This is a genomic window from Rhodococcus sp. TAF43 (genome assembly GCF_052113525.1).
In the GTDB taxonomy this organism is placed as follows: domain Bacteria; phylum Actinomycetota; class Actinomycetes; order Mycobacteriales; family Mycobacteriaceae; genus Prescottella.
Window position 1 is genome coordinate 1 of sequence record NZ_JBFRDL010000030.1, and the last position, 55,510, is coordinate 55,510.

Consider the following 55,510-nt stretch of genomic DNA (forward strand, 5'->3'; position numbering starts at 1 on the left):
TTTCGCGATGGCACGCTGCGACAACCCCTCGCTGCAATGAAGGTGCCGAATCAAGGCCCAATCTTCCATGGAGATCACCCATCCGATCGTGGTTGGGTGGCCTGGTTTTCAACCGTCGTTTCTGGCCTGATTTTCGACCGTCGTCAACAACCGGCGAGTCGCGCCGGCATACGCCTTCAATAACCCCGCATCCGCGAAACGTGCACGTTCGTCGCGGATCTCAGCCGGTAGCCGAGCTCACCACCGGTGACCGTGACGGCGGGTGCAGGTTGCTGGTGACGACAGTGAAGGTGAGGCTGCACTCCTCACCGACAACGCCAGCAGACGGCGTCCGCTCAGGGGGCCGGGGCTTGCTCGATCGCAGTGACCGACACCAGAACTGTCGGAGAGGTTCGAGCCGTTGACGCGTGAACCGTCCGTCGTGATCGCCGCTCCGCCTGCCCCGGGGCGGAAGAGTGACCCGACCATCATTGGCTTGGCTGTCCCCCGCCCCAACCCGGACACCATCTACGCCCGAACTCGTCGACAGGAGACGTTGCTGCGGCGGCCCCCGGCACAAGATCTGTCGAGCAGGTCGATCGCGTCGTTGCTCCGGCGGACGGAATAGTGATGCAACCCAGCCTGCGGCACATGGCCAACAGACGAACTCGGCCTACCCGATCGAGGAGGTCTACGCCCCTGGCACCATCGCGCTGCGGCCCCAGAGTGCGAATCTCTCAGGACAGGATGGAACGGCGTGCCCGCCATCCCATCGATTCGGCCGATAGCTTGAGGCTCGGGCCGTACGACTTCTCTGACTCCCCCACTCCGTATGAGTTGACGAGAACGCCATCCAGACGCGGCAAGGTTCAATCGCAAGATTGCGGGTCAATTTATGTAAATGAAATTGCCGGGCGCGTCGGGCGTATCGATCGATCCTGCCTGTGATGAAATAGGCGCGTCTAAGTCGATCAAATAGGAGGCTAGAAACTTACCGACGAGTAACAAGTACACAAGTTCATAGCAGCACCACCCAAGACAAAGCCCCCTTACGGGGGCCTTGTCACTCGAGATCCTCACGCATGGATCAAGTTGTAGCTCTGCTGCGCTTGTTCAGTTCTCCATCAGGACCGGCCTTCTTGGGTGAAGTCGAAGTTGCCGCTTCGACCTCAGGTGCTGCTACCCGCCGGGCTTACCGCTGGTAGGCCCCACTTTCTGGAAGGGACTGCCGTGTTCGGTACGTCTCAGGGTAGCTCATGCCCTGACGAAGCAACAGCAAATCGATCGAATGCGCGCGGCGAGTCGCGCACATTCCCTTATCCCACGACCCCAAGTCGCGACGCGCAAAACATTGACGCGGAAATCGCCAATTCCATGGAAACTGCGCGGGCGAACATTCAAAGAGTTGAACGCATCAATTCCGCAAGCGGCCAAAAGGGCCGAACCTGGTCAATTCCTGTACCTGCCAATGCGCAATCAGCGGCACCCGTATGGTCGGGCCGAGACAAATGGCAACGACAGGTTCGTGAAATCCTGAATACCCTCGCTGGCACGCATCTCTGCAAACTGCATCATGTCGACCCTGAACGCGTTTACGCTGTCGCGGTAACTATGGCAAGAAGCGCCGATCACCGAACAGGCCGCCGCGTCACTGCCTCCAGAACACTTCTCGCAGACCGGGCCGGCGTGTCCCTCACCGTACTCAAGCGCGCCCGCCGGGTCTTGTCCGCTCTTGGTATGGCTCAAGAAATGGTCCGCGGACGCCTCCTGCGCACGATCGAGCGATGGGCCGCAGAAGCCCACCACGGACGCCGACAGACGAAGGCCACTAGCGTATGGGCCCTCCTCTCCCCCAAATCAGCCGTCATCTGCAGCGCGCCTGGATCCCCCGCTCCAGGCGCGGCAGTCTCACCTACCGCGCCACCAGAGGCCACCAGCTGCACTCCGATCCATCCACAACCGGACGGACGTGGCCCCCAATCTCTTGGTGGTTCTTTTAGTTCTTGTTCTTCTGTTAAGAAGAACAACACAACGCGCGCACGCGCACGCGTGGCCTCCAATGGGCGACCAGTGGACAGGGAACCCCGCCCAATTACCCTTCAACGCGCCGCTGCCGACCTACTGAGGCACGCCCCTGTTCTGAAGACCCTCGGGCACATTGGGGCCGTCTGCGACGCCCTCAGGGCCCATTCCGTGGATACTGCGCGGTGGACAGGTCGCGACATCGCCCAGACGCTGAGCGAGGACACTAAACGCCGCGGATGGACCTGGCCCGACGCCGGCACTCTCCGCGACCCAGTCAAGTTCCTACGCTGGCGCCTCGCAAGAATCGACTGGTCAATCCCCTCCCCCTCCGAACGCGCGCTAGAAGCCAAGAAGCTCCGAGAAATCGAACGGCGAACAGCGATTACGGCAGCTAGCCAACACACTGCGCCCGCAGCATCGCCAACAACCCGTCGCGCCGCGATGGCTTCCATCCGAACTCGACTATCGGAAGGTCGGGATGCAAATGCGATCGGATAGCGCTGACGGTTTACCGCGGTAAACCCCGCGAGTACGGAACGTGCTCGCGGGCCGAGCAAGAGGGAATGCACCGTCGGGACCCTGGAGGCCCGGCCGATGGTTTACCGCGGTAACCCATCGCTAGGAGGTACCCGCGGTGGCGCGACGGGGCAGTCTGGACGAGACTACTGACCGGCGGCTCCTCCAGCCGGATTGAAGCTAGACCCAAGAAGCGCACCAGCAATATCGAAGTGTCAGGTTTACCGCGGTAAACCTGACACGCTATGACTTCTCCCCATGCGCCGGCGGAAGCCGCTCCCCCGACCCGCGTAGCTGTTGTTTACCGCGGTAAACAACAGAACCCGATCGCGCACCCGATTGCCGGCGTGGGAATGCCTCGGCGCTACATCCGATGGATGACTGGGTATCGCCGCAAACGACATCTCCAATAGCGAGCTCGACGGCGGTCCCACACTTGACACCTGAGACGGCGGTTTACCGCGGTAAACCACATCCGTGTAATCCGTACACTCGACCCTTCAGGTGGAACGAACTCAGTTTGCYGAGGTGGACGATAGCCTGACTCGCGGCGGTGGACTTGCCCCGTTTACCGCGGTAAACCAAAGCGCCACCCTATCGGCCGTTGCCGCGACTGGGCCTCGGTCAGTAGTCGGCTGGAACCGCAGATAGTTGTCAGGTATCCCGCTCTGGACGCTTGGCGCGCTCGCTCAGGTCTGTCTCGTCCCATGTTTACCGTGGTAAACCTTCGCACCTCGCGCAGCTTGTCGGCTCGCTCGAGCGAGGCCGATCGCTCGTACCGAACGGCGGCCGTTCGTTTACCGCGGTAAACCGCACTCAGTCCGCGGTTCGGATGGTCGCTGGAGATACGACGCCGCTGTTTCCGTGACATCGTCGCTGGGCCTGTCTACCCCAATCGTCCCCCCCGGGCGTTTACCGCGGTAAACCAATCCCGCCTTGCCCTGAACAGAGAAGCGTCCCGTCAACTTCTGCGCGCAAGACATCAGAATCGTGCGGGACGAACGAAGTCTCCACCTTTAGCGTGCGGTTTACCGCGGTAAACCATGTCGGCGCGGTTCGGGAGTTGCTGCATGCACGCTGTCGGCTTGCCGCTGCGGGGCGTCGCGAAGTTCTAGAGACGACTTCAGTCGCATCTTTGCGGGGCTGCGAAACTGGCGTCGGCCACCGTGGATGCGTGTGAGAAGTTGAGAGTTTGTCGGCGGTCAGCACTGAACGGATGAGTCCGGGCGCGTGATAATGCCTCTAGCTCTTTTCGTCACAGTGACATAATGAGTCGAAGGTGGCTCCTGCAGGGAATTCTCGCTGAATCAAGGTGCTGGGCTTTCAACCTGTTGCGCCCTATGGTGAGCGGGGTTTACCGCGGTAAACCGCGCTCACGCCGAATGGCGGAGCTAGCCAGAAGACGTCTGCGTCACGTCGGCTCCGGAAGCTCGATCGCCAATCGGCGCAGTATGGATCGGTTTACCGCGGTAAACCATGGAGTGCGAGGCATGAGGCCTCATAGCTGCAACTTCAGCTCTTCTATTGGTTCCCCATCGTCAAGTATCCGAGTTTCGCAAGAGATCCACATCGCCTGCTAGTTCTCATGCCTGGTTTACCGCGGTAAACCGCGGGGCGTGAAGTAGACAGTTCGGGCAGCTTGGTGACCGCACCCTGTTCATCGGCCGTACATCGAATGTGCATGGTTCCGGAGTCACGCCGAGGTTCTCCTTGTTCTACCGCATCGGCGTAGCGGTGGTTTACCGCGGTAAACCAGGCATGAGCGATCAGGTCGGCTGTGGCGGGCCGGRGTCCCATGGTGCTGGATGGAAGGATCGTGTTGATGCCTATAGGTGGCACGTTGAGTTCTTACCTAGGCGTTACGCGCGGAGCTTGGTTTACCGCGGTAAACCGCGGGGCGTGAAGTGGACAATGCGGCATGGTTCCTGCAGCACGCCACGGTTCCTTCTTGTTCTACCGCATCGGCGTAGCGGTGGTTTACCGCGGTAAACCAGGCATGAGCGATCAGGTCGGCTGTGGCGGGCCGGGGTCCCATGGTGCTGGATGGAAGGATCGCGTTGATGCCTATAGGTGGCACGTCGAGTTCTTACCTAGGCGTTACGCGCGGAGCTTGGTTTACCGCGGTAAACCATGACCACCATGGCTGGATCCRGGGGTGGACAATGCCCGTCTCTGCGCCCCTCGACGCTAACGCGCACCCGTGCGGTCCGCAGTTTACCGCGGTAAACCAATCATGGTGCCGCTTGTCGGAGGCTTCAGTGCCGTGGCGAGAGTGAATCTTCGCGGCTGACCGGTCTGGCTGCAGCAGTCGGGTTTACCGCGGTAAACGGCGCAACCGGACTGTAGTTGTTAGTGTCTACGCGTAACGCTGGGTGGGCATGCTGGGTGCGCCGGCGACCAGCGTTCTGGCTATGGCGGGTGAGTCGAACTCGCTGCACGCGCACGCGGGTTTACCGCGGTAAACCAATGCGGTGAGGTCGGTTCCGGGCGGAAGTCACTGCATGGTTCAGGGGCGGGGGAGTGGCAGTCGGCGCAGTCAGCCGAAATGGAGCGGGCGCGCCGTCGCTTCCTCGGACATCCGAGGGGTCGCCCTTTGAGGGTGAAGCGGCAAACGAACAATCGGGTGCGTGATCTCCGATCGAACTAGAGACCGTATGGTTTACCGCGGTAAACCATACGATTTGTGGGCTGACGTTGCTTGCTTGGGGAACGGATCTAGTTCGTGCCCGGCCGGGCACCGGGGGCCTGACACCCGGCTTCTTGAGGGGGGCATACCCATACCCGCGAGGAAGGATGGACGCTCATCCGTCAGCGCGGGTGATGAAGCTCGGTAGGGCGACACGTGCCAATGCCTAAGCCTGCCACAGCGCGGGGGAGTCGCCGGCCGAACGCGGCGCTGTGGCAGGGTAGATCGGAATGTGGGGCCTTCCGTCTGACTGCTGATGCGTGAACGCGAAGCGCAGTTTGCAACCCTATAGCCGGTCAGCTTGAGCGTTCGGCGGCTGGGAAGGAGGTGTGATCGGCGCGCTGGATGAGAGAGCTTCCCGCTGTACGCCGATAGATCCTGACACCGACTGGAAGAGTTCAAGATTCGGAGCGGTGCAGTCCCAATCATCTGTCACAGTGACGAAAAGAGCTAGGCTAACCGGATGCGGATGCGCACTTGATCGATACTTGATGGGCTGAGGTGTAATTAGGGGGTATTCGACTTCAGGGGGCGTCGGGGCGACACGCCGAAACAACCGGCAAAATATTCGGCACGGGATTGGGGGTCAGTGCGGAAGCACGTCGTCATTGTGCCGCCAGCGCCCCCGCCCAGGACGAGCTTCCATCCACTCATCCAGCGTCTCGGCTAGCCAGCCGAGTTTGCCTCCGATAGCCGCATCCGCTTCTGGCAGAAGGCCTTTCCGAAGGTAGCCTTTAGCCGTGTTGTAGGTGACACCGATTCGGTCGGCGACCTCATGCAACGTCAGATAGCGGATCACGCCTTGAGATCTTACGGTGTGCCGCTTGAACAATAGACCCAATCGGGTCTATTGTTGAGATCGCGCAACGCTAACGATCCTGGCATCAAAAGGATTACAGTGTATCTGCGTGAATCATCATCCGATCGCATCGTGATGGTGGAAGTCCGAAGTAGCCCCGCAGGGGCGAAGTATACGGAGGTAACACATGGCTGTGCATGTCATGCTGAACCAAAAAGGTGGCGTCGGAAAGTCCACCTTGACAATGAATCTCGCGGCTGTGAAAGCGGACGTGCTCACCTCGAGTGACGATGACGTCCAGTCTCCGGTCGCAGCGATCTCGGTCGACCCGCAGGGGTCTGCCGTCTGGTGGGCATCACGGGTAGCGGAGCTCCCGTTCCTCATCGACCAGGTCCACGACAATCTCGACGTCCTGCGTAACCTCGACAAGCTTCCCGGCATCAAGCACGTCTACGTGGACACGCCGGGATGGATTGACTTGTCGGGCAACGACGACGGCAACGATGCTCTAGGTGCTGGCACATCCGGTGATGCACTCCGCGCAGTCCTCGAAGTCGCGGATCTTGTCATCGTCCCGATCGAACCGGAGCCGCTTTGCTTCGATCCGACGGCCCGCACCATCAAGCAGGTTCTCGAACCCCTGAACAAAAAGTTCATCGTTGTCGTGAACAACTGGGACCCGCGGGACGGAAAGACCGACCTCGAACAGACACGAGCGTTTGTTCAGGCGAATGGATGGCCCCTCGCTCGAACCGTTGTGCGCCACTATAAGGTTCACACTCGCGCGGCCGCTGAGGGTCGCGTTGTTACCGAGTACGAAGCAAATCGGGTGTCACTCCAGGCCCGCGAAGACTTCTACAAGCTCAGCCTCGAACTCGCGGACGGTGAGCGCTGATGGCTCCCAAGGGCGGACGGGCAAATTTCGCATCACTGGTCGGAGCAGTAGGCGACAACTCGCCTGTCGACCGCAAAAGGCCAGTGAATCCTCAGCCTTCCAGCCCAGAGCCTGTCGATGGCCAGTTCATGGCCAACGTCCCGCTCGCCAAACTTGTCGCGAATCCACGCAACCCGCGCGACGAGATCGGCGATCTGTCCGACCTGGCAACCATCGCCGAGCGGCAGCTGCAGCCAGGAACCGCCGTCAATCGTGGGGCATGGCTCAAGCTATGGCCTGAGGACGAAGCTGAGATCGGCGACGCCGAACTCATCGTTGTCAATGGCAACCGACGCCTAGCCGCAGCCGTCAAGTATGGCCGTGAGGGTCTCGATGTTGTTGTACGAGACAGCATCGCGATCAGCAGGGGAGAGGTCCTGTGGGCCGCTACCAGTGAGAACATCGACCGCCGGGATTTCGATGTCCTCGAGGAAGCTAAGGCCATCGAGTTGATGGTCGGAGAGTTCGGCAGCGCTGACGCCGCCGCAAAGAAGCTCGGCCGCTCGAAGGGGTGGGTGTCGCAGCGCCGGGCACTGCTCAAGCTTGCACCCGAACTCCAAGCAGCGCTCCGCGCGGGTGATCTGGCGATCCGTAACGCACGCTCACTCGCCAAGGTTCCACTCGAAGAGCAAGTCGCCGCATGGCAAGCCACGCAGGACCCTGAATCCAAGAGCGAAGCGACTCAGCCGGAGCCGAGTAAACCAGAGCCGCAAGAACCTAAAGCGCCGTCGGCTGGAGTCGAACCGGCGGACAAGGTTGTGCAGGCGCTCCGCAAGTTGGGCGTCGACCCGGCTGTGCTCGCAGCCGCAGTGCGCAAGCACTACTCCGACGCCGAGCGGCGTTCGCTCGTCGATGCTCTCGAGCTCGGATAAGACTGCAGCGTCCACGCGCCTCTGATGAATCTGCAGCCAGCCAGCCGGGACCACACGGCCGGCTGGCTGCAGCGAACGACAGTTCGATTCTCAGCCTGGATGCGCACTGTTTTGGTACAGAAGACATCTCGGATCTCCATCATCACGCCTCTCGGCTTCAGTGACTCCGCCTGGATCCCAGAAGAGCCAAGCCGGGCCTGGAACGCACAAACCGGAGAATCGCCGACAAGGACAATGCGAAAGGACACCCGACCAAATGAGTGGCCTCCACGTCCAAGTCACAGCACATCGGTACTGCGCGCCCACGGCGCCGCCAGCGCACGTCAACGCGACGGTGACAAGGCCTGACACCGACGCATTCCGACACCCATGCGCGAAGCACCGTCACACTGCCCCCAAGCGAGAGTTGGTGGTGCCGTGATGAACACAGACGACGAGCAGTTCACACTCTTTGACATCGACCCCGGTACCCCAGACCACAGCACCGACGATCCGTCATCACCCGAACCTGAGACCGCCGACAAATCCAAGCCACACCAAGCCGGCGCGGTCACAGCAACGGCCGCGACTACGAGTACCGCACTCGAACCCGCCGATAGTGACGAAACCCCGACAGACTCCACACCGAGAGTGGGGGACGACTCTAGGGGACAGGACTCCGGCGACACCAAGCCGTGGGAAGCACTCCCCTCCGGTACCGATGCGGACGGTCACGCGCTCATCGTCACCGCGGACGGCTTCTACACACCGTCCGGCCAATTCTGGGACAAGCCGGTCGATTCAATCGACAAACTCGACAAACTGATCCAGTGGGCAGCGCTCACACCTCTCGGCGTGCCGGCACAGGTGTGGGTTGTCGGGATAGACCTTTGCACCCAACTCGGGTGGGCTATCGACCCGGGCAGCGAGGACGACGTCGACGACCTCGAAGTCCTCCGCGTGCGCGCCGTCGAAGAACTACGTGACGTCATCAGCGGGACCCTGCCGCCGCTCGTCGCCGCCGGGTGGGAACTACGCGGAGATCCCGGACACGTCATTCACCTGTCCCGCCAGATCGGCAAGGCCACCCAGATGGTCGACGTCATCCTGGAGCCCTACGTGTGGACATACTGGAACAAGGACTTCGGCTGGGGCAACCGCATCGGCGACATGGGCATCCTCGGCAACCCCGCCGTCGGCACCTATCTACCGGACGACGACGAGCCCGCCGCCCGCGAACTGGGCCGCCGCTTGGCTTGGAGCGCACAGCACCTGGGCGTGCTGCCGGGCCCAACCCCAGCCCGCACTGGGGCCGCCGTCCTCGACAAGATTCGCCGCGAACGCACCCGCTCAGCCAAGGGCATAGTCGTCACCACCGCAGGACCCATGCCACCGATCGACGGCGCACCCCGCGGCGACCTCGAGCCCGCCGCCGGCTGGGCCCGCGTCCCTGACTCCGACGACCTCGAGGAGACCGCGCAACTGGTCACGATCGACCAGCGAGCCGCCTACCTCGCCTCGGCCGGCATGCTCGCCTTCGGATACGGAAAGCCGAAGTACCTCACCGGCGATGCTGCCTCAACTGCAGCAACAGAAGACAAGCCGCCATTCGGAATCTGGCGAGTCACCCTGCCCGCCGCCGGCCAATACGCCATCCCGGAGAAGCTGCCGCTGCCACACCCCGCCATGCGGGACGACCAGCCGGTGCAGACCTGGATCACCACAGTGAGCCTAGAAGGGCTATGCGCGCCGATCGCAGACGGAGGCATGGGCCTCGACGTTGACGACCTCGCCGTCACCGAAGCCTGGGTCTACCCCGAGCGTGGCCGCGCCCTCGACAAGTGGGCCAAGGTCCTGCGCGAGGCCCGCACCGCCGCAACCGAGTCCGGCGACGTAGCGATGAAACGGTTCCTCGGCGCCTGCTACAAGGGCTACATCGGCCGAATGGTCAACCCCGACATGTGGACCGCCACCCGCATGCAGCACCACCACCAGCCGATCTGGCGGGCCGCGATCATCGCGCACTGCCGGTGGCGTGGCCGCCGCGTCGCGATGCGCATCGCCCGCGAGACCGGCCGCTGGCCGATCCGGACAATGACTGACTCGTGGGTGTACCTACTCGGTGACGGCCAGGCCGTGGCCGACGACAGTGACGCGTTGGGGAAGATGGCCGTCGAAAAGCACGCCGCACTGACTGACGAGATGATCCTGGCCTTCGCGGCCGCCACCGACACCCACGAGGTGAAGCTGGCGATCAGCCAGGCATACGCCACCGACGACGAGAGCGACGAGGGAGAGTAGATGGCGCTGCATCTGCCGAAGAAGCGTTCGAAGTCGGTGCCCCAGAAGGCTGTCGGTCTCGATGGGATGAAGGTCAAGGTCGCCGGTGCGGCCGTCGCAGGGGTGGCCAAGTCGCAGCAGACCAGCAGTGGATTGGCGGGCCTGACGGCGAAGGTGTCGGTCAAACAGGTCCGCTCCGAGATCGGCAACGAGGGCCTGCGGCAGGCCGCGATCGACGCCGGCCGCACGCCGCCATCCGACCGTACCCTGCGCCGTTGGGCGCAGCAGGGTCGCATCCCGAACGCCGAGACCGCCGAGCTGGCGCAGCGCCGCGCCGCGATCGAACGTCTCGGCGGCGTTAAGGCTGTCGCGAAGAAGATCGGCCGAGACCCGTCGTCGGTGCGCAAGTACCAGTCTGGGCAGACCAACGAGCTGCGCAACGACGCGAAGTCGAAGCTCAAGGCTGCCAAAGCGAAAGACACCATGCAGAAGGCAGGCGTCCTCAAACCTGACGGCACGCCCAAGCGAGCCGTCATCAAGGTCACCGGCCGCGTCCACGTCCGCAGCGGCGACGAGGCCGGGTACGACTTCCGAACCCGCACACTCGACTTCGCCAACTCAGATACCCCATTCAGCCCTGAAGAGTCACAGGAACTGGCCGCCGCGCTCGCCAACGACGACCAAGCCCGCGTCGTCGCAATCCTCGAACGACACGCCACCATCGACTACCCCGAGAACAAAGGCTTCGACCGCTACAACGACCAGTTCGGATTCCACTTCGACGCCATCGACAACATCCAGATCGATTGGAACTAGCGAAGCAAGCGGCATTTAGCAACGTACGTCCGCGGCGCGAGCCCGGTTCGCCCGCAACGTCATCTCACCTGTATGGACGCCCCACCACGCGCGGCAACCGCTACAGCGACGCTCAGCGCCGGACGTTCTACTGGTCCGACATCGGCATGGACCTCGTCACCTGGCGAATCGTCGACCACGTCGGCTACAACGGCCTGATCGATGCCCTGCGGGCGGTCCACAAGACCGCTGTCGCCGCCTTCCCCGACGGCGCCAAGTACCGCAAGGACCCGACCAAGGTTGACGCCGAAGGGTAGGGGGTTATACACACCGGCCCGGGTAATCCACAGAACCCGGGCCGCCGGACATCGCACCCGGCCACCGGCCGCGAAGACGCCGCAGACTGGCACCACCACGATGACAGGAGCACGACCATCGACAACCCCACCCCGGCCCCGGTCGCCGACGGGGCAGCCCTCGACCGCACCGCAGCCATCCGCGAGGCCGCCGAAGCGGCCCGCGCCGCACTCCTCACCGCCGAGAACACCGTCGAGCTGCCCCGCTACACCCTCAGCATCGACGGCGACCTCGAGCTCATCCTCGGACTCAGCCGAAACGACCTCGGCGCAATCGACCGAGACCAGGCCCTCGACCACATCGACACCTACGAACGCGACGCACTCACCTCACCCGTCGAAAGCGCCGCCGAGGTGGCCGGCCGCGGCCGCGCCGACCTCGMGCCCTGACCACCAGACCCAGCGGCAGGGGCGCGGCCGCGGCCGGCAGCCGCAACTCGCGAGCAATGCAGCCGGCGAACGCGCGACCTGTCAGACCCACGCGAGACCATGCGGACACAGCACGGGAGGAGACCCGCATGCATGACGATCTCTACGCACACGTCTTCGCGCTCCACTCCGACGGGCACACCTGGCCCGAAATCGCCGCCGAGGTCCGCTGCAGCGAAGACGTCGTCCGGAACATGGTCGACCACCACCGCACCACCCTCGAAGCCCGCGCGAACGCCGACCAGTTCACACTGTTCGATGACCCGGACGGCTCGACATGAGCGAGCCCACCCACCGCGACGACCCGGCTCGCGAACTCACCGACAGCGACATCCTCGGCATCTTCGTGCGCAGCCTCGCGCTGCGCGCGCTGACCGCACCCGAAACCCTCGACGACGACAGGACCCCACCGTGACGCCCAACCACATCCCCGCGACCTCCGCCCACTCGGCAGTGCCGCCGCAACTCCGCGCGGATCCGGAGCCGACCCGGGCCCCGAGCCACACCGAGCAAATCCATGCCAGCCTGTTCAGCAACTACGACGGCCAGAAGCGTTAGGCCGCAGACCGGCCCTGGGGGAGAGACCAATGCCACCGAACGATCCACCCATCCGGATCGGCGACTACGCCGCCGCGCCCGCGTCCTGGCTCACCGACGACGACTGCGTCGTCCACAACCTCACCGCAGGACGCGTCGAAACCGCCGTGGCCGGGTCCTGGCGGACACCGGCCCCCGAATCGTCGCCCCTGCGGGACTGACCTTTCACCGGATCCTTCCCCGCTGGCCCCTCATTGTCCGCGGCGTTCCTCGCTGCGTACCGCTGGCCCGCTTCGCGGGTACTGCGCTCGTCAACTGCCGCACCATTCGGTCCTTGCCAGCGGGGAAGGAAAACGGTTGTCCCCCAAGACCAGAGAAGGGAGCAAGCCATGAGCGTGACCCTCTACACCAAACCGTCCTGCGTGCAGTGCAATGCCACCCATCGCGCCCTCGACGCCGCCGGGATCGACCACACCACCATCGACATCACCGAGAACCCCGACGCCCGCGACTACCTCCTCGCGCTCGGCTACAGGCAGGCCCCGGTCGTCGTGGCCGGCGCCGAGCACTGGTCCGGATTTCGGCCCGACCGCATCGAGTCCCTGACCGCCTGACCACACCCCACCCCAGCAGAGAGCCACGCCATGACCAGCACCGACATCGAGGCCACCGAGCCCGGCGACGAGATCAGCGCCGACGACCTCGCCGACGATCCACGCGAGGACGTCGAAGCACTGTGCCTGTGCGCGCTGCTGTGGACCACCGCCGACAACGCCGCCAGAATCGTCGACACCCTCACCGTGGCCGACTTCTACCGGCCCATCTACGCCGAGCTCTACGACGTCATTGCCGCCCTCGCACGATCCGGAGCACCCCACGACGCCCCGATGGTCGCGGTGAAGCTCGAGCAGGACGGCCGTCTCGGCGGCCACACCGGTCAACGACTCACCCGCGCCCTGACCGACGTCACCCTGGCCGGCGCCGACGGGATCGCCGCAGGCCACTACGCACACGCCGTCATCACCCGCGCCTACCGCCGCGGCTTTCACGACGCCGCCCGGTCCCTCGCCCAGGCCRCCGAGACCCTGCCCGAGGACCAGCTCTTCGAGCACATGGTCACCCTCGGCCGCGAACGCCGCACCGCCACCAGACGACTCGAAGCCATCCGCAGCAACCTGATCTGACCACGAGAAAGGACCCACCATGACCGACAGTCACGACCCGCTCGGCCGCATCAACATCCCGCTCCTGCAGGGGGCATCCCGCGCCAGCCACATCCTGGCCGTGGCCACGCTCGTGTTCCTCGCGGCAGCGTTCATCACCGCCTTCGCCACACCCGACGCCGGTCTCGACCGAATCTTCGGCGCCTTGACCGTCGTCAGCGCCGTCGGCGCCGGCATCTGCCTCGTGGTCACGCGGAAGGCGTAGGCGTAGACCCCGGAACTCACTCGACCGGTAGGAGGAGGCCAATGGCACTCGCAGCGATTATCGCCCTCGTCGCACTGTTCACCTGGGCATTCGGCTCGACCATCGCCCGCGTGGCCGGCGGGATCCTCGTACTCGAGGGACTCCTGCGGTTCGCCATCGGCCAGACCGGAGCCGGCGCCTGGACCTCCCTCGTCGCGGGCCTGACGATCTGGGGCCTCGGCCACTGGATCTGGGCCTACAAACACAAGACCTGGCGCAGCCGCCTCGCACTCAACGCCTACAGCCTGCCCGGGATACACCGCCTCGCACCCATCCCGACTAACCGCCGGCCCCGACAACCACGCGCATGGGGAGCCCCGGCGCCGCGATCCGTCGACTGACCGGGTGCACCGGCACCCCGTCGTGGCGACGCCTACCGAACCCGCGAAGGTGCTGAATCCGGAGTAGACGGAAGCGAAGGATTTGCCGAAATTTTGCGGAAGCGATTCGGGAGTAGTCACCCCAGCTCGCGCTGCGATGCCGCCGAGCGGCGCTGCGCCCACCACCTGACTGCCGTGGCCACGAGCATCACCCCGCCAATCCCGGCCATGATTAGGCCGGCGCGATTCGCGTCCTCGCAGCCCGACAGATCGAATTCGATCCACTCCGTCGCGGGGTCCGGCGGTGTGTAGGGAACTTCCGGCACGTTGTAGGTGCCACTGACGATCATTCGGTTCTCGGCCAGACACTGCGAATAAGCCCTGGTCTCACGACGATCGAATACGAGTCCGCCGACCACCAGGACGACAGCCACCGCCGCGAGGCCGGCGAGCAGGTTGCGCGTCGTCGCAGTCATCGGGCGATTCCCACACGAGGTCAGTTCGCTGCTCGGCGCGCGGCTTCGTGGCGTTTCGGAGTACGTCCCATCCCCGCCGGCAGCTCCCCACTCAAATCCAGTCTCCCAACGTCGAAAAGGAGCGGCTGCGCCGCACTGAAACCCCTTCGGGGCCAAGGCGGTTGTTGCATTATCCCGTCATACGAGTCGCCCAATTGAAGCGGACCGGGGGCCCGAGGTGTCAACCCACGCTCCGGGCACTACCGCGTGTTCTCCGCTGCGCTACGCCCACGCGCTCCGACCACTTTCACACCCGGGCTCCGCTGCGCTCCGCCGTGAAAGTGGCCTCCGGCGGCCCTCCACTCTCCGGGGTTGACACCCCACCCCGATCCGCTGGATTGGGCGCGCCTCGTACACGGGGCAGGAGGGAGGTGTTGCCCATGGCCAACAACATCGTGCAGCTGACCACGGCGGTGGTCCAGCTGATCACAGCAGTTGTGGCCCTCCGAACAGCACGACTCATGCTCCCTAAAAAGAGCAAACGGCGCTCAGCTGGAACTAAGCGCCGTTCGGGTCGAGCTAGGAGGAAGAAGTAGCACCCGGTGGGCGCGTCCGTCAGGGCGCGTCCACCTTCCCTCCGAAGTATATCCACCACCCGCCGACAAGGAGCCGACATGGCATGGATCTCACTGGCATTGTCCTTGGTCAACCTGGCGCTCGTTCTCGCCCTCTACCGGCGAGTCGCGGCACAAAAGGCCAGCTAGAACGGCAATCGGCGCCAGTGCGGAGCTTCCCTCTCCGCGCTGGCGCCGCGTCGTCAGCCTATCGCATATCATCGAACTTGCGTTCGAAGACTGGCCCGTAACGTTCGACCCGGCGCCACGGCGACTCGTCGAGCCGCCCATCCCTGTCGTCGTCGATGTCGCGGCCGCGATCGGGCAGTCCGGAGGCCTTCCGGCCAACGAACTCCCGCTCCGGATTCGCGCAGGCGGTCTCTAGCCATTCCGGTCTTGTTGTTGCGGGTTTATGTGTTGGGTCGGAAGGATTCTTCACTGCGCCGCTACGGTCGCGACATATTGGGAGATCCGCGTGATGCTCTCGGTGCTCCGTCTACAGGCTGCGTCGATGGAGCGGGAGCCGGGCACCCCTCTGAGGCGCCGATGCGGTGGGATGGCCGGAAATCGAGAAGCTGCGCCAGCGGGATCCGCTGTCGGCGGGGCATTCGCGCTGACCCCAGCTTTCGCGCTGGTGGGTGGATTGAACGCCCCTCCGAACCTTCCCTTCGGCAACTTCCGGGGTCTAGCCTGAACTGACAGGGTCGGGACGGTCGGGCGCCCCGGGGTTTGCACGTGGTCCCTATTGGCGGATGGGGATGCCGATTGCAGTGGGAGTGGCGGCGCACGATCTGGGCCGTGATCCCGTGTGACCTCGGCGGACACTGCCCCTGATTGGAGGTGAGTTGAATGTCTGCAAGCGATATGGCCTTTTGGGGGCCATGGGCCCCGCTCATCTACGCTCTTTCGTTACTCGGTCTGAAGCTCTGACGCCAGAACGACAGCGGGCCAGCAGTCGACTTGATTGCTGGCCCGCTGTCGCGTGTTCAGTTGTTGACCGGGTTGAAGCCCTTCCCTTCGGGGAAGGGGCTGCCGGGGGAGTTGATCTCGTTGAGCACCGCAGAGAACTTCACGTACTCGAACGACGTGGTAAAGCCCTTCACGTAGCCGCTGATCTTGGTCGTGCCCGCGACCATCAGGGGACCACCTGAATCTCCGCCRGTCGACGACCCCAGGGTATAGATGCGTGTGGGACTGTCGCCGACGACGATGCCGCACGTGATGCCCGAGCCGATCCCGTCCTTGCACATGTTGGTGAACAGGCCGGGGTTGGCCACACCGATGCCGTCGATCCGAGCCGCCGGACCCTGTGAACGGATGTCGGCGTCCGCGTTCAGCTTGATCACCACGTAGTCGGTGCCGAACGAGGTGGCCGGGTTGACCTGGTCGACGGGCACCGGATATCCGGTTCCGTTCCAGCTCCGGTAGGCGATGTTTCCGATGTGCTTGCGGGGACCGTTGTTCGAAGTCCACTCATAGACCGGACCGCCATCGGGCACATAGTTCCCGTTCGAATATGGGAGTCCGGGTACCTGGCCCGGCCCCTGGCTCACACAATGTGCCGCAGAGATCGCGATCTTGTTGCCGTGCATGTCGTAGCCGACCGCAGCGAGCGTACAGCGGGATTCCACGGCGTCGGACGTGAGGCTCCCCGTCCAACCCATACCGTTGGTAACGACGCCGGTGGCAGCGGAGGCTGCTGGAGCGAACGCGAGCATCGGTAGTACGAAGGCTGCGATCGATGCGAGGACGATCAGAATGCGTTTCATGATTTTCCTTCTGTTGGTGATTCCGGCGAATTGGGGGAGTTGGTGGACGGCAGGTCTTCTTCTCGTGTGAGTGAGAACGGCGTGGGAAGCCGTGTTCAGTTGGCGTCCGGGGTGAATCCTCGGCAGTCCTGTGGGGCTATGTCGGAGCGCGCTTTCACGCGAGGGATGTGCTGACGGCGACTGCGAGACATCGAGCGTTCTTCTCATTTCTTCCTCTTTCTTGGTGGCGGTGAGGGATTACTGATGGACGCCTCATCGCGGCGACGGTTCTGGGTCTTGAATTGCGGTCCGAGGGGCACGCCAAATAGAGCCGTTCGGCCCGGATGCGTTTTCCTGTACGAATTCATCGGCTCAAACGCGAGCTGATGAAAGGGGCCTCGGGGAACCTTTCTGTCATTGAGGGAGGCCGTTGGTGTGCAATATCTAATTTATTGAGGGTGCACTCGTTTCCCGCATGTTCGAGCGATCCAGGAGGTCCGCGCTTCCCCGGACCGAGCCGAGAGAGTCCTGTGCGGGTCTGGTCGCCTCGGTCTCAGTGGTGGCCGTGTCGGGGCGCCGCGGTGGCCGGGTGGTGCGGTCTACGCGCGGGGAAGGTCCGTTTCCGGCAGAGTCTCTTTGCTGTCCAGAGGTTTTCGCCTGTCGTCGGTATCGGGCGTCGCGCGCGGCCTGGAGGGCGCGACGTGCGGAGGGGAGGTCTTGGTGGCAGATCCTCAGGTGGGCTGCGCCGTCGCCCCAGGCGGTCACGAGGTTGCCGGTGATGCCTCGCCAGCCGCAGGTGCAGACGACGACTGCGGAGAATCGTGTGGCATCGATGTAGATGGTGGCCATGTCCTTGCTCCATATCCGTGAAAATGGGTGGTGAGAGACACGGAAAGCGGCAAGATCGGAGTAGCTCGGCTACTGCGAGCTCACCGCTCGAGAGACTCGGATTCCTTGCCGGTGTCGGCGACGCTGGGGATGCGCTGTCGCCGATTCCATCGCCTCGTGTGGGCGCGTGCCGGCGACCATGTCCGTGGGACCGCGACTCTCGCGGGCCGATCGGGTACCGAACGTCGCGGGAACCTCAAAGTGCAACGCAGACGGCGGAGTTGGTGGGCGAGCTTCGTCGCGGCACCGCTGAGCGCTCGGCACAGTCGATGCAGTAGACGCAGCCGTTGTCGCGTCCAAGCGCGACTCCACCCCTGCAGTAGTGCCCCCATGTTCAAACGGTATTGACGATGCACTCGTTTCCCGCCACACCGGCAAAACCCCCAAGCGCCACGGTTCAGCCCGCGGTCGGAACGCAGAAGCGGAGGGGTTGCCGTGTTTATCCACGTGACTTGGCTCGGCCAGGTCTCGGTGGGGCGCCGCCGCTGGGTGACCATCGAGGAAGCTACGGCCGACGACCTTTGCGAGAGGTCGTCGGCCGTAGCCCGGTCTCAGTACCAGCGGTAGTCCTGTCCGTTACCCCAGTCGGAGTAGTGGTTGACGTCCTTGTCGTAGGCGTCGTGTGTGCCGCCGACGAAGTAGCCGTCCCAGGTCGCCTGCGAGTTGCAGATGTGGTCGCTGTTGTTGCACACCGYCCACACCGGCACCCCGCTGTAGAAGTTGTCTGCACCAGCGAGCGGCGGGTAGAGGTTGAACGGGAAGTCGGTCTGCGCGAATCCCGGACCACCCGGTCCCGCAGGGCGTTTCGGATCTGCGAGCAGAACGGCGTTGATGTTGCCGAACCCGGTTCCGTTCTCGGTAAGCCACACATGGACGACCGCAGCGCCGCCGGAATGGCCGACCATCTTGATGTGGTCGCCGGGACAGAACCGGCGATGATCCCGCGTGAGGCGGTTCAATTCGTTGACCCCGGATCGGGTGTCGTAGCTGTTGTAGCCGACGCGCTGGTTCTGGTTGAAGAAGCCGTCCGAATTGTTGTTGTTCAGTCCGCCGACGACCACGGACCAGGTGCCGACACACTGGTTGATCGGAGTTTCCGCGGATGCCGTGGGTGTGAACACGCCCAGAAGTCCCAGCATCGCTGCCAATGCGAAGATGAGTCGTTTCATGACTCCCCGCCCCTTAGATTTCGTCATGCTTCGGTCGCTAGATCGACTCGATGCATGTGTTGAGATACCGATTGTTTTCTGGCCATCCGGCCAGGCGGATATGCCTCCGTTGCCTTGAATTGGATTCGGATTGGCGGCAGAGTCTTCCGACAACGATGGGGTGCGACCCCGATCCAGGGCCGGTTTTATTCCCGCTCCGCCCCTAACTGGGTTTCAGTGAGGGCGACCGCGATTGGTATTCGATTCTTTCCCCAGGGCGTTCTGCTGCGCACTTTCAAATATATGGAGAGTGCACTCGATTCAAGAATCCGGAATCGGATCGCTCGCTTCGCGGAGGGCGACGTCGCAGGTCGCAGGATTGGTCTGGGTCGTAGCTTCAGCTAGATCTTGGGCCGCCTGGGGTCGAGGGCCGCGCTGCCGGGGGTAGGTGCGCCCCAGCTGCGCGAACCGTGCGAGCGCCAGGGCGGGGAGCAGTAGAGTGACGAAACCTGGCCCCGACAGTGCTTGGAGGTCGTCATGATCGATTTCGTTCGCCGATCGGTCGCCTGTGGCGCGATCGTGGCCGGTGCGGTACTGGCGCCCGCGGCCATCGCCTCCGCCACGGCAACTGTTCCGTTCCAGATCGACCCGGCGCCGTTCGGAAACCCGAACGGCAGCCTCGACGTCCCCTCGATCCGCTGCTGGGCCGTGGTCGGTGAACAGCCCGAGACCGTGACGATCACCGGCCCGAAGGACGGCATAAGAGCGTGCCTACTCCCGGGGGACATGCACTGGCTGAACCTGTCGACCGGAGCCTCGGGCTCCGCCCGGATGTCGGCCGGAATGGACGGATACCCGGAAGCGACCCTGCCGACCGGAACCGGGCAGGTCGTCGTCGCCGCCACGTCCCCCGCCGGCCCATACACGCCGGGTGTCGTAACCGTCTACGTGCCGTAGGCGATGACCCCGTGCTCCACTGACGTGGGATCCGAACCACGTCGTTTCCAGCCGCCGTAGCGAACTACCTCGTCACAACAACGGTGAATAGGCGAGAGATGGGAGGGGCTGTCCCTCGATGTGCACGTGCCCGGTCAACTTCTCGCGTGGGCCCGGACGACACGAGGAGCATGGATTTGCTTGCTGCGCTTCGCGATTCCAACCGGAAACAGTCTCGGTCACCTCACAGTGACGCAGTGGTGCCCATCGACGGCCGCGACACCGCAGGCCGAAGAGGCTCGATGAGCGGGCGCTACCCGCAAACCCGAGGACCGGGTCCCCGGGTCCGGACTGGGGACTGGCCGAGCCCCGAGCCATGTCGTGTTGGGTAGCGGCCCACTCCTCGCCGCCGGAATTCGACCGTAACCGGGGTCCCCGACAGAACGACGGCCACTCCCGGACCTGCGCGGCTTCGTCTTGAGGTAGGTCCTCACGCGCTGCAGGGTTGCCAGTGGTGGCGTGCGCTATCGCCTGCGTCTACAGCGACACGTACTCGCGGATCTTGCCGCGCACATGCGGGCGGTGGTCTCCGAGCCGGATTCCCAGTGTGGGGAATTGGCTAGCGATCTGGAGGTCGGTGAGGGGAGCGCTCACCGCGACGGCGGCGTAGCCGCGGTCGTCCTTGCCCCACTTGCTCTGGTCGGGATCGACGGCCCGGACCCGAACCACGACACCGTCGGCGACGTACACGATCGCCCGCAACCTGCGCCGACGGTCGGCGGCGATGTTCCACCACTTGCGGTCGGCCTCGATCTGCTCGCTTTCCGGCGCCCCGGTCTCGCCGTAGCGCCGGTTGCCGTCGGGGTCGACCTTCGGGCGGGTGTTGCGATAGACGACCAGGACGCAGTCCCCACCGACGCCGTAGGCGTGTAGTTGCCGGTACAGGGTGGCCCGGCCGACGCGGAAGGCGGCAGCGATCTCGTCGACGGTGTGCTTGCCGGAGTCGTACATGTGCTGCGCCTGATCGAGCTGGATCTGGCTCAGAGCCGGGGGTCGGCCACCGACGCGGCCGCGCGCACGGGCGGCGGCGAGTCCGTCGCGGGTGCCCTCGACAATCATCTCCCGGTCGTACTCAGCCAACGCTGCGAGGAAGTGGAACACCAAGCGCCCACCGGGAGTGGAGGTGTCGATGCCCTGCTCGAGGACCACGAAATCGACGTCGTGCTCGCCGAACCACCGAACCAGCTCGAGCAGATGCTGCTGGGACCGGCCGATGCGCTTGAGTCGGGTCACCACCACCTCGTCGCCGGCCCGGAGCTTGGCCAGCATCAGATCCAACTGTGGCCGCGACGCGAGCTTGCCCGAGATCTTGTCGACGAACAGATACTCCTCCGCGACCCCGGCCGCGAGAAGGGCGTCGATCTGATGATCCGGGTTCTGGTCCCGCGTCGAGACCCGCGCATACCCGAACTTCGCCAAGATGAGTCTCCTAACTCGCGAACGAACCTATTCGAGACGTTGATTTCAAGATCAAGTTTCGAGACTCATGCTAGCTGGGGTTCCCCCGCTTGTGTCAATGAGTCTCGAAAACGATCGTTTAGGAGACTCATTATCGAGACGGGCTAGGAAACGGGGTGCGACAACAATGACTGTTGTCAGTAGATATTGACGTGATGGTCTGATCTCGAGAAGATGGCAGCGAGGGGGATGTGATGAGTTGGCAGACAGTCGACGGTGCGCACGAGGGGCATGCTGCGATCGAGGTTCCAGGTGGGCACGAGGTGACCGGGATCCAGGGCGACACCCTCATCCTCGACGATGGGACAAAGGTGTCTATCTCGGAAACAGCTGGGTGGCGCGCACGATGCACATGCAGCTGGAAGGCCGAGCTGATGATCGAGCGCGTGACAGATCGTGACGTCGAACCCAAGTCTCACCAGGCGTTCGACCCGGAAGGCGGTCCCGCCCCCAAATGGGTCGAGACAACCTGCCACACCGAATGGCTCGATCATGTCCGGCCGGAGAATCTGAAGTCGGTGTGCCAGGCTGCCGAGGCATCTCGAGCATCTGACCGCAGTCTCGACGAAGCGGTGGCGGCCGCCCGGGAAAGTGGAGCGTCCTGGGCGGACATCGGCGACGCCGTCGGAATCAGCAGGCAGTCCGCCCACGTTCGTTGGCGCCGATTCGACGCCACTGACCAGTGATTTCCGCACCAATCCGGATCACGGACAATCAGATGGACACAACACGGGGAAGATGACCATGAACCACGCAGACATCCCGCGCCATCCCGAGCGCGACCTCACACCCGCCGAGGTCGAGATCCAGCTCGCCGGGATCCGCACCGCGCTGCAGATGGGCGGCACCGAGCTCATTCCCGAAGCCGAAGAAGCAGCCCGCGCCGTCCTCGCCGGCGAAATGACCGCCGACGAAGCGATCGCGCGCGCCGACGCAGCCCGCGCAGCCGCCGAGCACGACGACTCCGCCGAGTAATGGCACCGGACCCCTACGCCTAACCAACGTCCTGCGGAATAAGCTCGGGATCCGCAACGAACAGCAGCTCGACCGCCGGATCTCCATCCGCACCGCGGTCCGAATGGCCGAACTCGCCCGCGGCCCCATCCGCGGCGAGTTCGATCTCGTGCACCTGCAGCGCATCCACGTCTACCTGCTCAGCGACGTATTCGACTGGCCCTGCCAGTCGAGCAGCGCACCTCGAGCACCCAGCCCGGCGGAATCGAGATCCCGCACGAGCACCCCGACCACATCGAGGAGAAGGCCGGCGAGCTGTTTGCCGAGCTCGCCGACGCCGACCACCTCCGCGGCCTCGACCGCGACGAGTACACCCACCAACTCGGCGGCTACTGGTGCGACACCAGCTACCTTCACCTCGTTCGCGACGTAAACAGGGCACAAGCCGGCTCTTCGATCGGTTCTCCAGAGGAGCCGGCTGGACGATCGACTGGCGCGAGGTCAACGCGTTATGTGCGTCGATGACGCCATACGTGCGGTGGCGCTGGCTGCACCGCATCTCCGTCTCCAACCACGGCTGCAACAACCTCGACGGCACCTTCGCTCCGATCGTCCTTACTGCTCAACACCTATAAGGCCCTGTGGCAATCGCTGGACACCCCGTTGAGGTGAATTGCCGAAATGGGTGAACGTAGGTGCTCTGTGTCCCTTCCGGTAATCGAGGTGCCTATGCCCGCCAGACGTTCGAGGACCCGTAGCGCTGTCGCACTGATCGCCACTGCGACAGTGGCCGGCGGGTGCGTCGCGCTGACCGCTCCCGCGATCGCCAACGCTGCACCGACCGGTTGCACGGCGACGTTCAACCTGTTCATCCCCGGCACCTGGGAGACCAGCGAGGACGCCGACGCGAGCCAGCCGGTGGGGATGCTCAAACCTGTTGCCGACGCGCTGAAGGCCGAGCACGGCCGCCAGGCCGAGGTCTACACGCTGCCGTACATGGCCCGGGCGTTCGACAACGGTTACACCTACGCTGACAGCAAGGCCGACGCCATCGCCAAGGCCGAGCAGGTGTTGTCGAAGGTCGCGAACTCCTGCCCGAGAACGAAGTTCACCATCACCGGCTATTCGCAGGGCGCCGACGCCGCGGGCGATCTCGCCTCCGCGATCGGCAACAGCAAGGGGCCGATCGATGCAAGTCGCGTGCTCGCCGTCGGGTTGCTCGCCGATCCGGGGGCCGGAACGAAGGGCGCTGCCACTGTCGGCCCGGGTACCTCCGGAACCGGTATCGCTGATCCGCGGCCGCAGGGGATGGGCGAGCTCTCCGGTCGCGTTGCCTCGATCTGCGCCCCTGGGGATCTGTACTGCTCGATCGAGAAGGGCTCGAGCCCGCTGCTCGGCTCGCTCGGCTCGATCCTGAGCAAGAGCCCCAGCTCCCTGACCTCGGGTGAAACCGTCGGCGGCAACACACAACTCGCCACCGCCCTCACCTCCGACTTCTCCGGGGCGGATCTGCCCGGTCTCGGAACCAATGTGGCCGCCCTGGGCGAGCTGCTGTCCGCGCCGAACGTCGACATCAAGCAGGTCGCCTCGGCCGCGACGTCGATCGCGAAGACCCTCGCGCCGCTGACGGATCTGCTCGACTCCGGGGCCGCGAACCCGGCCGCGAACGGCCAGCTCGCCGCGGCCCTGACGGGCACCGCTGAGCGCAACGCCTCCGAAGTCCTGGCCAAGGCAGGCGAATCCGACCTCACCAGCGCACTCGACATCGCAACCAAGCTCGCTAACACCGCCAACAAGCTCTCCGGCGGCGATCGGCTGCGGCTGCCGTCGACGTCGACGGAGGTGCAGACTCTGGCGAAGGCCGTGGACTCCCTCGGCGGCCAGATCGCGCCAGTCGCATCCACCCCGACCGACGCGCTCACCTCGGCCACCAGCGTGCTCTCGGTCCTCAAGCCGACCGTGGTGGTCAACCAGATCCTCAACGTCACCACCGGCGTGACCTCGCTGGATATGTCCGGCATCCTCAACAACCTGAACCAGCTGCCGCAGAAGATCGTCGCCGCTGACGCCCACGGCGCACACCGGATCGCAGGCGAGCTGAACAACCAGTTCTCGCCGCTCGTGAAGATGGCCGCGGCGGTCGACCTGAAGTGGGTCTCGCAGGTGCTCGCGATCATCCCGGATCCCTCCGGCGCCACTCAGATCGCGGCGCTCGTAGCCTCGATCCTATCGAACGTCGACATCATTCGACTGGCCAACATTATCGGCCAGATCCAGGAGATTGCCTGGGCCGCAGTCGAGAAGCTGGTACCCCCGCCCGGGCAGCTGTCCGACCCGGTCGGGGCCGCGGCCGCGATGGGCCGGCTGATCCCGGTCGGCGCGGATCTCGCATCGGTGGCGGTGAACATGCTCTCGGGCAAGGCAACCAAGACCTCCCCGGAACTGCTGGGCAAGCAAGCCAAGTCCGTCTCGACCAGCATCACCACCCAGGCCGAAAACCTCGACCTGCCCAAGCTGTCGGACTCGCTGACCACCCTGGCGAAGTCCCCGGGCACCGAAGACCTCGCGTCCCTGGTCGATGAAGGACTCGGCGCCGCAAGCTTCTTCACCTCCGGCGCCCACACCAACTACAACGACCTCGTCGTTGACAACGCCGGCCGAAACGCCATCGCGTGGCTCTCTGACTGGCTGAACCTCCAGATCGGACGTGCCGCATGAACCCCCGTGCCCACAACCCCATCGCCCGCTGGACCTGGTGCGAGAAATGCGAGCACCGCGGCTACCACGCCCGCTCCGACGCGAAGACCGTCCGTAAACGCCACCACGGAGAGAAAGGCATGTCAGTGTTCGTCTGCCCCCACACCGACGGAATGTTCCACGTCGGCCACCGGCCAGACGCACTGACCGGCGGCGAAATCGACAGGCAGCTGCTGCGCAACCAAGCCGTCCAGGCCGCAGCTGCAGGGGAGTGGTGATGAGCACGCTCAAACGAGGCACCCTCAACGCCGCGCTCGCCGCGCCGGTGCCCCTCGGCGTCGTCGTGGCCAATGAGACCACCTCCACCGATACCGGCGCCGTGCCGTTGCCCGCAGCCGCGTCGGTCATCCTCGACAACCCGGCAACGCCCGCCCCCGCCCCCGGCGTCGACGAGCTGATCGCCGGGCTCACCGTCACCCGCGGCGACATCACATCCGCACGCTCTGCGTGCGATTCTGACCGGTAGAAACACAGTTCCCGTGTGCCGATCGAAAGCTCATGGATCTGGCCGCCGTTGCCCGGGCTGTGGCAGCTACGGTGCCGCCGCGAAGGCCAACGCGAATCGCCGCCTCGGGCGCGAGGCCCGGAAGAAGGTCGTCGACCACCTCAAGGAGCAGGGACTGGTCGAATCCGCGGCCGCTATCCAGACGGCCCCGCCGAGTGTGCTCGCGGAGTTCATGGAAGGTCTCGGGATCGAGCCCGAGATCCTGGGCAAGACCCCGATGCCGAGCAACCACGCGAACCCACCGAGCGCAAAACTGCTGATCGCGCAGGCGATGGCAGAGAAAGAGAAGCTGGCCGGCCCGAAGATCACCCCGGCCCAGGCCGCTCTCGACACCGCTGAGGAGAACGTCGCCAAGGCCGACGCCGCGGCCGAGGAAGCGACCAAGACCGCCAAGCGGCTCCGTGCCCGGGTCACCACCGCCAAGCGCAAGCTCAACGAGGGCACGGGCACCGAAGAGACTGTCGCGGAGAAGCAGAAGGACTTCGACGACGCCAAGGCTGCTGCATTCGACGCGCAGCGCCGGCAGGCCGAGGCCCACGACGACCTCGCGGCCGCGAAGTTCGGCATGCGCGAGGACATGGCCGACGAAGACCGCGACGCCTACTACGCCTCGCTGTCCGACGACGACGTCGCTGCGATCAGCCGGTCCCTGAACCGCAAACACGCGGACGAGGCAACCGAGGCCCTGGCCGAGGGGTCCGTTCTCTCGCCGGCCGGAATCGAGCGTGACACCAGCGTCTACAAGTCGGGGAAGATCCCGATGGAAACCGGCTCGGGCGTCGAAGAGGTCGAGGGCCGCTACCTCGACGGCGGCACCGCGATCGTGCGCCGCGGCTCCGGGGATTTCGTTGTCCTCCAGCGCAAGGGCGACGCGTACCACCCGGTGGCAGTGGCGAACGGCAAACACTATGCCCTCGCCAAGGCCAACCGCATCCCGATCCTGGTCGAGCCCGATTCTCTGCCCGACAACGCCACCGACATGCAGAAGCAGGCCCACTCGATCAAGGGCGATCTGCTGCTCGACGTCGCCCGGCAGGCCGTGTCAGGGAAGGCTCCCACCGCGGAGTCCCAGCAGAAGCTCATCAACGACGGCCTGGCCGGCGCAAACGAGAAGCTGACCGACTCGGTCGGCGCCGGCCCGGCCCGTGCCGACATCTACGACGGCACCAAGCGTCACCAGAAGCGCATGCGCGAGCTGGCCGCGGTGCAGGCCGGCGAGAAGGCCCGCACCGAAGCGCTCGCGACCGGCAAGACGCCGGCTCAGGCCGATCAGGCGTACGAGCGGGCCCACCGCCGCGCCCTCGGGACCCCGACGCGCGGCGGCGGCGTCATTCCGCACTTCGAGCACAAGATCCCGCCGGAGAGCCTGGGCGCCGAGAAGCATGCGTCCCTGCACCGCAGCGGTATCCGCGCGTTCGGCAAGGAAACCGCCGACGACTACGCGGTCATCCACCAGCGCGCCGGCGACCTGAAGGCGTGGGGATTCTCCACCAACGGGCAGATCGTCAAGACGACGAACCTCGAGGCACTGACGTCGACGAACTCGGCGTTCGTGAACAAGGTGCTCAGCAAGTCCGAGCGCAGCGCGCTGACGACCTACACCGGCGGCAGCTACCACTCGATCAACGCAGCGATCACGGGGCGCGATCCGAACCCGGCCGCGTCGACGAAGACCGTGGTCAGCGGCATCGAGTCGGCGTTCGACAAGTTCAATGAACACAACCCGAACAACGAGCCGATGACCGTGATGCGCGGCACGAGAGTGCCCAGCGGATGGAAGGGCACCGCGGCCGAGTACATCGACCAGGCGTTCACCGTCGGGTCGAAGGTGCAGATCGGCAAGGTCACCTCGACGACGTCCAAACAGTCCACCGCGCAGAACTTCACCGGCCATCCGCCGTACATGATGGTCATCCGGACCCGCAACGGCCTTCCGGTGAAGTCGATCTCGATGTTCAAGAGCGAGGACGAGGTCATCGTCCCGACCGGCACCGACCTGCGCTGCGTCAAGGTCGACCACAAGGGCATCAACGGCGTCCCGACCGTGTGGCTGGTCGCCGAGGACCTGGTCGCGGAGGCCGAGGGCAGCCCGTCGCCCCTCAAGTCCGTCGCATAGCCTGAAAAATGACCATCTAGCTGGGGATACCACACGTCCCCCTTGTTGAGAAGAGAAGACCATGAGCGGCAAACTGACCCAGGACCAACTCGACGACATCCGCCAGCGCCTGAACGACGGAATGTCGGCGGACGACACCGCCAACTTCTACGGCCGCGTCGCAGACCTCGACCTGATCGAGATCGCGCGTATCCGCACCGCCGCATACGAAATCGAGCAGGAGGAGAAGCGTGACCGCACCGGCAACCAACGACGCCGCCCAGCTCGCCCGCTACGGCAACGCACTGACCGGTCTGGCAGCCGGTGACGCCTGGGGCTACCAAGTCGAGTTCACCTCTTACGCATCCATGCCGGCCTACCCCGTGGCCGCGCCGGCAGGGGAGTGGATCATCAGCGACGACACCCAGATGACCCTCGCGCTGCACGACGCCCTCGCCGAGGCCGTGGACTTCGCCGACATCCCCGCGGTCACCGACGCGATCATCCGGCACTTCGTCCTGTGGCAGGTCGACCCCGACAACAACCGCGCACCCGGCCGCGCCTGCATGGGCTCACTCCATCGTCTGCGTGCCGGTGCCCGCTGGTACGACAAGGACGGCGCCCGTGAATCCGCAGGCTGCGGGGCCGTGATGCGCCTGGTACCAGCCGCTTTCGCACCCGAACCGTACTGGCGCGGGCTGACCGCACTCCAGGCCGTCATCACCCACAAGCACCCGCGCGCCATCGTTCCCGCGCTGCTACTCGCCGACGCGATCCGGCACGCCCCCGAGCGCGGTGGCCTGCTCCTCGAGCACGCCCTCGCCGAGGCCGACCGGATCTACGACGGCACGAGTGACTGGTTGACTGACCCGTACCTCGCCGACGTCCTCGCCCCCTACCGAGGGGACGTGTCATCTGTACTGGTAGACGGCCTCAATGATGAGGTCGTAGACCTCCTGATCACGGCCGCGGAAACCTGCGACCGCCTGCGCCTACTCGACCCCGCTGACTTCGGCGACCCGTGTGCCGGCATCGGCGAGGGCTGGGAGTCCGCCAGCGCGATCGCGCTCGGCCTACTGGCTGCGGATCTCGCGACGTCCGAGTGCGGGACGGACGCCGCGCCGCTGACCGGGCCTGAGGCGCTGGCGTGGGCGGCCACCAGTAACGGCGACTCCGACTCCATCGCCTGTATCGCTGGCGCGGTCATCGGCGCCGCCCACACCGCGCCGGACTACTGGCACTTCTCGGGCCTGACGCCGCAGTTCGAGCCCCGCTACACCGCCGAGATCGCCGCGGCTGCCGGTCAGCTGCCCGGCGCGTCGCCAGCCGAGTGATCGCCGGGGACACCCGTAGGTGAAATCGGGTGTGAACTGCGGTGATAGCACCCTTTTAGCTTCTTCGTGGTCCAGCACCGCGGGGCCGCGATCTCTCAGACGGTCATGCGACGCGGCGGCGTCACCAACGACGGATACAAGTGGGATAATGACGCCGACGCCCGTGCCGCGTAGGCCCAGCAGAAATGCCCAACGTGCGGCAGATGGGCGTCAATGACCTCCGTGTACCGCTGTCCTCTCCCCAGCACGAAGGGCGCCGATGAAGGCATGAACGATCGCGCCGCACAGGCGATGTGGCGTTCGGAAGACCGCGCTGCCGGCCTTGAGCCGCCCGCCAAGCCGATGCCGCGTACGAACCTGGTCGCCCAGCGTCAGTACCGGTTGCCCGAGACCGCTGGTGTCGCGAACGTGCGGCCGCCGAGGTATGTCCGCGCGGTCGTCGACGATGGCAAGATCGCCTCGCCGTCGGATCCTGCAGCTGCGCCATCAGCGGCCGTGCGACCACGTGCAGGGCCTGTTCGAGAAGCAGTGGCGCGGGCAGCCGATCAACACTCCGTCGGTGAAGCCTCTCCGGGGCTCGGAAGGTAACCGGGTGGCGTGGCCGACCATGTTCGAACGGGCAGGCAAGAGCGGGGCGAACTCTGACTGCACCACTGCCCCGAACGGCACCGCCGCCGTCCAATACCGGATGCGTGCAGCCCTGTTCGCCCGCACCCGCACCCACTACTCGGTGCTGCGTGACCGTGAGGGCGGCATGAGGATCACCGTCCCGAAGGCACGATGCAGCAAGGATGGCACGATCCCCGCCGTCGAGCGGCATCAGCTCGTGGACGCCCTCGGGATCCCCGCACGCCAGTCCCGAGCTGACGGCGTGTACATCCCAGCGGACACGTCGTGGCGGCACGAGATGCTGTCCCGTGCATACGGAGACAACCCACCACCGCTCCGAGTAGCCCGCGACACCGTCGCCTGACGAGCAGTGCACCTATCGGCCCACCTCAGGACATCCCGGGGTGGGCCGACTGCTGATACGAACGAATCGGATTCGACCACATGCACGACGTTGGACGTGCAGAATCTCGCGGGTGACCACGACAGAACGCCCCATCGTCATCGCCGGCCGCCCGTTGTCTCTCGACCAAGTCCTCACCATCTTGCGTGCGTACAGCAAGAGGACGCTGCGCAAGTACGACCTGCCCGGCGCAGGAGACCCCACCATCCTCACCGCGGAAGAGGTCCGCCGCACGCGAGCTGTCAGCTCCCGCATCAACGAAGCCGAGCTGGAATGGTTCATCGACCGAGGAACGGAGGCACCCTGGCTTGCCGCAGTCTTAGATCTCGCTGACGGGGACCCCGACGTCACCGCCGGCGTCTACGACGCGATGACCGACCTGTTCGATCACTTCCTTACCGCCGCACCGCGGGGAGTGAACCGCGCGAAGATCAGCAAGGTCCTTCACGTCAAACAACCTGCGCTGTACCCGATCATCGACAGTCACCTCGAGAAGACCTACCGAGACGTCGGAAGGGCAGCCGCCCTGCGCCACCCCCAGAGAGGCTTCAAGTCGATGAACTGGGCCGCGATCCGAGCTGATCTGATCGAGAACCGAAACTCAGGTGCCCTCACCGCTGTCCGGGACGCGGTCCAGCAGTCGACGGACCTCAGCGACTTCAACCAGGTCACCGACCTGCGCTTGCTGGACATACTCACCTGGTAGCTGACCTGTAAGGCCTACTGCAGCTGAAACATCCCCGGGCCCAGTCCACAGACATCGAAGTGTCAACCGGGAGTGAGGACGCGCCGGCCGAACGCTTCAGGAGGAAACGATGGCTATCGCGCAGCTGACTGCGACCGCCGTCGCCGTCGCTGCCGACTCGGCCTCGGACACCGGCCTGTGCCGACTCGACGCCCGATCGCCGGAGACGACGGCTCCCCGTACGAATACGGTGCGGCAATGGCCGCGCCTCTAGGCACCATCGTGGACGTGTACGCCGCCCGCAACGCCACGCTGCGTGAGTTGGTTTCGCCGATCCCGGCCGCCCGTCGCCGCGGGCATGCTCGGATACAGCAACCAAGTCACGCACCACCACGCATAACTCGCCGCGCAGCCGTGGCACTCCTACCCGGCCAGGGTCTGATCATGCAGGCCTCGAATACTCAGACTGACCAGTTGAGATATTTACATCTTGTGTCTCAACGTTTTTCGTACTTTCGGTGTATATCGGAATGCCTCGGCTTTGTTGCAGCGCGACGCGAGAGCCGTGCTCGAGTACCGGCCGGTCCCTGTGGTCGCAGGGCGGATGGCCGGTCGCATCGCATCCGCGGTCGAGTCTCACCACCAGGCTGAACCGGTCATAGGCGCCACACGAGCATGCCGGGGAGACAGACGTGACCATCGTTCCATCAGAGTTTCCCGACGTCGACGATGCCGGTGCCTTGTGGTGGCGGATCAGCCTCCGAAAAGCGGACAATACGTTCGTGCCGCTGGCAGGGCGTTCGGACACACCCGGCGCCGCCGTACGCGACATGGTCGTCAAGGCTTACGCCTACATGGAGCAGGACCCGGGGCCGTACTCCGATTGGGTTGCATTGCATGTACAGCAGAACTATGTCCAGGTGCAGGGCGTCATCGGATTGTCACTCAGTGTCGACGAAGTGGTCGCCCGGATCGCTGCTGCATGCACCGACAAGGCGGCAGCCGAGGCCGAAGATGAGTGTCGGCAACGCGAGATCGACGCTGTTCCGGCTCTTCAGCCCGACACCGCCGGGGTCCGTGGAAACCGCGTGGGCCCGGGTGGCGCGATGGTTGTCCGCGAACACCGACACTCCGGTTGAGTACCGAGTACCGCCGGCGGTCGAAGAGGAGCCGATGGTCGGCGTCGACGAGTGGCCGGGGGAACTCGTCGAGTTTCTCCGGTTGTATGCCGGCGCACCGCGTCGGCTGCTTCCGCTGATCTCCCTCATGACGCCGACTGAAATCCGATCGGCGCACTCAAGAATGCTCGATGTCTGGGCGAAGTTGACGGCGGACGATCCCGACATGGTCGAAGGAGATCCCTCATCTCAACCGGCCGGCACCCCTGCCTATACATTTCTCCCCGAGTACATCCCGTTCGCTGGACTGGACGGATACTTCTGGTYCATCGACACTCGGCCCGGACCCATGCACTGGTGTATCACCGAGTGCAGCCGAGACACCGCAGATGACGGTGGGCCGAAGTGGCATTCGCTCAGCTCCATGCTCTCCGACCTCGCGGACAGCCTGGAAACCGGGGCATTCTTCGATCGCATGTGGCTGCCGCAAGTCATCGACAACGAGCTCGAATGGCAGACCCGTCCTTGAGTCCAGCAGCCAGAGACCAGGTACCGACTCCTCGGTGTTGTCTTCGTGACCTCTATCCGGCTGTCGAACCGTCGGCCCAGGCGAGCTCCGGCTGAACCACGGCTTGGTGACTGCGGGATTGCCGAAGGCTCCTTCTGATGACAACTCACGAGAGAACGCCGTGAAGACGAGAGCCCCAGGGTTCTTTTGCCGTGGAGGGAATACGACCTGTTTGAGTATGCAGGGTTGCCAGTAGGTGAGCTCGTTATGAGTGGCCGTGGGGTGGACGAGAGGGCAACTCACGTGCCCACACGCGTCCTTCCCCTTCGTCGATATCGCGCCAGCGAACGGTGATCTGCGTCGAACTCGTATCCATCTCGACCGGCAGCCCAGAACCTGAGCAACGAGCCCGCCTCCAACCGGTCCGCGATCGGTGGACGCCCTGCGGTCCTGAATCGTGTCTGTCATCCGATTGTCCGATATCGCCCGTGGGAAACGCTTTGTCGGAGTTAGAATCTAGGCCCCGCGTGCCTCGACTGGGCAACGAGAACCTCGTGGGCTCTGTGTTTGTTTGCTTGGAAACGGTGAGATCGCTGCCGCAGTCGAGTTTTTCGGGTGTGGCTGGAGCTTGCCGTATTTCGGCTCGATTTCGCGAGGAGCTCCAGCGTTGACCCAGCCTGATGACCCGTTCGACTTCACCGGTTATGGGAGACAGTCCGCGGCGCCTGGTGCGGGCCCCCCGATTGTCGACGGCTTCGCCTCCCGGCCAGGTAGCGGTGGATCGACCCAGTGGGGCTTCGACACCAATCCCGGATCGTCTTTGGCTGATTCCGAGTCGGTCGCGGGTCCACCGGTTCTGTGGCTTGCGGCAGTCGGTGTGGCGTCGGCGATCGGGCTGGTTGTCGCCGCCATACTTGGCACCGATCCGGTGATGGCCTTCGTCGGTTGGACGCTGTGCGGTCCGATCGGGATCGGGCTTCTTGCGGCGTTTACGGCGGCTGATACACGGAGACGGGCAAAGCCGATATATTCCCAGCCTGACTGGGTGCGGTTCGCGTACTGGGGAGGATTCGCCTTGTCATTGGTCGGTGTCGTGCTGGCGGCCTGGCGGATCGCCGACTGGGTGGGTCACCTGTGAGCCGCGTTTCAGTGCGCCGGATGTGGGGTGCGGCAGGGGCGGTGCTGGCAGGTCTCGTGTTCGGCGGCGCACCTGCCGCTACCGCTCAGCCGCTGGCCGCGCCGTCGGTGGGCACCGACGTCCGCACCGCCGTGGACGACCTCGGTGCCTGTATGGCCGCGCAGAGGCAGGGCGACCTGCTGCTGTTGATAGACGAATCGTCGAGCCTGCAATCCTCCGACCCGGACGGTGCCCGCGTCCGCGCAGCGAACTATCTGCTCGATCAGCTCGCCGGATACGGGGCGCGGGCCGGGGTGACCCTAGACGTCGCGGTGGCCGGCTTCGCGCAGGACTACAACCCACACGTGCCGTTCACCGAGCTATCCGAGTCATCAGTACCCGGGTTGCGATCCGCGGTCGATGAGTTTCGGGGACGTACCGCTGGCGGCGACACCGACTACTGGGCAGCACTCGACGGCGCTCGGAAGGCGTTGGCGGAGCGCGGACCCGACCGCTGCCAAGCGATCGCCTGGTTCACCGATGGCAAGCTCGACTACAGCACCGACACGGGTCGAGAGAAGTCGTACGCGCCGGGGGTGAAGATTGGCTCACAGCGTGATGTGGACCAGGTCATCGCGTCCGCTCAAGAGTCGATCTGTCGACCCGGCGGTGTTGCGGACCAGTTGCGGTCGTCGGGGGTGGTGACGCTCGGCGTAGGTTTGGCTGCGGGTACTGCGACCGAATCTGACTTCAATCTGATGCGGTCGATCGCCACCGGCGATCCAGGCGCGGCCGGCCCGTGTGGCGCGATCCTCGATCCCCGGCCGGGCGAGTTCTTCCTGGCCCAGAACATCAACGACCTGTTGTTTGCGTTCGATGCGATGAGCACGCCGGGGCAGGCCCCGATACACCAGCAGTCGGGAGTGTGCGTCCGGATCCTGTGTGAGGATGCGAAACACCGCTTTGTGCTGGACAGTTCGATCGGCGCGGTTAGCATCCTGGCGCGCTCCGAAGGGGGCGGTCGTGACGTGTACCTGGTTCTGCCGACCGGCGATCAGCTTGTGCTGAAGGCCGGTGCGGTTGGTTCTGCGCAGACCTTGGATAGTCCGGTGGGCCCTGTCGCCTACACCTGGCACTCACCTGAGGCGATCTCGATCGAGATGTCGAACGGCGCATCCTCACCGGCGTGGTCGGGTGCCTGGGCGTTGGCGTTTGTCGATCCGACGGGGAGTAAGCCAGGAGCGCGGTCGGAGTCGAACATCCACATCGCCGGCAACCTGTTTCCCGCCTGGGTCGGCCAGGAGCACGAGGTTGTGCACAGCGGTGAGGTCACAAAGGGCGTGACGTTCGGCGTTGTTGATGCGCAGCGTGCCCAGATAGACCCGGCCACGATTCTCGGTGATGTCCGGCTGTCTGCCACCGTCATCGGCCCGGACGGCCACGAGACGGTGATCGCCAACGACCTGAGCAAGGATCAACTGGGTACCCCGGTGGATCTGGATCTGACCGCGGTACCGCCCGGACAGTCGACGATGCGAATGGAACTCGATGTCACGACGGCAGCGGCAACCGGCCCGGATGGCAATCGCGTGGCAGGTACCGAACTGGCGCCGAGCGTGGTCGACATGCCACTGAACGTTGCAGCGCCCTTGGGATTCCCCACAGTCGGCAGGCGTCTGGACTTCGGCACGGTCGAAGGGGCCGGTGTACACAAGACAGGTCTCCAAGTGACGGGGCCGGGCTGCGTGTGGTCGCCGATGATGTCGGTGCCGTCGCTGAAGGTGCTGGCCTCCCCGGACGGGGTCGGCACGGTGTCGGCGGGAGCGGACCAGGCAGGTTCGCAGGACTCCTGCCTTACGCTCGGCGACGGCGAGTCGACGGAACTACCGGTGATGCTGAATACGGAGAACGAGGCGAACGGCACCTTGAACGGTGTCCTCGCCGTGTCGATTGCGCCCACCGGAGAGTTCGATCGGACCATGACGGTGGACGTCCCGTTCAGCGCGGACGTTCAGAAGCCGCTCAACCCGATCAACTTCTGGATGACACTGATCGCTGCTCTGATACTCGGTCCGGGTATCCCGCTGCTTCTGCTCTACCTAACCAAGTGGCTGACGGCAAAGATTCCGGCGAGACCTCTGTCAGCCGAGCTACTTCCGATCACGATCTCAGGTCGGATGGTGCTCCGCGACGGTGCAGCGTTCACACTGCGGGAGACGGATCTGATCAATCTTGTTCCGGGGCTCGGTGATCCGGTCCGAGAACTGACCGTCCACGGGGTGACGATGAAGACGCACGTCGGCCCTTCGCCGCTCGGCGCTGGCTTCGTTACTGCGGAAGCCACGGGCAAGGTCGGGGCGTCCTCGCATACACCGTCGACGCACGGGAAAAACCTCGCGGCGAGGCTACCCCTGGCCGTCCACAATAGCTGGGTGGTGTTCCACGACCCAACCGGCTCCGAAGATCGGGCCGACGTGCTGCTTTTGGTTGGCGGGGATGCAAGCCAGCTGCGCCGCCTCGAGTTTGTCGACGACATCAATCGACGTCTTCCGAGCCTGCTCTCCGAGTTGCGGTCCCGTTGGGCGGCAGCAAATCCCGGCTCCGGGCCCGGTGCAGTGCAACCCGGACCGCAACCCTCAGCTTTCGGGGGATTCGGGAACGGTCAGCCGTCGAGCGCCGGATTCGACTTCGTGGGTTCGCCTGGAACTAGTGGTCACCCGTTCGGAGGGGCCTCTGGTCAGCCTCATGAGCCGAACACCGGCGGAGCCCAACCAGGGGCGAATCCGGGTCCGGCGCCGGACGCGCCCCCGCCGTCGGCACCTGAACCGTTCCGGTTCTGATGCCGACCACAGGTGGTAAGAGCCATGCCCTGTCAATTAACAGCGTTGGAGGACTGAGTTGAGACGATTCCTGGTGGTCGGGTGTGGCGGTTCGGGCGGCGCCACATTGGCCTACATGATGGATCAGCTGCGGTCGGACCTCGCCGCGCATGGGGTGGACAAGATTCCGGCAGGCTGGCAATTCGTCTCGATCGACGTCCCATCCGGCAGCGAGGACGGCCCGGACGGTCTCGGCAACGTGCAACAGCAGGGCGGCGCGTACTTCGGTTCCGGCCCCCAGACCGGTAGCTACTCGGTACTGGACAATGCGGTGACCAGCCGATACGCAGCGGCGTACGCTCTCGACGCCACCGCGACATGGGCTCCCCGGAAGCCCGACGAGGTCGGGGTGCCGATCTCGGCTGGCGCCGGCCAGTATCGGGCGGTGGGCCGCATGATCACCCTGAACAAGGCCGCGGAGATCCGCGACCGCCTCCAGCACACCTGGGATCAGCTCTTCCGAGTTGAAACAGTGTCCGAGATGAGCAATCTGAAAGTGCCAGGCCTCGGCGAGTTCAACTCCGGACACCCGCCGCTCATCTTGGTGGTCTCCTCGATGGCAGGAGGCGCCGGTGCTTCGATGGCGCTCGACGTCTGCCGACTACTGACCCTCGTCACCGGGGTGGATCCCGCAATGATGGGTGTGTTCATGGTGACACCGAATATCTTCGACAGCCTCCCAGAAGGGGCTCGCAGCGGCGTCCGCGCGAATGCGTTGGCCATGCTCGGCGAGATCGTGGCCAGCCAGACCGGTGCGGCACGGGAGCACGACGTATCCACGCTGGCCGCTCTAGGCCTGAACAACGGTGAGGGCGCAAGCATCCCCTTCRCCCGCGTATTCCCCGTCGGCCGCTTCGTCGGGCCACAGAGAGCTCTCTTCGGTGACGGTTCGCAGAACGCGGTCTACCGCGGACTAGCGCGGGGGTTGGCGGGACTAATGATGAGTGGTGCAGCGACCACGCAGTTCATGTCCTTCGACCTCGGCAATACGGGTTCTCCTCCGGGCAATCGTGACTATCTCGGATGGGGCGACTCGCCGTGGGACGCGCTGCCATGGGGCTCGTACGGCTTCGCCAGCCTCAGCATGGGCAGGGATCGGTACGCCGAGTACGCAGCGCAGCGGTTGGCCCGGTCCAGTGCCGACAAGTTGATGTTCGGACACCTGTCGCCGACCAATCCGGCGTCGGGTACCGAGCAGGTCAAGGCGCTGCTGGACAGCCAGTGGCCAGCAATCTGCGGGGATCTCGGGCTACCGATTGGCGTTACTGGCGATCAGGCTCAGGCCCACTTGGGTCAGTGGCTCACGCAGCAGGCGCTGCCCAGCGCAGACGGCGACCGGCTCGCACACACCGTCGTGGAGACGAACCTGCGCAGCTTCCTGCCAGCGTCGGACGGAGTTCCCGCCAACCAGTGGGTGCCGATGCTACGGCAGGCGGCAGGCAACCGGCGGGTGGCTCTTACTCAGGCGGCCCAGGACGCAGCATACGGCTGGGCCTATGTTTGGCATCAGGACCTGGCGCGTCGGACTGAAACCGTCGTTGCTGGTGCCATCGCACAGTTCGGACTGCCGTACGCGCGGGCCTTGGTCGAGCGGCTCGGAGTACACCTGAATACCTTCGTGCTGCCCGGGGCCCAGGACCTGTCCCGACTGGGACCCAACGACGTCGCGGCCATGCCAGCCGAAGTGGAGCCGGTCCTCGGCATGCTCAAGGGGACAATTTCGAACGGCGCCGAGGTCATCGAACGGATACTGGGCGGATACCGGGGCCAGCTCCGGCAGCGGATCTACGGCTCGGCCGCCGGCCTGGTCGAGAAATCGCTCGGCGGCTTCACCGGCGAATTCCTCAGTCCGCTCGTCAATGCGCTGGCGGAGGCACAGCGGATCCTTGAGAACGCAGCCGGGCTCGCCATACAGGATCTCGGTCTTGCACGGCTGGCGACTGACCAGTACGCGGCGTGGCCCGCGGATAGCGAAGAGCGGGTGCAGGCCCGGTTCGCCGAGGCGGACAACGAGGTGATGCTCACCAGTTCAAGCGATTTCAAGACCCAGTACGAGGTGGACCTGCCCCGATCAGTCGGGGCGGGCGACGCTCCTCCACACCTGGCTACTGCAATTCCTGTCGCGGCGCGGCAGGTGATCTCAGGCGTCTGGGCCACTACTGGTGGCGTGCTGCCTCCCCGCGGTCTGATCGAGTGCACCTCGCAGTGGCAATCCAAGGTCTTCCCAGTCGATCCGGACACCGGTGAGCGAACAACCCCGGCGCTGTCAGCCTTCGACGTGCACATTCGACCGGCAGAATTGCTCGGTCGCGCTCGGTTGTTCATCGACCGTCCCGGCGAATCGTTCGATGACTTCTGCAAGGTGTCGTTGCGGGACTACGTCATGGGTGTCGGGGGCGCCGAGTCTGAGCTCACCAGACGCCGCGACGCGGTGATCACGAAATTCCAGGAAGCATTGTCTCTGGCGCGTCCACTGATCAGCGTCAACGACACTGCCGTCCAGGAATTGCACGGCACCGCAACGGAGTACCGATACAAGTTCGCGGAGGTGCCGTTCAAGGGCCTCGATGTGGGGGACCAGCTGATTCGGCTGCTGGATGCTGACCCCCGCGTCGACCAGCCGGCCAAGGACAATCTCCGTAGGTCGCTGACCGACGAGGGCGGCGTTACCAGGATCGACATCTTCGGGTCATATCCGAACTACTCGCCGCTGGTGTTCGATTCGGTGCTAGAACCGGCGAAGCAGCAGTGGGCGCGGACCCCCGCGCAGGGCCGTGGCGCGTTCTGGCGATTCCGCCGGACGCGTCCGCTCGCCGCCGCACTGCCGATGACACAGGACGAGCGCCGGGCAATGACAGCGGGCTGGTTCCTCGGCCAGCTCACTGGACGGATCCAGATCCCGGAGTCGCCCTTCAATCAGCCAGTGCGGATCTGGGACGCGGATGCGTCCCGCTGGCTCGACTTTCCGAATCCCCTGCTGACACCCCCGAGTCAGTTCTCGGCCACGTACGATTGGCTGCCGGCGGTACTCGAATCGGTGTTGCTCGCCATCGCGTCCTCGCACGAACAGCCCGTGATGGGTTCGCTCGTGCCGTATCGAACTCTGCGGGGGCTGTGGGATTCGCACAGTCAGGCACCTGCAACCGGCATTGTCGAGGTGTCGGCGAAGCAAGTGGTGCTGTCGTGGCTGTCGACCGGCGCCACGGGGAGTGGACTGCCGTCGCGGGTTCCCGGGGTGGCCGACGCGACGACAGTCGACGACCGCGCCCAGCGCGGAATCGAGTGGCTGACGCAAATCTGCACACTTGCTGGGGACCACTTCATGGCGCCGGGCGTGAACGGAGCACGCGGTGGCGGGCAGTTCTCGGTGATCTCGGCGCGGAACCAGGCATCAATGACCCCGATATTCCGTGATCTTGCTCCGGACGTTCACTGGGCGACAGGCCAGCTCATCGACCTCATATCGGGGTGCGTCGAGCAAGCCAAGTCCATGGGAACGGCTGCACTTCCGCATGTGGGGGGTGGTGCGTTCTACGCGACAACACCCGCTGCAGCAATGAACGACGTGGTGGTCCCCGAGGGAGGGGTGTTCTGAGATGAGTTCGCTGACAGTGTTTCTCGCGCCGCCCGGTGCTGCTGAAGGAATTCGCGACGTGTTGCAGGATTTCTCGGCCGTGGGTCTCGTCGATCCTTTCCTGTGGCTTCAGGACGACGGTGGACCGATAGGAGAGGCCGTGCACATCGCAGGCGGTCGACAATCGGGCACCACGGTGCAGACCATCCTGACCGAGCGCGCTTACGATCGGGTGCGCTTGGCGGTAATCGTTCCCCTAATCGCGGGAAGCAGCACCGTCCCGATCTCCACCGAGCGGTCCCTGGGCGAGCTTCTATCATCGAGTTCCGGTGTAGCACAAGTCATCCGACTGCGTCTCATCGTTGTTCGTCCCGGTGGACCCGAGTCTTTGCAGCCGACTGTCATCGAGGGGACTCATAACCTACTCATCGCGCCGGAGGACTCCCTCGGGCCCGGTCGTGGGCATATTCTGCTCAACCCGAGTACCGACCCGATCGACATCGGCCGGTACGCCGCACCCGTGGTTGCCGGCGTGGTCGGGTTGTGGACAGGATCCGGGCATGCGCCGTTCGACGACACGGCGGTGCTTCCTGGCGAATCGATCCGAATGGTGCGCTCGTTCTACCGCAGGCTGGACACCGCCGAGATGGAGTGCGGTTTGCGTAACCGGGTTTTCGACCTGCAGTCCGGCCTCCCGCTCCCTCGGGTCAACGGGTCCACGGTCGTCTACGCCGACGACTCACTACTGGCAACACAGAACATGGCGAACGCCCTGTGGAGCAAGCACCACGGTGTGCTGAAAGGGCCGCGGGTCAGCGCCGGGACGGTGACCGACGAGAAGATCGGCGCATCGCGGGCGATCAAGATGTTGCTGAGCTTCCTCGGTGCCGCACTCCGCAACGCCCCCGGCCAGTGGTACGCCGTCGCGGTGAACCGAGTCTCATCCGCTACCGCAGGCGCTRTTCACGGCGCCGTCTACGGGCGGGTGCCGTCCGCGTACTCCGTCGTGGTCAACGGGGTGACAGCCGAGGGAATCCCGGCGAACTGGGAACAGGTCGGCCTTGCATCGAATCAGATCAGTGACGTACTGCTCGACGTCGACGCGAACAGGTCGCACGAGGTCCGGTACGACCTGTCGGACCTCTGGCGCGACTACGCGGCCGGAGCTCTGACCCTATGCGACGCTGGAGACCGGGCCCAGGGCCTACCCCCGATCCAGATCGGCGCCAGCCGCGGGGTGCTTCGCTCGACGGCAGACGCGGTGGCCAGTGAACACGACGCATTCCGGGTCCCCGACAGCGTCGCACCGATGGTCGAAACTCGAAGCGTGGCCGCCAGCGACCCGCTGGGGATCGAGGATCTGCAGCGGAAGCTGCTGGAGGCGGAGCGCGACGCCGGAGTCGGTCACGACGCGCGACAGACACTCGGGGAACTGAGCCGGTGGCGGGCGCGGGCGCAGCGCAGCTACGGCGCCCAGGTTGGCGGAACCCTCGCGCTGGCATTGGGGTCTGCCAGAGCCGAGGCGGCTGATCTGCTGCGACGAATTGAGGCCGCCGGCGACATCGATGCCATAGATGGCGCCGCAACGGCGAAGCAGAAACGGCTCGCGTTGTGGATGAAGGTATTCGCCGGTGTGTTCCTCGCCGTCCTAGTCATCGCAGCAGCGCTCACTGGGACGAAGGTCATCTCATTCACCACCGGTGCAGTGATCGCGGCAGTAGCGTTGGTGAGCTGGGCAGTCGCTACGGTCTGGACCTTCATGATCGGTCAGCGAGAGTTGTTCCGAGAGTTGAACCGTCGCAGAGCCGGGGTGTCCGCAGTCGAAGCAGCCAAGACAAACCTGGAGGCGGCGTTACGCGATCTCTCTCGCCTGACAGAGGCCTACGGGCAATACCTGTCGTGGAGCACAGCACTCGCCGCGGTGCTGCGTGAACCATTCGGCCCTGACCGGCCCGAAGAGGAACGCCGCGCGCGAATCGACAGCGGGCTGCCGCTCAACACCCGTCTCGGTATTGCCAGACCCGAAGAATCACTCATGTCCGATGCTGCCTTGCAGATCCGTCGCGGACTATTCGGCGCCGGTTGGCTTACCGGTCCATGGGAAGGTGCTCTCGGCGGGGCCGGAGAGGCACTCGGGCCATTGGGACACGACCTGCGCGGCAATCCGAACGCCATGTTCACGCAGCAGGGAAAGGGATCCGGATCCGGGCTCGACCGGTGGTCGGCCCGAATCGCAGCCGGAGAGATCACCCTGCACGGCTCTGACAAGCTGTGGCAGAACGCGATCGGGCACCTGGACGGTCCCGGGAACGCACTGTCGTCCACCCTCCTCGACCGCGTCGAGGTACCTAGCGAAGGCACGCCTCAGGTGTCGAGTCTGACCGAGTTCATGGCCGGAGTGGACTCCGGCCGCAATCCATTCGGCATCCAGCGGTTCGACGAGGTACTACTGACCGACGAAGCGAGGTCCGCAGGACGGGCCACCGTCGCCGAGTCGTCGGGGGAACCCGTGCGAACCCGCCTGGGCCAGATCGCGGTACTCACGCAGGTGAGTCAGGGCCTCCAGGTGTACGAGTTCGTGTTCGGCGATCAGACCGAGCCGGGCCCCTGGAACGGCTCGCTGCCTCCGGAGCCGGAACCACCCCTCAGCGACATGGTGTTTTGATCGCCGGAGGCGGCGTGCCGGCATGGTGGTGTGACGAGGCGAGGGTAGGGGTTCGTAGGTGAGCACGGATAAGGAAGCGAAGCGGCTCAAGGCGCTTCAAGGTTGGGCGTCCGCGGTGTCGGCTGCGGGGCATCGTGCGCCGGGTACGGACGACCTCGAGGCGATTGCTGCACGTCCAGACCAATGGACTGGCATCGACCGTGCTGTCGTCGATCCATGGGTCGAGGCGATCGAGTGGATCCTCAAGCAGGTCAAGTTCGGCGTGCATGATCCGGTCATGCACATGCCGTCCGACCTACTTGTGCCCAAGGGCGGTCAGGGCATCCCTGCTCCCGCACCYGAGGCCAGCCCGGAGCCGCCACCCACGTCGGCGACCGACGCGACCGCCGAAGGCCATCAGGCTCTCGTCGAGTGGTGGGAGAAGGCGGTCGAGGAGGAGCGACCGAAGATCGGTTCGCTCAACAGGACCAAGCTGCTCCAGGTGGTGAAGTCTGGCAAGCGCACGCCCACCGAGATCGCAGACATCCTCCGGGGTGCAGACGCGAAATCGTTCGCCGCCGAGATCGCGGGGATACTCGCCAGCCTGTCCCCGCTCACACCGGCAAACGCCGAGCAAGCCGTGCTGGCGCAGGCACAGGCCATCGTCGACGAAGCAGCCATACACTCCCCGGCTACGACGTCGACGATCAACACCGGCGTGACCCCTAGCTCGGATCAGGACACGCACCGGATGTCCCCGACACCTACTGCGCAACCCGCCAGACCTACCCAGCCCGCGCCCCCCACGTCGTCGGATCCGGAGTTTGATCCGGCACTGTTCGCAGAGTACGAGTTCAATTCGCCGTCAAGCGATGTCGCACCGATCCGCACGGCGCGAAACAGCGGCAACGGGTGGAGCCACACATGGCCGCCACATCCGGAAGGTGATCGGGGCACCACCATCTATCGGCTGGTTTCCGGGGACGAATATCCCCCATACGCTCCGGAGAAGGCGGACTTCGTAACTTCGACAACAGCGACGACGGCCATTGACATCCGCCCGTTCATCACTGCCGTGCGGCACTTCCAGGTGTGGTGCAATCGTGGCGCCGACCCTGCAGCTGCGCTGCGCGCACAACCGACGCTGCACGCGCAGACCGCGGTGGTCAGCACAGTCGAGAACTTCGAGGTTCGTGAGGACGATGGCCGCGTGATCGGTCGGTGGACGAGCCGACCCGGCACCGCTGCCGTGCAGGTCTACCGCATCCCGATCGAGCGTGCAGCCACCGGAGCTGACAACCCGCAGTACCGAATCTGCACCACGACACCGAACCTCAGTGGTTTCGTCGACGTGGAGGCCGAACCCGGTCGGCGCTACCTATACCAAGTCCGGTGCGAGGCGGCGGTCGACGGGACGACTCGACTATCGGGCACCAAGCAACAGGAGATCGCTGTCGCAGCCGTTCTGATACCGGTGTCGGACCTGGAAGTGGTCACGCACGAACGTGAACGCGGGCCGGAGTTCGATTTGAGCTGGACTGATCCGCCGTCTGGGCATGTCGTGATCTACCGAACTGCTGTGTCGCCGAGCGCGGGCCTCGGGGCGAGTTCGCTTGCGTACTCTGCGTTGAACGGGGCTGGACTCCGGGATGAGGATCAACTGCCCGATCCTCCCTCGATCGGTGAGGACGGTCGATCGGTCGTCGCCGGTATTCCATGGCCACGTGACTGGAATCGCGCGTACTTCACCCCGGTAACCGTCCTTGACGACACTGTGCACGTCGGGACCACGACCTATGCCACCCGCACCGGCCTGGTCATCGACCCCCAGGTAGTCGAGCGAGTGAACAAGCAGATCCTGACCTTCGGGTGGCCCGTAGGCGCCGCCTCAGTGCTGGTTTACATGGGCGCGCGGGGACAGGGGGCCGAAGCGGGGCTGAGCGGGCAACCAGTCGAGATCTCCCAGGGCGAGTACGCGCGGTTCGGCGGCCTCCACTTCTCGAGTCCGCTACCGCCGCGTGGATGCTCGCTGCATGCGGTGGCAGTGTCGTACGCCGGCGGTGAGCGAAACGGTGGAACGCCAGTGACCACGCAGTACCCGGGCATGATGCGGATGCGGTACGACGTTGCATTCAAGCGCAGCCTGACCGGCAAGGCCACCGTCACTGTGACCGTGACGTCCGAACTCGAACTCCCCATCAGTCCACCGATGGTGTTGGTGCACAACCCCGATCGGATGCCGCTCAGCTATCGGGATGGGACAGCACTACCGGTTGTTCCCGATTCGTCGCCGAACACCGAACCGGTCACTCAGTTCCAGCAGCCCCGGATCGGGCCGACTCCGGTCGGCAGCTGGCGAGCAGACGTGAGGGACAAACGGGGGTTCGTTCGTCTGTTCGTGGAATTGCCCGCCGAACAGCTACGCACCGTGGCTCTACTGGACCCATCGGTCGACAAGCTGCAACTGGATGGATCATCTGGGTGGCGTCGATGAATCAGTCTGACTCACAACACCGGGGCATACAGCAGGCCGGTGCTGCCGGTTCCACAGGCCAGCTCACCTACTCCTCTTTTGACACCGGAACCGGTGCAGGTGGCGGCTGGCAGATCAAACAGGCCACCGACACCCTTGATCCGAGCGACCGGGAACTGTTGCGTGCCTGGGTATCGACGTCGTTGATTCCGGTCCAGCCCATGCCGCAGTTCCCGACCCCGGAAGAGGTCCAGGCGCGACCACACCGACTGATGTACGCGCCTGTAAGCTCCGAGCGCGGCGCCTACTGGCACACCGTCCCCGCTGGTGCCGATGGCTCAGGCCGTCCCGGAAACGTTTTCGCCCACACCTTCCTCGACGCGGCACCTCCGGTGGCCGAGCACCGTCCCATCGACCTCTGGCGATCACCGGACTGGCTGATCCCATTCGGTGCCCGAGAGGTGTTGGCCGCCGAATTGCCGCCCCATCCGCCACAGCCCGGCGCCGCGGTCAGCAGGGATGCGGTCATCGACTTCCTGCTCGACCCGAGCGTCTGGCGGGTGAGTTTGTTCTCCGTGCTGCTCGATGCGGTCGCCGGGGCGATCGACGGCGGGCCGGCTGTCGTGTTCGGTGCGGAGAGAATTGACAGCGCCGCACTGTGGATCGGCGCGGTCAGCCACTTCCTGTCGAAATACGCTGCACGAAAACTGGCTTGGTCGACCTTCGAGCGCGCGACGGACCTGCCGACCGCGCTCTCTCAGGGACTCCATCTCATCGCTGTTCCCCTGAGTGACCTCGCGGAACTGGAGTCCTCGGACCGGTTCGTCGTACTTGCCGAGTCAGACGAACCGTCACGCGGCGAGTATCGCGTTCAGCCGAACCGCACCCCGGCCGGCGCGAAGATCCCGGTGACCCGCCTGTCGCAGATCGCGGAGGTCCTATTGATCGACCCGGACGTGGTGCGCCGCGTCCTGCGTACACGGGACTCCGTGGTGGAGCGTGTGTCCGACGCGCAGACAGATCCGTCGTGGTCTGTAGCGATGGCCATTGAACTCGAGGACGAAGAGGACCTGTCCGACGCCGAGGAAGACTGCGCGGAAGTTATCACAGGGTTCCTCCCCTCGAGCCTGCGTGAATACCCGGACTTACATGCTGCCGCCTCCGCAGTTGTCGCGAAGCGGACCGGCACCTCACCGGCCGATGCATTGGCTGCGCTGGGACGTACGCGGGGATCCTCAGGCTCGGAGCCGTCGGTGTCCGTGGCGATGACTTTGCAGGTGTACCTCGAACGGGCACTGGCGGACCGGGAGTGGCTCGTGGAGGCTCCGCCCTCGCGCCTGGCCGCACCACAGCCGGGATGGGCTCCACCCGAGTTGCTCGCATTGGTGGACACCCGGGTCGGCGAGATGCTGCGCGAATGCGAAACCGTAGAGCCAGATGGTCATAAGGCTGAGAATCTCGCCGTAGTGGTGCTGCGGCTCACTGATCTGCTCGTGAGGACACGAGTGATCGGCGAGGACTCTGCGGAGATAGTCGGGAGTCTTCAGCGAATTCTCGAGCAAGCTGTACCGACGGTCTTCTTCGACGACGACCGGGTGCAGGACTTCGTCGGCCGGGTGGGGCACCTGGACCCGTTGACTTGCCGGCTCGTTCTGCAGCCTGTCATCGTCAGCCTGGATTCAATGAAGGACCGTCCCATCGGGACCAGGTTGAATCGCGGAGTGATCGCGTGGGCAGTACCCTACAAGGTGCATCCGGAGCCGCTCGCTGAACTACTTGCGGGGCCGGTCGCCGAATTCGATCCGGAGCGGGCGTTGTACGCCGAGCGGATCGTGGCCGAGATGCGCGGCAATCCCGATGACCGGTCGAACGATTCGCTGCGCTCGCTGTGTCTGGCGCATGTGCTGCTGACCGGGGAGCTAGACCCGGAACTCCAGGGAATTCTCTTCAGAGCCCCAGCCTGGGCCGCGAGGGATCTCGAATTGGTAATGCGTCGGTTCGGGGACCGGTTGCCGCCGACCGCGGCCTGGTGGACGCTGCTACGCGCTCCGAGCGACAGGCATTTGGCGGCGATCATGGATCTGATCCTCCCGCGCGACTCGCAGCCGGATACACATACCGCGGTCGACCGGGCGCCGCAGCGTGAGCCGAACGGCGACATGTGGCGTCGCCTGGAAGTATCACCGGATCGCGTCCCCGGTGGTAGCAGTGCAGGCTGGCAGGACGGCGCCGAACACGTCGCGACGACTCCGGTCGCGCCAGGCGGCGATCGATGGGGGTCTCGCTTTCAGGGTCGTCACGAGCACGTGGACGGATTCGGTCCCCAGCAGCACCGGTACGACGCCAGGCCACAAGGCGCTGACCCGCACGCAGCACCGCATCCGGGTTCGACGACAGCGGAGTGGCCCGGCGGTCTCGCTGCGCGCCAAACGATCTCGGAGCACCAGCTGATGGATGCGCTACGCCAGCTCGTCCAGCTGCGCCGAATCACGACGTGGCAGGGGGTCGACAAGAACACAGTCCTGCACGGATTCCACGCACTGACCACGGAGCTGGCGGTGAATAGAATCGACATCGACTCACTGTCAGCAGACCTGCAGGTGAACCTGGCAGTCCTGCAGATGGCGAAGCTGATCGCCGAGCCCTCTACCACTTCGTCGTCCTCGTGGAAGCGAGCGCAGGCACCAGCACAGATCCCCTTGCCGGGAAAGCTGGGTCGGGATTCGCTCAAACGTGTCCAGCGGGCTCTGCTCGACCTGTGCGGATCGGGCGTTGTCGACATGGACGAGGTGGTCACTACCGCGTTCCTGGTGTCGCCGTCCGGGCCGGGTTTCACGCGGGCCACCAAGTGCGAGCAGGATCTGGGCAGTTTCGCCGCGACAGAGGACGAATACCCGGCGTCGCTCCTCGACCGAATCGTCGAATCACTAGTGGCTGAACAGCATCCCGTCTGGCCGGATGGGCCAGACCAGATGCCGCAGAGTGTGCTGAAGGCCATCGAGGAGCGGCACCGGACGGATCCCGAACCTCCGATCGTGGCCTACCGCAAATACCTCAAGCGCTGGCTGGAGGCGCGCGGCGTCGAGTCGGGTGGCACCCTGAAATCGTTGTTCCGAAGGCGAGGCTGAAATGAGGATCGTGAGCTGGTTCGCTAGTAGTGAAGAGGGAGTCGCGGGCTGATGCCTACATACGTGTTGGATGGAACAGGACGAGCAAGTCTTCCGCGTCGCCCCATCATGGTAAGCATGAGCATCGATGGTCAACCCGGATGCGCACGCATGCAGGCAATTTCGCGTGCTTCCGGAGATTCGGTCGGCGTACATCCCAACCCCGAGCTGATGATCGTGCCGAGGGTGGACTCGCCGATCGTGGCCCGTCTCGTCCCCGCGAACGGCCTCGGCGAATTCCCCGCAGGCACCACGGTTCACATCGCCATGCAGGTTGACGTCCAGGCCAGCCACGAACCAGAACGCGCCGTGCTGAGGCCACTGGACATCTCCGGGCAGCAATTCCTCGACGTCGCCGCCCTCACCCCAGACGGCGACGCAATCACAGTTGCCGCGATGCGAACCAAAGTCGATCAACCGCTCGGCGAACTAGCCCACCAGGCACGGGTACAGGCTCGAGCGTTGTTAGGCGTCGACCGCGTACCCGAGCAGTTCCAGATCAACACGGTGGTCGGCATCGACACCTCAGCCTCCATGCGTGCAAGTGCGAGCGATGGCGGCGTGGAGGCCGTGCTCGATGTCCTCGCGGGGCTATCGACGGTAGTCGGCTCGGACAGAGGTTTGCAGGTCTGCCTTCTCAGTCGGGAGGTCGTATGGGTCCCTGAGACGCAGGCATCAGAGATAGCCCACCGCTCCATTGAACTCCTCGATACTCGGCCAATCACCAGCGGCTTCCGTTCCGCAGTAACGGAGCTGAGTGGGCTCTATCCGAACGACAACACCGTGACCTACCTGATCACAGACGGAATCCCGGCCGATATCGAGGCGTTGACCGCCGCCGATGAGATCGACGGCGAAGCGCGGCACCTGGTGTCGTTGGTGCCGACGACGGTGTCACAGCTGCGCAGGTTCCGGGCGCTGGTCCCGGTCACTGCAGTTGCGCCTCCGAGGGAAGGGGTTTCGGCGTCGGTGCAGCTGCTGCAGGAGCCCGGTGCACTGACCTCAGTGGTGCGTTCGCTGCTGCGGGGCTGCTTCGCTCCCGGCACTGAGCTGGGGGAGAGGACCGCCTGATGGTCCGGTGCCCGAGGTGCTTTCAAGAAATTGCGGATGCCGTCTATACCTGGATCTGTCAGTCCGGCCGGTGTGCGCCCACCGTGGATCCGGTTGCGTCGATGTTCACCAACAGCGATGTGGCCAGTGGGCCTGTCGTTGAATTGCAGCGGCCGTCCGGGGCTAGACGGGGTTGGGAACCGCCGCCCGGAGCCACATGTCCCGGGTGCTCGGATGAGCTCGCGGACGCCTGCCCGGCCTGCCACTATCCCCTGCCGACAGGTTGGCGGCAGGCGGAATCGACCTGCATTGCCATGGCGGGCGCACGCGCGACGGGCAAGAGCCTCTTCATCGCGGTCCTGATCAAGCAACTCGAGCAGCTGGCAGGGCAGTTGGGGACATCGATCGACCCCGCGACGCCAGCGACACAGGCCAGTTATCAGACCGTGTACGAGAAGCCACTGTACGAGGAACGTGGCCTGATGCTGCCTACCCCTGCAGCAGGCCAGCCGAGTTCGTATCAGCGTGAACCGCTGATCTTCAGCCTGGGAACCTGGGCCAGCAATCGGCACTATCTGGTGCTGCGGGACGTCGCGGGCGAGGACCTCGAACGAGTGGAACACGGCAGGCTTCAATACCTGGAATTCTTCGCACACGCGGACGCGGTGTTCTTCATGTTCGATCCGCTCCGCGTCCAGGAGATCCGCGACCAGCTCCAGGACCTGGTTCCGTCGCAGGGCGAATTGGGCGGTGACCCCAAGACCGTGCTGAGCAAGCTGCTGATGGTGCTCGGCGCGCGCTCCCCGAAGGTGGCGATGATCCTCTCAAAGTTCGATGCGGTGCAGGCGCTCCGAGGAGTCGACGGTTCGGAGTGGAGTCACATCATGTCCAACCCCGGCGCAGCCTTCTCCCGCGACCCAAGCATGACCACAACGCGGTACGACGACGAAGACGGCAGGTTGCTTCACCACGAGGTACGGAGCCTGCTCGAGAAGCTCCACGCCGGACCGATCGTGAAGGCGATCGAGAACGCGGGCAACGGAACGCAGATCCAACATCGATTCTTTGCGGTCTCGGCGCTCGGCGAGTCCCCAGTCGGCGAGAAGCTACACACGCGCGGTATCGCACCATTCCGGTGTGTGGACCCGCTGAGATGGGTGCTCTCCCAGAAGGATGTACTTGAATCACGTTAATCAGCAACAGGATCGGAGTTCTCGATGACGGTCCCGTTCGATAACAGTGGAGGTTTCGGGACGTCCCCGTACATTCCGCCGGCTGCCGTGCAACCACTCGCCGGATTGAAGCCCCCACGAAGTGTGTGGATCGGATGTGCGCTGCTTTTGGTCGCTGGGGTTCTCAGCATTGTCAACGCGGCCCTCAGCATGGTGACGGTGAATCGGGTCGTGGACATGACTGGTGCAGTCACGGAATACGACAACTCTCACATGTCGGCCGCATATGTGGACGATGTCGCGGACAATGTCAGCTTGTTCCTCGTCGTCGTGTCAATCGTTGCATTTGCCTGCTACATGCTGCTGGCTGTCCAGATCAAGTCGGGTCGACGCTGGGCTAGGAAGGTATGCACCATACTGGCTGTTGTTTCGCTGTTCGGTCTACTCGGGCCTCCGATGGTATGGGTCGTCGTCCTCAACGGGGTTGCCGCCGTCGCGGCCCTCTGGCTACCCGCTTCCAACGCCTACTTCCAGGCGAGGCAGATTGCGCGCTCATCGCCGCCTGATGCTGCGTCTGCGCCGACGCGCGGGCCAGCACCGGATCCCACGCCCTTCCGGTTCTGAAGTCGTCCGTTGTCATGCACCGCCACCCGGAGGCGCCGCACGACAACGAAATCGATCTCCTACGCGAGCAGATGGTCGAAGGGGGTTCACGCGGACCGCGCCGCCTGCGGCCAGTCCGGCAGCGCACCGGGCAGACGCTGGCACAGCTCGCTACCGCACCCGGCGTCAATTGCGTCGAGTGTGATGAGCCCAGCACTATCGACGACGTGACCGGCGCGCGTATCGAGGATCGTGCGCTCGTTCTTGCAGATTCCGGTGAACTGCCAGAACGCGGGCAGAGCTGACGCCTGCCAGTCGTGGCCGGCACACATCCTTCTCTGATGCCAGGGTCAGCGCGCGCTCCCCGGGGAAGGAATGCCCTAGCGACGAAGAGATACGCGGAACTATCTGTGTACCCGGCGATTTGGCAACGCCAACCTCCTCGCCAGCTGCCGCAGAACCTCCAACCACCCACACACTTGAAGAAGCGCCACGTTCCGGGTCATAGCCGAGCGGGGGCTTTCCTTCGGGGATGACATCGGATCTGCAACCGACGGCGGTGCTACTACCGGCGAAGTGTGAACCTCGCGAGCGCGCACTGCGTGTGCATGCGAGTCAAGTCAAGCTGCTAGTCAGGCACGTGCGCCCGGACGACACAGGGGCGCGTCGAGCACCCACCCGTACCCAACTACCGGGTGACGAGGGGCGTGTACTGGTCGCAATACACACCGATGGCGGAGCCCACCAGGTACTCGGCATCGCGTCGCGAGTACCCCGATCGCTGCGCGGTCTGTACCGCGTCGAGGATCGCGAGAGACGGGTCGGCAGCGTTGTCGATGTAGCGGCAGGTGACCCGGCTTGCCTTGGTCGCTACCGTCTCGTCACCGCCGAAGGAGATCCCGCCCATCTTGAGGTTCGTGATGTACGCGGCATCCTCGATCAACTGCTGATCGTCGTCAGAGAGAGTCGCAGGCGTCGATGACGGCGGGGTGATGGTCGTTTGGTCGTGCTGGGTGCGGATGGCGCCGTCGTGCTACTCGCCGCGGGTGCGCTCGGGGTCGGTTCAGCGGGGTCGGAGAAGTGTTCTCTGTTGCTTGCTGGGCCGCTGTCTTCTCGCCGTCCTTAACGACACCGAGCGTGACGGTGCGGGTGTCACCGATGCGGGCCCCGGCTTCGGGGGACTGGCGCGTGGACACCCAGTTGCCCGGGATAAACACCTGGCGGTCCTGTCCGGTGTCGTCCTCGGTCTCGGTCTTGAGACCGGCATCCCGCAGTATTGCGCGCGCATCAGACAGCGACGTTCCGACCACGTTGGGCACCAGCGCGTTCGGGTCGGGATCGAGCCCCGTGCCCGCGAGCATCGAGGATGCGATGAGCAACGCCAGAACAGAGGGGACACCGAACAGTAGCCAGTTCGGTCCGATGTTGACCGGATTCCCGGGCAGGGCCACGGCCTGGCGCCGCTTGAGTGCGTTACGTTGGACCGTCAACAGGTAGAGAGCGGCGATGACTGTCAAGGCAGGAACAGGAGCGCCCCATCGACCTGTCCCTCGAACACGTATGAGACGCAGCCGAGTCCGAAGAACGCAGCGATGGGCAGCGCAACGACCTTTTCCAGGTCGCAATCAGCTTCGAATCATCATGTGGTGCAGTCGGTGCCGACACGGAAACCCCTAGTCGTTCTGAACAGTGCGCTACCTCGGTCGGGTGCGCGCGAAGGACTCATCCATCGGCCGCCGACCGGACTGTGGCTGGACAGCGGACAGTAGTCAGATCACTCGCAGGCGACGCCGTCACCGTCGCGGTCAAGCTTGCTGCTGTAGCCGGGCTCGCCACGCCTGAGTGGGGCGGCACCAGCTGCGCGGGCCTCCTTGCAGCTCCCGAACGACACACCGCTGCTTGGGGCCGGTTCTGGCGCAACCATCGGAGCCGGAGCCGGAGCCGGAGCCGGAATCGGGGCTTCGGCTTGGGTCTGCGGTGCAGGTGCGGGTGCTGCAGGGCTGGCCTGTCCACCGTTCACCGGGGCCGGAACTGCGGCTCCGTTCTCACCGCAGCTGCCGAGAACCTGCGCGATGGCGTCTTTCTCGGCCTGGGTCACCCACAGGTTGTACTTCGCCTTCACCTGCACCTGCTTGGTGACGTAGGTGCAGCGGTAGGCCTTGTTCGGGGGCAGCCAGGTCGCCGCGTCGCCGTCGCCCTTGGCCATGTTCGCCGGACCGTCGACGGCGATGAGGTTGAGCGGGTCGTTGGCAAAGTTGCGGCGCTGACGTTCGCTGAGCTGCTGGGCGCCCTTCTGCCAGGCGTCCGACAAGGCAACCACGTGCTCGATCTGGATTGCGGAGGACGTGTCCTTGCCGCGCACGAAGTTGATGGTCTTGCCGGTGTACGGGTCGTTGACCAGGGTGCCGGACTGCACGGTGCACCGCTTACCGCCATCGTTGAACACGGTGTTCGTCAGATCTCGTTTCAAGATGTCGTTGCGGGTATCGCACGAGTTCGAACCCAGTTCGACATCAACATCATCGGTCCAGGCGGGACCGAACTCGTCACGCGAGTACTCGGTTTTCGGTGCACGCCCCTTCACCGGCAACGCGTCGAGCATCGCGATCGTCTGCGCAGCATCAGCATTCACTGGCGTCGCCGGATTCTGCGTTGGAGACGGCGCGGTCGTCGTTGACGCGGCCGACGAGGTCGATGTCGTCACGCTGTCCGCGGCGCTCGCATCCCCACTGTCGCAAGCGGTCAGCGYCATGGCAGCAGCCGCGGCGAGTGCGCACGCTGCGAGAGCGCCGCGTGCGTGGACCCGTCGGCGGGTCGGTCCGGCATGGCGAGCGGTCACGGTGATGTCCTTCGACTGGGCAGGGGTTTGCGCGATGCGCCGTGTTGTCAGTGGACGCTGATGCGCTTCCCCCGGGAGTGGCGTTGAGAATCTGTTCTATCAGGGTCCCCCGACAACGCTGACGGGCAGGCTCTCTCGTAGTTGCTCATTGAGGCGCTTGCGCTGCAGAAACGTTAACTGCAGCAGCGGAAGCTGGGGGTGTCGGGGAGTGCCGCAGGGGTAGCGTCCGGTTCCCTGCAGCGGCGTGCAAATATGGACGCAAACCGGACAGGGCGGGGGTGCTGCCGGCGTCCTGAGGTGAGGGGGAAATGTGCAGCTTTCGAAGGGGTCGAAGACCGACCTGGCGGATGTCCGATACACCGTCGGTATCACGACGGCCTCTGCAGTGAACGTCGTCGACATCGCCGCGGTCCTCCTCGGCATCGATGGCAGAGTCCGTAGCGACAACGACTTCGTGTTCTTCAACAATCCGAAAGTCGATGGCGTTGCGCTGGTCTCGGACAACCAGATCTCGGTAGATCTGGGATCCGTGCCGGCGGATGTGCACCGAGTCCTAATCACCGCGAGCACCGAGGCGCAAGGCAAGACGTTTCGGGATGTTCCGGGGCTGTCCGTCGACGTCGTCGGTGCCGGCCCGCAGCTGTCGTTCATCCCGCCCGGGCTGAGCGTCGAAACGGTGTTGCAGGTGGTGGCCTTCTACCGGCGCGGTGCCGGGTGGAGACTCGATGCGATCGGGCAAGGTTACGGAGAGGGCCTGGCGAAGTTCGCGACCGAGTACGGCATCGTCGTCGACGACCCCGGCACGGACAACGCGGTACCGGTCGCAACCCCACCATTGCCTGCACCGATGCCCGCCCCCGCGCCTGTGCACACCTATGCCTCGACGCAGCCGGCGCCCGCGCAGGCACCGACTCCTGCGGCGGCGCCGATCAGCTTCGAGAAGGTGAAGATCTCACTGACGAAGGACTCGGCGAGCAAGACTGCGCGGATCGATCTGCGTAAGAGCCAGGGAGATCCGAATTGGGTGCTGACTGTTGGCCTCGAGTGGGACGGTCGCGGCGCACAGTATGACCGCCACGGCAATGTGAAGCGGTATGGGGAAGGCGATCTCGACGTCTACTTCTTCTGCCGTAATGAGGAGACGAACAAGTACGTCGTGATCAGCGGCGAGAACAGGCACCGGGGGAGTCTCGCCAAGTGGCCTCACATGCACCATTACGGTGACAGCAAGGGTCCCGGCAATGGCAACAAGCCGGCGACTGAGCAGGTCCGCGTACTCCCACAGGAGAACGGGGATTTGCTGGTGAACGTCTACCAGAGCATCGACAACGGCGCCGGCGCCATCGACTCGTTCGGCAAGCCACGGGTCGCGATCCGCTACGGGCGCGCCGGCCACGACGGACTTCCGGGCTCGGATGCCGACGAGATCCTGGTCTACGTGGGCAACGGCCAGGACTCCTACTGGGCGACGGTCGCGCACATCGACGTCCAGGATGGAGTGCTCACCGTCGAAGGAGAAACCCGATACAGCCACCCCGGCAGTGAATGTATGCCGGTGCTGGACACGGCCGGCAACTGGGTTCGCGAACCCTCGGATGGGCCGGTGGGGCGAAGCAAGAAGGAGCATCGCGGGATCGGGTTGACGAAGTACACCGGACGGTGCCCCGACCAGGAGTACACCCAGTATCAATTCTGACAGTGGAATGTTTCGCGCAACCGCGCGTCTACCTGCATACGCGACAG

The 55,510-nt window shown here is 64.8% G+C and carries 49 protein-coding genes; 38 read left to right on the forward strand and 11 right to left on the reverse strand.

The genetic code is table 11. From position 1 onward, the window contains the following. Window positions 1–183: hypothetical protein (locus AB4Z09_RS18090; protein ID WP_442240333.1), on the forward strand; the 183-nt coding region annotated here is incomplete at its 5' end. A gap of 5,609 nt (window positions 184–5,792) precedes the next feature. Here AB4Z09_RS18090 and AB4Z09_RS18095 read toward each other — a convergent pair. Beyond that, window positions 5,793–6,005: a helix-turn-helix transcriptional regulator gene (locus tag AB4Z09_RS18095; protein ID WP_442240334.1), complete on the reverse strand. Its 213-nt coding sequence runs from the start codon at window positions 6,003–6,005 to the stop codon at window positions 5,793–5,795. Between the two features lie 187 nt (window positions 6,006–6,192). Here AB4Z09_RS18095 and AB4Z09_RS18100 point away from each other — a divergent pair, with 187 nt between their 5' ends. The 13 genes from AB4Z09_RS18100 (at window position 6,193) to AB4Z09_RS18160 (ending at window position 13,995) form a co-directional block, all read left to right on the forward strand. Then, window positions 6,193–6,900 (forward strand): nucleotide-binding protein, encoded by a 708-nt coding sequence (locus AB4Z09_RS18100; protein WP_442240335.1) that lies wholly within the window; start codon window positions 6,193–6,195, stop codon window positions 6,898–6,900. Further along, window positions 6,900–7,811 carry a peptide transporter gene (locus AB4Z09_RS18105; RefSeq protein ID WP_442240336.1) on the forward strand — a complete coding sequence of 304 codons (912 nt, stop codon included), beginning with the start codon at window positions 6,900–6,902 and terminating at the stop codon, window positions 7,809–7,811. Before AB4Z09_RS18100 ends, AB4Z09_RS18105 begins: the two co-directional genes overlap by 1 nt. Window positions 7,812–8,231: 420 nt before the next feature. Beyond that, a complete protein-coding gene (locus AB4Z09_RS18110) occupies window positions 8,232–10,091 on the forward strand; it encodes a hypothetical protein (protein ID WP_442240337.1) in 1,860 nt (619 codons plus the stop codon). Continuing rightward, window positions 10,092–10,886: a hypothetical protein gene (locus AB4Z09_RS18115; protein ID WP_442240338.1), complete on the forward strand. Its 795-nt coding sequence runs from the start codon at window positions 10,092–10,094 to the stop codon at window positions 10,884–10,886. It begins immediately after the preceding gene. Then, window positions 10,877–11,182, forward strand: a complete 306-nt coding sequence (locus AB4Z09_RS18120; RefSeq protein ID WP_442240339.1) for a hypothetical protein — start codon at window positions 10,877–10,879, stop codon at window positions 11,180–11,182. Before AB4Z09_RS18115 ends, AB4Z09_RS18120 begins: the two co-directional genes overlap by 10 nt. Window positions 11,183–11,739: 557 nt before the next feature. Next, window positions 11,740–11,931, forward strand: a complete 192-nt coding sequence (locus AB4Z09_RS18125) for a helix-turn-helix domain-containing protein (RefSeq protein ID WP_442240340.1) — start codon at window positions 11,740–11,742, stop codon at window positions 11,929–11,931. Beyond that, entirely contained in the window at window positions 11,928–12,065 is a 138-nt protein-coding gene (locus tag AB4Z09_RS18130; protein ID WP_442240341.1) for a hypothetical protein, read from the forward strand. Before AB4Z09_RS18125 ends, AB4Z09_RS18130 begins: the two co-directional genes overlap by 4 nt. Further along, window positions 12,062–12,208 (forward strand): hypothetical protein, encoded by a 147-nt coding sequence (locus AB4Z09_RS18135; RefSeq protein WP_442240342.1) that lies wholly within the window; start codon window positions 12,062–12,064, stop codon window positions 12,206–12,208. Before AB4Z09_RS18130 ends, AB4Z09_RS18135 begins: the two co-directional genes overlap by 4 nt. 29 nt (window positions 12,209–12,237) lie before the next feature. Beyond that, window positions 12,238–12,408, forward strand: a complete 171-nt coding sequence (locus AB4Z09_RS18140; protein WP_442240343.1) for a hypothetical protein — start codon at window positions 12,238–12,240, stop codon at window positions 12,406–12,408. Between the two features lie 168 nt (window positions 12,409–12,576). Continuing rightward, window positions 12,577–12,801 (forward strand): glutaredoxin-like protein NrdH, encoded by a 225-nt coding sequence (nrdH, locus tag AB4Z09_RS18145; RefSeq protein WP_442240344.1) that lies wholly within the window; start codon window positions 12,577–12,579, stop codon window positions 12,799–12,801. Window positions 12,802–12,831: 30 nt separating this feature from the next. Continuing rightward, window positions 12,832–13,371, forward strand: coding sequence for a DnaB-like helicase N-terminal domain-containing protein (locus AB4Z09_RS18150; RefSeq protein WP_442240345.1), 540 nt, complete (start codon window positions 12,832–12,834; stop codon window positions 13,369–13,371). 19 nt (window positions 13,372–13,390) lie between these two features. Continuing rightward, entirely contained in the window at window positions 13,391–13,615 is a 225-nt protein-coding gene (locus AB4Z09_RS18155) for a hypothetical protein (RefSeq protein WP_442240346.1), read from the forward strand. 41 nt (window positions 13,616–13,656) lie between these two features. Beyond that, window positions 13,657–13,995, forward strand: coding sequence for a hypothetical protein (locus AB4Z09_RS18160; protein WP_442240347.1), 339 nt, complete (start codon window positions 13,657–13,659; stop codon window positions 13,993–13,995). 116 nt (window positions 13,996–14,111) lie between these two features. Here the strand turns inward: AB4Z09_RS18160 and AB4Z09_RS18165 are convergent, their stop codons facing one another. The 3 genes from AB4Z09_RS18165 to AB4Z09_RS18175 form a co-directional block, all read right to left on the reverse strand. Further along, the gene (locus tag AB4Z09_RS18165) at window positions 14,112–14,450 is read right to left on the reverse strand and encodes a hypothetical protein (protein WP_442240348.1); all 339 of its coding nucleotides are present in this window, start codon (window positions 14,448–14,450) and stop codon (window positions 14,112–14,114) included. A gap of 1,579 nt (window positions 14,451–16,029) precedes the next feature. Then, complete coding sequence (locus AB4Z09_RS18170; RefSeq protein WP_442240349.1) at window positions 16,030–16,812, reverse strand: hypothetical protein; 783 nt, start codon at window positions 16,810–16,812, stop codon at window positions 16,030–16,032. Window positions 16,813–18,230: 1,418 nt separating this feature from the next. Beyond that, complete coding sequence (locus AB4Z09_RS18175) at window positions 18,231–18,875, reverse strand: cutinase family protein (protein ID WP_442240350.1); 645 nt, start codon at window positions 18,873–18,875, stop codon at window positions 18,231–18,233. Between the two features lie 489 nt (window positions 18,876–19,364). Here AB4Z09_RS18175 and AB4Z09_RS18180 point away from each other — a divergent pair, with 489 nt between their 5' ends. Beyond that, window positions 19,365–19,784 (forward strand): hypothetical protein, encoded by a 420-nt coding sequence (locus AB4Z09_RS18180; protein ID WP_442240351.1) that lies wholly within the window; start codon window positions 19,365–19,367, stop codon window positions 19,782–19,784. A 516-nt stretch (window positions 19,785–20,300) separates the two neighbouring features. On the opposite strand, the gene AB4Z09_RS18185 is transcribed toward AB4Z09_RS18180, so the two are convergent. Next, entirely contained in the window at window positions 20,301–21,242 is a 942-nt protein-coding gene (locus AB4Z09_RS18185; protein WP_442240352.1) for a recombinase family protein, read from the reverse strand. Between the two features lie 233 nt (window positions 21,243–21,475). Here AB4Z09_RS18185 and AB4Z09_RS18190 point away from each other — a divergent pair, with 233 nt between their 5' ends. Both AB4Z09_RS18190 and AB4Z09_RS18195 read left to right on the forward strand, forming a co-directional pair. Then, complete coding sequence (locus AB4Z09_RS18190) at window positions 21,476–21,967, forward strand: AsnC family protein (protein WP_442240353.1); 492 nt, start codon at window positions 21,476–21,478, stop codon at window positions 21,965–21,967. 58 nt (window positions 21,968–22,025) lie between these two features. Further along, on the forward strand, window positions 22,026–22,256 hold the full coding sequence (locus tag AB4Z09_RS18195; RefSeq protein WP_442240354.1) for a hypothetical protein: 231 nt from the start codon (window positions 22,026–22,028) through the stop codon (window positions 22,254–22,256). A 19-nt stretch (window positions 22,257–22,275) separates the two neighbouring features. Here AB4Z09_RS18195 and AB4Z09_RS18200 read toward each other — a convergent pair whose 3' ends face one another. Together AB4Z09_RS18200 and AB4Z09_RS18205 are read right to left on the reverse strand one after the other, a co-directional pair. Next, the gene (locus tag AB4Z09_RS18200) at window positions 22,276–22,425 is read right to left on the reverse strand and encodes a hypothetical protein (RefSeq protein WP_442240355.1); all 150 of its coding nucleotides are present in this window, start codon (window positions 22,423–22,425) and stop codon (window positions 22,276–22,278) included. A 2-nt stretch (window positions 22,426–22,427) separates the two neighbouring features. Continuing rightward, the gene (locus tag AB4Z09_RS18205) at window positions 22,428–22,613 is read right to left on the reverse strand and encodes a hypothetical protein (protein ID WP_442240356.1); all 186 of its coding nucleotides are present in this window, start codon (window positions 22,611–22,613) and stop codon (window positions 22,428–22,430) included. Between the two features lie 351 nt (window positions 22,614–22,964). Between AB4Z09_RS18205 and AB4Z09_RS18210 the strand changes: the two genes are divergently transcribed. From AB4Z09_RS18210 to AB4Z09_RS18305, 20 genes are all read left to right on the forward strand, one after another. Next, entirely contained in the window at window positions 22,965–24,953 is a 1,989-nt protein-coding gene (locus AB4Z09_RS18210) for a cutinase family protein (protein WP_442240357.1), read from the forward strand. Next, the gene (locus tag AB4Z09_RS18215) at window positions 24,950–25,210 is read left to right on the forward strand and encodes a hypothetical protein (RefSeq protein ID WP_442240358.1); all 261 of its coding nucleotides are present in this window, start codon (window positions 24,950–24,952) and stop codon (window positions 25,208–25,210) included. The genes AB4Z09_RS18210 and AB4Z09_RS18215 overlap by 4 nt, the downstream gene beginning before the upstream one ends. Next, complete coding sequence (locus AB4Z09_RS18220; protein WP_442240359.1) at window positions 25,210–25,458, forward strand: hypothetical protein; 249 nt, start codon at window positions 25,210–25,212, stop codon at window positions 25,456–25,458. The genes AB4Z09_RS18215 and AB4Z09_RS18220 overlap by 1 nt, the downstream gene beginning before the upstream one ends. A gap of 13 nt (window positions 25,459–25,471) precedes the next feature. After that, window positions 25,472–27,613, forward strand: coding sequence for an ADP-ribosyltransferase (locus AB4Z09_RS18225; protein ID WP_442240360.1), 2,142 nt, complete (start codon window positions 25,472–25,474; stop codon window positions 27,611–27,613). A 61-nt stretch (window positions 27,614–27,674) separates the two neighbouring features. Continuing rightward, window positions 27,675–27,920: a hypothetical protein gene (locus tag AB4Z09_RS18230; RefSeq protein ID WP_442240361.1), complete on the forward strand. Its 246-nt coding sequence runs from the start codon at window positions 27,675–27,677 to the stop codon at window positions 27,918–27,920. Continuing rightward, the gene (locus tag AB4Z09_RS18235; protein WP_442240362.1) at window positions 27,844–28,926 is read left to right on the forward strand and encodes an ADP-ribosylglycohydrolase family protein; all 1,083 of its coding nucleotides are present in this window, start codon (window positions 27,844–27,846) and stop codon (window positions 28,924–28,926) included. The genes AB4Z09_RS18230 and AB4Z09_RS18235 overlap by 77 nt, the downstream gene beginning before the upstream one ends. Before the next feature lie 445 nt (window positions 28,927–29,371). Further along, window positions 29,372–29,899 (forward strand): hypothetical protein, encoded by a 528-nt coding sequence (locus AB4Z09_RS18240; protein ID WP_442240363.1) that lies wholly within the window; start codon window positions 29,372–29,374, stop codon window positions 29,897–29,899. Window positions 29,900–30,011: 112 nt separating this feature from the next. After that, window positions 30,012–30,644, forward strand: a complete 633-nt coding sequence (locus tag AB4Z09_RS18245; RefSeq protein ID WP_442240364.1) for a DUF6308 family protein — start codon at window positions 30,012–30,014, stop codon at window positions 30,642–30,644. A gap of 109 nt (window positions 30,645–30,753) precedes the next feature. Then, window positions 30,754–30,897, forward strand: a complete 144-nt coding sequence (locus AB4Z09_RS18250) for a hypothetical protein (protein ID WP_442240365.1) — start codon at window positions 30,754–30,756, stop codon at window positions 30,895–30,897. 418 nt (window positions 30,898–31,315) lie between these two features. Beyond that, the gene (locus tag AB4Z09_RS18255; RefSeq protein WP_442240366.1) at window positions 31,316–31,762 is read left to right on the forward strand and encodes a hypothetical protein; all 447 of its coding nucleotides are present in this window, start codon (window positions 31,316–31,318) and stop codon (window positions 31,760–31,762) included. Between the two features lie 34 nt (window positions 31,763–31,796). Then, window positions 31,797–32,270 (forward strand): hypothetical protein, encoded by a 474-nt coding sequence (locus AB4Z09_RS18260; protein WP_442240367.1) that lies wholly within the window; start codon window positions 31,797–31,799, stop codon window positions 32,268–32,270. Window positions 32,271–32,916: 646 nt separating this feature from the next. Continuing rightward, complete coding sequence (locus AB4Z09_RS18265) at window positions 32,917–33,387, forward strand: hypothetical protein (protein WP_442240368.1); 471 nt, start codon at window positions 32,917–32,919, stop codon at window positions 33,385–33,387. Between the two features lie 107 nt (window positions 33,388–33,494). Continuing rightward, entirely contained in the window at window positions 33,495–36,206 is a 2,712-nt protein-coding gene (locus AB4Z09_RS18270) for a vWA domain-containing protein (protein ID WP_442240369.1), read from the forward strand. 58 nt (window positions 36,207–36,264) lie between these two features. Further along, a complete protein-coding gene (locus AB4Z09_RS18275; RefSeq protein ID WP_442240370.1) occupies window positions 36,265–39,840 on the forward strand; it encodes a tubulin-like doman-containing protein in 3,576 nt (1,191 codons plus the stop codon). A 1-nt stretch (window position 39,841) separates the two neighbouring features. Continuing rightward, window positions 39,842–42,484, forward strand: a complete 2,643-nt coding sequence (locus AB4Z09_RS18280; RefSeq protein ID WP_442240371.1) for a magnesium transporter — start codon at window positions 39,842–39,844, stop codon at window positions 42,482–42,484. Between the two features lie 58 nt (window positions 42,485–42,542). After that, a complete protein-coding gene (locus AB4Z09_RS18285; protein ID WP_442240372.1) occupies window positions 42,543–44,957 on the forward strand; it encodes a hypothetical protein in 2,415 nt (804 codons plus the stop codon). Continuing rightward, window positions 44,954–48,064: a GAP1-N2 domain-containing protein gene (locus tag AB4Z09_RS18290; protein ID WP_442240373.1), complete on the forward strand. Its 3,111-nt coding sequence runs from the start codon at window positions 44,954–44,956 to the stop codon at window positions 48,062–48,064. Before AB4Z09_RS18285 ends, AB4Z09_RS18290 begins: the two co-directional genes overlap by 4 nt. A gap of 117 nt (window positions 48,065–48,181) precedes the next feature. Beyond that, window positions 48,182–49,174 carry a hypothetical protein gene (locus AB4Z09_RS18295; RefSeq protein ID WP_442240374.1) on the forward strand — a complete coding sequence of 331 codons (993 nt, stop codon included), beginning with the start codon at window positions 48,182–48,184 and terminating at the stop codon, window positions 49,172–49,174. Then, window positions 49,174–50,346, forward strand: coding sequence for a TRAFAC clade GTPase domain-containing protein (locus AB4Z09_RS18300; RefSeq protein WP_442240375.1), 1,173 nt, complete (start codon window positions 49,174–49,176; stop codon window positions 50,344–50,346). The genes AB4Z09_RS18295 and AB4Z09_RS18300 overlap by 1 nt, the downstream gene beginning before the upstream one ends. Before the next feature lie 24 nt (window positions 50,347–50,370). Further along, window positions 50,371–50,949 (forward strand): hypothetical protein, encoded by a 579-nt coding sequence (locus tag AB4Z09_RS18305; protein ID WP_442240376.1) that lies wholly within the window; start codon window positions 50,371–50,373, stop codon window positions 50,947–50,949. 86 nt (window positions 50,950–51,035) lie between these two features. On the opposite strand, the gene AB4Z09_RS18310 is transcribed toward AB4Z09_RS18305, so the two are convergent. The 4 genes from AB4Z09_RS18310 to AB4Z09_RS18325 all read right to left on the reverse strand — a co-directional run bounded on the left by AB4Z09_RS18310 (window position 51,036) and on the right by AB4Z09_RS18325 (window position 53,560). Then, the gene (locus AB4Z09_RS18310; protein ID WP_442240377.1) at window positions 51,036–51,260 is read right to left on the reverse strand and encodes a VWA domain-containing protein; all 225 of its coding nucleotides are present in this window, start codon (window positions 51,258–51,260) and stop codon (window positions 51,036–51,038) included. 356 nt (window positions 51,261–51,616) lie between these two features. Then, window positions 51,617–51,871, reverse strand: coding sequence for a DUF732 domain-containing protein (locus AB4Z09_RS18315; RefSeq protein WP_442240378.1), 255 nt, complete (start codon window positions 51,869–51,871; stop codon window positions 51,617–51,619). Between the two features lie 13 nt (window positions 51,872–51,884). Then, window positions 51,885–52,445 (reverse strand): PASTA domain-containing protein, encoded by a 561-nt coding sequence (locus AB4Z09_RS18320; protein WP_442240379.1) that lies wholly within the window; start codon window positions 52,443–52,445, stop codon window positions 51,885–51,887. A 257-nt stretch (window positions 52,446–52,702) separates the two neighbouring features. Beyond that, window positions 52,703–53,560: a GmrSD restriction endonuclease domain-containing protein gene (locus tag AB4Z09_RS18325; protein WP_442240380.1), complete on the reverse strand. Its 858-nt coding sequence runs from the start codon at window positions 53,558–53,560 to the stop codon at window positions 52,703–52,705. 517 nt (window positions 53,561–54,077) lie between these two features. On the opposite strand from AB4Z09_RS18325, the gene AB4Z09_RS18330 reads away from it, so the two are divergent. Then, window positions 54,078–55,463, forward strand: coding sequence for a TerD family protein (locus AB4Z09_RS18330; protein ID WP_442240381.1), 1,386 nt, complete (start codon window positions 54,078–54,080; stop codon window positions 55,461–55,463). Window positions 55,464–55,510 lie beyond the last annotated feature (47 nt).

Coding starts and splice junctions, on each gene's coding strand:
- AB4Z09_RS18100 (WP_442240335.1), top strand. CDS start 6,193: ATGGCTGTGCATGTCATGCTGAACCAAAAAGGTGGCGTCGGAAAGTCC.
- AB4Z09_RS18105 (WP_442240336.1), top strand. CDS start 6,900: ATGGCTCCCAAGGGCGGACGGGCAAATTTCGCATCACTGGTCGGAGCA.
- AB4Z09_RS18110 (WP_442240337.1), top strand. CDS start 8,232: ATGAACACAGACGACGAGCAGTTCACACTCTTTGACATCGACCCCGGT.
- AB4Z09_RS18115 (WP_442240338.1), top strand. CDS start 10,092: ATGGCGCTGCATCTGCCGAAGAAGCGTTCGAAGTCGGTGCCCCAGAAG.
- AB4Z09_RS18125 (WP_442240340.1), top strand. CDS start 11,740: ATGCATGACGATCTCTACGCACACGTCTTCGCGCTCCACTCCGACGGG.
- AB4Z09_RS18130 (WP_442240341.1), top strand. CDS start 11,928: ATGAGCGAGCCCACCCACCGCGACGACCCGGCTCGCGAACTCACCGAC.
- AB4Z09_RS18140 (WP_442240343.1), top strand. CDS start 12,238: ATGCCACCGAACGATCCACCCATCCGGATCGGCGACTACGCCGCCGCG.
- nrdH (WP_442240344.1), top strand. CDS start 12,577: ATGAGCGTGACCCTCTACACCAAACCGTCCTGCGTGCAGTGCAATGCC.
- AB4Z09_RS18155 (WP_442240346.1), top strand. CDS start 13,391: ATGACCGACAGTCACGACCCGCTCGGCCGCATCAACATCCCGCTCCTG.
- AB4Z09_RS18160 (WP_442240347.1), top strand. CDS start 13,657: ATGGCACTCGCAGCGATTATCGCCCTCGTCGCACTGTTCACCTGGGCA.
- AB4Z09_RS18165 (WP_442240348.1), bottom strand. CDS start 14,450: ATGACTGCGACGACGCGCAACCTGCTCGCCGGCCTCGCGGCGGTGGCT.
- AB4Z09_RS18180 (WP_442240351.1), top strand. CDS start 19,365: ATGATCGATTTCGTTCGCCGATCGGTCGCCTGTGGCGCGATCGTGGCC.
- AB4Z09_RS18190 (WP_442240353.1), top strand. CDS start 21,476: ATGAGTTGGCAGACAGTCGACGGTGCGCACGAGGGGCATGCTGCGATC.
- AB4Z09_RS18195 (WP_442240354.1), top strand. CDS start 22,026: ATGAACCACGCAGACATCCCGCGCCATCCCGAGCGCGACCTCACACCC.
- AB4Z09_RS18210 (WP_442240357.1), top strand. CDS start 22,965: ATGCCCGCCAGACGTTCGAGGACCCGTAGCGCTGTCGCACTGATCGCC.
- AB4Z09_RS18215 (WP_442240358.1), top strand. CDS start 24,950: ATGAACCCCCGTGCCCACAACCCCATCGCCCGCTGGACCTGGTGCGAG.
- AB4Z09_RS18220 (WP_442240359.1), top strand. CDS start 25,210: ATGAGCACGCTCAAACGAGGCACCCTCAACGCCGCGCTCGCCGCGCCG.
- AB4Z09_RS18230 (WP_442240361.1), top strand. CDS start 27,675: ATGAGCGGCAAACTGACCCAGGACCAACTCGACGACATCCGCCAGCGC.
- AB4Z09_RS18240 (WP_442240363.1), top strand. CDS start 29,372: ATGGCAAGATCGCCTCGCCGTCGGATCCTGCAGCTGCGCCATCAGCGG.
- AB4Z09_RS18250 (WP_442240365.1), top strand. CDS start 30,754: ATGGCTATCGCGCAGCTGACTGCGACCGCCGTCGCCGTCGCTGCCGAC.
- AB4Z09_RS18290 (WP_442240373.1), top strand. CDS start 44,954: ATGAATCAGTCTGACTCACAACACCGGGGCATACAGCAGGCCGGTGCT.
- AB4Z09_RS18295 (WP_442240374.1), top strand. CDS start 48,182: ATGAGCATCGATGGTCAACCCGGATGCGCACGCATGCAGGCAATTTCG.
- AB4Z09_RS18300 (WP_442240375.1), top strand. CDS start 49,174: ATGGTCCGGTGCCCGAGGTGCTTTCAAGAAATTGCGGATGCCGTCTAT.
- AB4Z09_RS18305 (WP_442240376.1), top strand. CDS start 50,371: ATGACGGTCCCGTTCGATAACAGTGGAGGTTTCGGGACGTCCCCGTAC.
- AB4Z09_RS18310 (WP_442240377.1), bottom strand. CDS start 51,260: ATGTGTGCCGGCCACGACTGGCAGGCGTCAGCTCTGCCCGCGTTCTGG.